Origin of the sequence: Alloscardovia sp. HMSC034E08 (assembly GCF_001813415.1) — a bacterium.
Classification (GTDB): Bacteria; Actinomycetota; Actinomycetes; order Actinomycetales; family Bifidobacteriaceae; genus Alloscardovia; species Alloscardovia omnicolens.
In genome coordinates this window covers 655,283-712,953 of sequence record NZ_KV812468.1, presented here as the reverse complement: position 1 = coordinate 712,953, position 57,671 = coordinate 655,283, and the positions used below count along the sequence as shown (strand labels likewise).

42 protein-coding genes, 2 tRNA genes, 1 other RNA gene and 2 pseudogenes (1 of these 47 cut by a window edge) are annotated in these 57,671 nt (G+C 45.8%); 11 read left to right on the top strand and 36 right to left on the bottom strand.

The genetic code is table 11. From position 1 onward, the window contains the following. The 3 genes from HMPREF2909_RS04630 to HMPREF2909_RS04620 form a co-directional block, all read right to left on the bottom strand. Positions 1-1,376 carry the 5' portion of a DNA gyrase/topoisomerase IV subunit B gene (locus HMPREF2909_RS04630; RefSeq protein ID WP_071415399.1) on the bottom strand. 832 nt of this gene lie to the left of the window's left edge, so only the first 1,376 of its 2,208 coding nucleotides appear in the window; it begins with the start codon at positions 1,374-1,376; its stop codon lies off the left edge, out of view. Between the two features lie 193 nt (positions 1,377-1,569). Then, complete coding sequence (locus tag HMPREF2909_RS04625; RefSeq protein ID WP_084797259.1) at positions 1,570-3,123, bottom strand: RNA polymerase sigma factor; 1,554 nt, start codon at positions 3,121-3,123, stop codon at positions 1,570-1,572. Positions 3,124-3,234: 111 nt separating this feature from the next. Then, entirely contained in the window at positions 3,235-3,906 is a 672-nt protein-coding gene (locus HMPREF2909_RS04620) for a hypothetical protein (RefSeq protein ID WP_148130798.1), read from the bottom strand. Positions 3,907-4,010: 104 nt separating this feature from the next. Here HMPREF2909_RS04620 and HMPREF2909_RS04615 point away from each other — a divergent pair, with 104 nt between their 5' ends. Both HMPREF2909_RS04615 and HMPREF2909_RS04610 read left to right on the top strand, forming a co-directional pair. After that, positions 4,011-5,105 carry a polyprenyl synthetase family protein gene (locus HMPREF2909_RS04615; RefSeq protein ID WP_084797258.1) on the top strand — a complete coding sequence of 365 codons (1,095 nt, stop codon included), beginning with the start codon at positions 4,011-4,013 and terminating at the stop codon, positions 5,103-5,105. Between the two features lie 16 nt (positions 5,106-5,121). Further along, on the top strand, positions 5,122-7,089 hold the full coding sequence (locus HMPREF2909_RS04610) for a Stk1 family PASTA domain-containing Ser/Thr kinase (RefSeq protein ID WP_071415396.1): 1,968 nt from the start codon (positions 5,122-5,124) through the stop codon (positions 7,087-7,089). 49 nt (positions 7,090-7,138) lie between these two features. Here HMPREF2909_RS04610 and HMPREF2909_RS04605 read toward each other — a convergent pair whose 3' ends face one another. Next, positions 7,139-7,831: a lysophospholipid acyltransferase family protein gene (locus HMPREF2909_RS04605; protein ID WP_022856423.1), complete on the bottom strand. Its 693-nt coding sequence runs from the start codon at positions 7,829-7,831 to the stop codon at positions 7,139-7,141. Between the two features lie 30 nt (positions 7,832-7,861). Between HMPREF2909_RS04605 and HMPREF2909_RS04600 the strand changes: the two genes are divergently transcribed. Further along, positions 7,862-8,356, top strand: coding sequence for a hypothetical protein (locus HMPREF2909_RS04600; protein WP_071415395.1), 495 nt, complete (start codon positions 7,862-7,864; stop codon positions 8,354-8,356). Between the two features lie 56 nt (positions 8,357-8,412). Here the strand turns inward: HMPREF2909_RS04600 and HMPREF2909_RS04595 are convergent, their stop codons facing one another. The 4 genes and pseudogenes from HMPREF2909_RS04595 to hpf form a co-directional block, all read right to left on the bottom strand. Beyond that, a complete protein-coding gene (locus HMPREF2909_RS04595) occupies positions 8,413-9,384 on the bottom strand; it encodes an ROK family glucokinase (RefSeq protein ID WP_021618467.1) in 972 nt (323 codons plus the stop codon). Between the two features lie 156 nt (positions 9,385-9,540). Next, positions 9,541-9,714 (bottom strand): annotated as a pseudogene (locus HMPREF2909_RS10035) (SEC-C metal-binding domain-containing protein); the annotation flags it as partial. Between the two features lie 194 nt (positions 9,715-9,908). Next, positions 9,909-12,447, bottom strand: a pseudogene (gene secA / locus HMPREF2909_RS04590) (preprotein translocase subunit SecA); the annotation flags it as partial. Positions 12,448-12,552: 105 nt separating this feature from the next. Then, positions 12,553-13,203, bottom strand: a complete 651-nt coding sequence (gene hpf / locus HMPREF2909_RS04585; protein WP_071415393.1) for a ribosome hibernation-promoting factor, HPF/YfiA family — start codon at positions 13,201-13,203, stop codon at positions 12,553-12,555. Between the two features lie 135 nt (positions 13,204-13,338). Here hpf and rnpB point away from each other — a divergent pair. Beyond that, positions 13,339-13,730, top strand: an RNA gene (gene rnpB / locus HMPREF2909_RS04580) — RNase P RNA component class A. Between the two features lie 5 nt (positions 13,731-13,735). On the opposite strand, the gene HMPREF2909_RS04575 is transcribed toward rnpB, so the two are convergent. From HMPREF2909_RS04575 to miaB, 9 genes are all read right to left on the bottom strand, one after another. Beyond that, a complete protein-coding gene (locus HMPREF2909_RS04575; RefSeq protein ID WP_071415392.1) occupies positions 13,736-14,371 on the bottom strand; it encodes a regulatory protein RecX in 636 nt (211 codons plus the stop codon). Between the two features lie 13 nt (positions 14,372-14,384). Continuing rightward, a complete protein-coding gene (recA, locus tag HMPREF2909_RS04570; RefSeq protein ID WP_071415391.1) occupies positions 14,385-15,473 on the bottom strand; it encodes a recombinase RecA in 1,089 nt (362 codons plus the stop codon). A gap of 142 nt (positions 15,474-15,615) precedes the next feature. Then, positions 15,616-15,849, bottom strand: a complete 234-nt coding sequence (locus HMPREF2909_RS04565; protein WP_021618472.1) for a DUF3046 domain-containing protein — start codon at positions 15,847-15,849, stop codon at positions 15,616-15,618. Between the two features lie 68 nt (positions 15,850-15,917). Beyond that, a complete protein-coding gene (locus HMPREF2909_RS04560; protein WP_021618473.1) occupies positions 15,918-16,451 on the bottom strand; it encodes a helix-turn-helix domain-containing protein in 534 nt (177 codons plus the stop codon). Between the two features lie 117 nt (positions 16,452-16,568). Then, a complete protein-coding gene (locus HMPREF2909_RS04555) occupies positions 16,569-17,075 on the bottom strand; it encodes a CinA family protein (protein ID WP_021618474.1) in 507 nt (168 codons plus the stop codon). A gap of 12 nt (positions 17,076-17,087) precedes the next feature. Next, complete coding sequence (pgsA, locus tag HMPREF2909_RS04550) at positions 17,088-17,726, bottom strand: CDP-diacylglycerol--glycerol-3-phosphate 3-phosphatidyltransferase (RefSeq protein WP_071415389.1); 639 nt, start codon at positions 17,724-17,726, stop codon at positions 17,088-17,090. A 2-nt stretch (positions 17,727-17,728) separates the two neighbouring features. Continuing rightward, positions 17,729-20,620 carry an FtsK/SpoIIIE family DNA translocase gene (locus HMPREF2909_RS04545; RefSeq protein ID WP_084797257.1) on the bottom strand — a complete coding sequence of 964 codons (2,892 nt, stop codon included), beginning with the start codon at positions 20,618-20,620 and terminating at the stop codon, positions 17,729-17,731. Positions 20,621-20,782: 162 nt separating this feature from the next. Continuing rightward, complete coding sequence (gene miaA / locus HMPREF2909_RS04540) at positions 20,783-22,009, bottom strand: tRNA (adenosine(37)-N6)-dimethylallyltransferase MiaA (RefSeq protein WP_084797256.1); 1,227 nt, start codon at positions 22,007-22,009, stop codon at positions 20,783-20,785. Then, the gene (gene miaB / locus HMPREF2909_RS04535) at positions 21,993-23,531 is read right to left on the bottom strand and encodes a tRNA (N6-isopentenyl adenosine(37)-C2)-methylthiotransferase MiaB (RefSeq protein ID WP_084797255.1); all 1,539 of its coding nucleotides are present in this window, start codon (positions 23,529-23,531) and stop codon (positions 21,993-21,995) included. The genes miaA and miaB overlap by 17 nt, the downstream gene beginning before the upstream one ends. Positions 23,532-23,685: 154 nt before the next feature. On the opposite strand from miaB, the gene HMPREF2909_RS04530 reads away from it, so the two are divergent. Both HMPREF2909_RS04530 and HMPREF2909_RS04525 read left to right on the top strand, forming a co-directional pair. Further along, positions 23,686-24,435 (top strand): GTP pyrophosphokinase, encoded by a 750-nt coding sequence (locus tag HMPREF2909_RS04530; RefSeq protein WP_071415388.1) that lies wholly within the window; start codon positions 23,686-23,688, stop codon positions 24,433-24,435. Positions 24,436-24,474: 39 nt separating this feature from the next. After that, a complete protein-coding gene (locus HMPREF2909_RS04525; protein WP_071415387.1) occupies positions 24,475-25,227 on the top strand; it encodes a Bax inhibitor-1/YccA family protein in 753 nt (250 codons plus the stop codon). Between the two features lie 80 nt (positions 25,228-25,307). Here HMPREF2909_RS04525 and HMPREF2909_RS04520 read toward each other — a convergent pair whose 3' ends face one another. The 7 genes from HMPREF2909_RS04520 to guaA form a co-directional block, all read right to left on the bottom strand. Continuing rightward, a complete protein-coding gene (locus tag HMPREF2909_RS04520; RefSeq protein WP_071415386.1) occupies positions 25,308-27,710 on the bottom strand; it encodes an HAD-IC family P-type ATPase in 2,403 nt (800 codons plus the stop codon). A gap of 1 nt (position 27,711) precedes the next feature. Continuing rightward, a complete protein-coding gene (locus tag HMPREF2909_RS04515) occupies positions 27,712-28,341 on the bottom strand; it encodes a hypothetical protein (protein WP_071415385.1) in 630 nt (209 codons plus the stop codon). Between the two features lie 67 nt (positions 28,342-28,408). After that, a complete protein-coding gene (locus tag HMPREF2909_RS04510; RefSeq protein ID WP_256375711.1) occupies positions 28,409-29,464 on the bottom strand; it encodes an NADH:flavin oxidoreductase/NADH oxidase in 1,056 nt (351 codons plus the stop codon). Beyond that, positions 29,454-30,263 (bottom strand): aldo/keto reductase, encoded by an 810-nt coding sequence (locus tag HMPREF2909_RS04505; RefSeq protein WP_071415383.1) that lies wholly within the window; start codon positions 30,261-30,263, stop codon positions 29,454-29,456. The genes HMPREF2909_RS04510 and HMPREF2909_RS04505 overlap by 11 nt, the downstream gene beginning before the upstream one ends. Positions 30,264-30,384: 121 nt before the next feature. Beyond that, positions 30,385-31,011 (bottom strand): sugar O-acetyltransferase, encoded by a 627-nt coding sequence (locus tag HMPREF2909_RS04500; RefSeq protein ID WP_210387868.1) that lies wholly within the window; start codon positions 31,009-31,011, stop codon positions 30,385-30,387. Positions 31,012-31,043: 32 nt separating this feature from the next. Continuing rightward, positions 31,044-32,408, bottom strand: a complete 1,365-nt coding sequence (gene brnQ / locus HMPREF2909_RS04495; RefSeq protein WP_071415381.1) for a branched-chain amino acid transport system II carrier protein — start codon at positions 32,406-32,408, stop codon at positions 31,044-31,046. Between the two features lie 257 nt (positions 32,409-32,665). Beyond that, positions 32,666-34,228 (bottom strand): glutamine-hydrolyzing GMP synthase, encoded by a 1,563-nt coding sequence (guaA, locus tag HMPREF2909_RS04490; protein ID WP_071415380.1) that lies wholly within the window; start codon positions 34,226-34,228, stop codon positions 32,666-32,668. A gap of 581 nt (positions 34,229-34,809) precedes the next feature. Between guaA and HMPREF2909_RS04485 the strand changes: the two genes are divergently transcribed. The 3 genes from HMPREF2909_RS04485 (at position 34,810) to HMPREF2909_RS04475 (ending at position 40,479) form a co-directional block, all read left to right on the top strand. Continuing rightward, the gene (locus HMPREF2909_RS04485) at positions 34,810-37,284 is read left to right on the top strand and encodes a phosphoketolase (protein ID WP_071415379.1); all 2,475 of its coding nucleotides are present in this window, start codon (positions 34,810-34,812) and stop codon (positions 37,282-37,284) included. A gap of 225 nt (positions 37,285-37,509) precedes the next feature. Continuing rightward, positions 37,510-39,192 (top strand): phosphate acetyltransferase, encoded by a 1,683-nt coding sequence (gene pta / locus HMPREF2909_RS04480; protein WP_084797254.1) that lies wholly within the window; start codon positions 37,510-37,512, stop codon positions 39,190-39,192. A 57-nt stretch (positions 39,193-39,249) separates the two neighbouring features. Further along, positions 39,250-40,479 carry an acetate/propionate family kinase gene (locus HMPREF2909_RS04475; protein ID WP_071415980.1) on the top strand — a complete coding sequence of 410 codons (1,230 nt, stop codon included), beginning with the start codon at positions 39,250-39,252 and terminating at the stop codon, positions 40,477-40,479. A gap of 55 nt (positions 40,480-40,534) precedes the next feature. Here the strand turns inward: HMPREF2909_RS04475 and hisN are convergent, their stop codons facing one another. The 3 genes from hisN to HMPREF2909_RS04460 are packed head-to-tail and all read right to left on the bottom strand — an operon-like array spanning position 40,535 to position 43,789. Next, a complete protein-coding gene (gene hisN / locus HMPREF2909_RS04470) occupies positions 40,535-41,314 on the bottom strand; it encodes a histidinol-phosphatase (protein ID WP_071415377.1) in 780 nt (259 codons plus the stop codon). Further along, positions 41,307-42,638: a 3-phosphoshikimate 1-carboxyvinyltransferase gene (gene aroA, locus HMPREF2909_RS04465; protein WP_071415376.1), complete on the bottom strand. Its 1,332-nt coding sequence runs from the start codon at positions 42,636-42,638 to the stop codon at positions 41,307-41,309. Before aroA ends, hisN begins: the two co-directional genes overlap by 8 nt. 26 nt (positions 42,639-42,664) lie before the next feature. After that, positions 42,665-43,789: a hypothetical protein gene (locus HMPREF2909_RS04460; RefSeq protein WP_071415979.1), complete on the bottom strand. Its 1,125-nt coding sequence runs from the start codon at positions 43,787-43,789 to the stop codon at positions 42,665-42,667. Positions 43,790-43,978: 189 nt separating this feature from the next. On the opposite strand from HMPREF2909_RS04460, the gene HMPREF2909_RS04455 reads away from it, so the two are divergent. Next, positions 43,979-44,052: transfer RNA gene (locus HMPREF2909_RS04455), tRNA-Pro, on the top strand. Positions 44,053-44,112: 60 nt separating this feature from the next. Here the strand turns inward: HMPREF2909_RS04455 and HMPREF2909_RS04450 are convergent. From HMPREF2909_RS04450 to coaE, 8 genes are all read right to left on the bottom strand, one after another. Next, a complete protein-coding gene (locus tag HMPREF2909_RS04450; RefSeq protein ID WP_071415375.1) occupies positions 44,113-44,925 on the bottom strand; it encodes a Nif3-like dinuclear metal center hexameric protein in 813 nt (270 codons plus the stop codon). Between the two features lie 24 nt (positions 44,926-44,949). Then, the gene (gene polA / locus HMPREF2909_RS04445) at positions 44,950-47,823 is read right to left on the bottom strand and encodes a DNA polymerase I (RefSeq protein WP_071415374.1); all 2,874 of its coding nucleotides are present in this window, start codon (positions 47,821-47,823) and stop codon (positions 44,950-44,952) included. A gap of 76 nt (positions 47,824-47,899) precedes the next feature. Continuing rightward, the gene (locus tag HMPREF2909_RS04440) at positions 47,900-48,559 is read right to left on the bottom strand and encodes an ANTAR domain-containing response regulator (protein WP_071415373.1); all 660 of its coding nucleotides are present in this window, start codon (positions 48,557-48,559) and stop codon (positions 47,900-47,902) included. A gap of 70 nt (positions 48,560-48,629) precedes the next feature. Then, a tRNA-Leu gene (locus HMPREF2909_RS04435) sits at positions 48,630-48,703 on the bottom strand. A 625-nt stretch (positions 48,704-49,328) separates the two neighbouring features. Further along, positions 49,329-50,771, bottom strand: a complete 1,443-nt coding sequence (gene pyk / locus HMPREF2909_RS04430; protein ID WP_071415372.1) for a pyruvate kinase — start codon at positions 50,769-50,771, stop codon at positions 49,329-49,331. 132 nt (positions 50,772-50,903) lie between these two features. Continuing rightward, entirely contained in the window at positions 50,904-51,890 is a 987-nt protein-coding gene (locus tag HMPREF2909_RS04425) for a TerC family protein (RefSeq protein WP_071415371.1), read from the bottom strand. Positions 51,891-51,928: 38 nt separating this feature from the next. Further along, positions 51,929-54,040: an excinuclease ABC subunit UvrB gene (uvrB, locus tag HMPREF2909_RS04420; RefSeq protein WP_071415370.1), complete on the bottom strand. Its 2,112-nt coding sequence runs from the start codon at positions 54,038-54,040 to the stop codon at positions 51,929-51,931. Positions 54,041-54,258: 218 nt separating this feature from the next. Next, positions 54,259-55,035, bottom strand: a complete 777-nt coding sequence (gene coaE, locus HMPREF2909_RS04415; protein WP_071415369.1) for a dephospho-CoA kinase — start codon at positions 55,033-55,035, stop codon at positions 54,259-54,261. A 293-nt stretch (positions 55,036-55,328) separates the two neighbouring features. Here coaE and HMPREF2909_RS04410 point away from each other — a divergent pair, with 293 nt between their 5' ends. Beyond that, positions 55,329-55,544, top strand: coding sequence for a hypothetical protein (locus HMPREF2909_RS04410; RefSeq protein WP_021617227.1), 216 nt, complete (start codon positions 55,329-55,331; stop codon positions 55,542-55,544). 100 nt (positions 55,545-55,644) lie between these two features. Here HMPREF2909_RS04410 and rpsA read toward each other — a convergent pair whose 3' ends face one another. Continuing rightward, positions 55,645-57,129 (bottom strand): 30S ribosomal protein S1, encoded by a 1,485-nt coding sequence (gene rpsA / locus HMPREF2909_RS04405; RefSeq protein ID WP_021617228.1) that lies wholly within the window; start codon positions 57,127-57,129, stop codon positions 55,645-55,647. Between the last annotated feature and the right edge of the window lie 542 nt (positions 57,130-57,671).

Below are 57,671 nucleotides of genomic sequence, written 5' to 3'. Positions count from 1 at the left end.
TGCTCTTTAAAACCGCGACGCGAACCAGATATCATCTCTCCGAACTGTTTATCGGACATTTTCGTCACAATAGGCTTCACTGGAGCTGTTCCCAGCACATCCTTAGTTTGACCTTGGAATTGTGGTTCAGCAATGCGCACAGTTACTACAGCCACGAGACCTGCAACAACGTCATCGCGTTCCACTTTCATACTGGAATCTTTAGTATTGTATTTGAGTTTGCGCGCATTAGCTTCCACATTTTTGCGCACCTGTTTGGTTATGGAGTTTAAGAAACCATCCACATGCATACCGCCGCCAGGAGTCTCCACTACGTTGACGAAGCTGCGCACAGTGGTTTCGTAATCATTAACCCAACGCAAAGCAATATCAACATCACATGAACGTTCAATCATCTCAGCATGCAAATCACCTTGAGCAGACACAATCTGAGTTTCTTCCTCGTATGTATCTTGTCCTGTAATATGCCAAATATCGCTAACTGCTTCGCCACTGGTTAAGAAGTCAACATAATCAACAATTCCGCCCTCGTGGTGGAAACTTTGCACGCGAGGGTGCGCCTGCTGTGGCTGGTGCAGCTGTTCAGCATCCTTGGCGCTATCGTTTGGTACATCGCTCGACTCGTCAACTACAACGGTCTCGACTGGCTCTTCAATAGATTCATCGACCACGGTAATCTTCAGTCCTGGCACTAAGAAGGACGTCTGGCGTACTCGATCTACCAATTGCTCATAGTTGAATCGAGCTGTGGCGTTAAATATTTCAGGATCAAGCCAATAACGAATACGTGTTCCTGTATGCTTGCCTTCATATGTGCCTACAACGCGCAATTCTGTTGCTTTACGCTTAGCCGTTGCTTTAAACGGTGATTGAGGAGATGGCTGATTAGGATTTGCATCCGTATACACTCCAGGATGACCCTTATGGAATTCCATGCGATATGTTTGACCATCACGGTCAACTTCAACATCTAAACGCTCACTCAAAGCATTAACCACAGATGAGCCCACACCGTGCAAACCACCCACAGCATTATAGGAGGAACTACCAAATTTAGCACCTGCGTGTAGCTTCGTCAGCACGACTTCTACGCCCGATAACCCTGTCTTTGATTCTTTGTCAATTGGAATACCGCGACCATTATCTTCTACAGTAATAGATCCATCTGTATGAAGAGTAACAGTAATCTGTGTGCATACACCCGCTAAGGCTTCATCCACAGAATTATCAATAATTTCCCATAAGCAGTGCATAAGTCCTTGACTATCGGTAGTTCCGATATACATACCCGGACGTTTACGTACTGCATCGAGTCCCTCCAAAACGGACAGACTATCTGCATTATATTCTTCTTGTGCTGTTTTCTTAGCAGCCATGAAAAAATGCCTCTTTCACACACACGGTTACGAATGCATACAACCTTTTGGTCAGGTTAGTATCGCTCATACCCCGCTAAAATATCTGGGCAGGTCTAGAGAAAACAGACCTGCCCACACATAACCAGTTCGCACACTCTCTTACTTCTGATAGCTACTTCTGGCAGCTTCCCGTTATTCCTGATTATTCCGATTATTCCTGATCTAAGAAGTCGCGCAAAGTCTGCGAACGCGATGGATGACGCAGCTTTGCCATAGTCTTCGACTCAATCTGGCGAATACGTTCACGCGTAACACCGTACACGTGACCAATATCGTCCAAAGTCTTAGGCTGACCGTCTTCCAGACCGTAACGCATCTTAATAACGCCAGCTTCTCGAGGGCTCAGAGTTTCCAAAACCTGCTTGAACTGTTCCTGAAGCAGGGAGAATGCTACAGACTCGGATGGTGCGATAGCATCGGAATCTTCGATAAGATCACCAAACTCGGAGTCTCCATCTTCACCCAGCGGAGTGTGCAAGGAAATTGGTTCGCGACCATACTTTTGTACTTCCTGAACCTTCTCCACAGGCATATCGAGCTCGCGAGCCAGCTCGTCAAGGGTTGGTTCGCGACCCAAATCCTGAAGCATCTGGCGCTGTACACGCGACAGCTTGTTAATCACTTCCACCATGTGCACAGGAACACGAATTGTACGCGCCTGATCTGCCATAGCACGCGTAATCGCCTGACGAATCCACCATGTTGCATAGGTAGAGAACTTAAAGCCCTTCTTCCAGTCAAACTTTTCTACTGCTCGAATAAGACCTAAGTTACCTTCCTGAATCAAATCCAAGAAGAGCATGCCGCGACCGGTGTAACGCTTAGCCAAAGACACAACCAAACGCAGGTTCGCTTCCAACAAGTGGTCTTTTGCCTTCTTACCATCGCTAGCAGCCCACTTAAGCTCACGCTTTTGCTTGAAGTCCATCTCATCGATGTTCTCCGTATCCAAAATATGCTGAGCATACAGGCCGGCTTCAATACGCTCCGACAAGTCCACTTCTTGGTCTGCAGTCAGCAGGTTTACACGGCCAATCTGCTTAAGATAATCTTTTACAGGATCGGCCGTTGCACCTGTTGCTACAACGCGACGCTTCGGATTTCCCGATGGAGTAAGGGTATCGTCGTCGTCCTTAGATTCGTTCAGAACGAAAGCGCCTTCACCCTTCGGCTCTTCCTCTGACTGCTCCTCTTCCTCATCGTCGTCGTGTTCTGGTTCTGGATCGTCTGTGCGTTCCTCATCCAAATCATCGTCATCATCATGAGTAATAGGGTCGCCGTTCTCGTCTAATTCAATAGAATCGAGATCATCGGTATCGTCTGCATTATCATCAGACAAATCATCTACCAATTCATCGTCCTGTGTTTCAGACGTTACATCGTCACTAACTTCAGCCTCGGCTTTGGCTGTGCTCTTACGACGTGTTCTCTTTGCTGGTTGTGCAGAAGTGTCCTCTTTATCGTCAGCTTTTTTCTTCGTACTGCGTGAAGAACTACTCTGAGATGCTGCTGATTTCTTGGTTGAGCGAGTTTTCTTTGCTGGCTTATCCTCTGCAGCAGCCTCCATATCGATTACCGCGTCCTGCGCAACTTCTGCTACGTCCACAGCTTTTTTCTTAGCTGTAGTTTTCTTTCGCGATGTCGCCTTCGTAGCTTTCTCCTGCTCAGTATCCTGTGCTGTTGCAGTTTTTTTCGCTGTAGCCAACCTATCCTCCTTGGTACTTTTTACGCAGAAAGGCGCAAAAAGGACGCACTTATGGCAAGTGCAAGTATGTGTATACCACAAGATAACCAAAAAGCCAAGACTTTTATTCCATCATGTTTCAGTATTTTTCGCACATTGAGCGTGAACACACCATGCAGGATAGATTTTCTTATCGAGAGCTTTACCAGTAATCAGAGATAACGTATAGTTTCTATCTTGATTTAAGGCATGCTTATTAGCAGTAAGAGCTTTCGAGAATTCCCCGCTTGCCCACAGCAGATACGCCTGAATACCGTAAAACGGTGCATGATATTTCTCGGGAACAAGAATTTTGATTGCATCAAGAATATCCATGCATCTACTTAAACGCTCAGAATCTGGCTGCGCATTCACATCATTAATCAGGGACGCCAAAATTTCGTGCACCAACATGGTGCTGCGCCTGTGCGTAGGATGCTTAAGAAAATCGAGAGTCGTCGCTTCCGGTAAATTTCTCATAGCAGTTAAAATAATGGCATCTCTAAAAGCTAGATACTTGGTTATGCCCACAATAAAACGATAATATTCATCCTCGCTCCATTGTGGTGCTTCAACCGATGTTTCTACCTTTTCTTGAAGCTCGTCATATGGCGCATTCATCATATGCATCCATTCAAGGCAAACATCGCTGAGCCATCGATGAATAATCTCTGGTTCACTGTTTGGGTTAGTCATTCGTTCAGACATAAAATCTGCTTGACGTTGCGCAATTACCTGCGTTTTAAAATATCTTTGTGTACTCATATTTCTATTGTTCACCAGCAAGCTTCAATTCGAGATATTGAAATGAATATGTGAACCAATGTGGATAACACGCCTTTTTAGACATTCTCCTTTACACTAGAAGTGTGAAAGAACTGACTCAATACGACATTGATGAGCGTCTGGAAAGCTTAATAACACGTGCATGGCACGATAAAATGCAGCACTTCCCTGCTATTGATGCTCCCGATGTTATGCATTTGTTGAATCAGGTAGGCGGTCAGGCAGCTTCTTCAAGTCGTGGAGGCAAACGTTTACGCGCCTTATTGCTGCACAACACAGTAGCTACTTTCACTCCAGATAACTCACCTGCTAAACACTCAGATGAAATTATCGATTTAGGTTGCGCTATTGAAATTTTCCAAACAGCAGCTCTAATTCATGACGATATTATTGATGCAGCAGATACTCGTCGTGGGCAACCATCAGCGCATCGTGCTCTTTCGCAATTTACTCAGAACGCAGATCAAGGTTCCGGTTTAGCGCTTATGCTGGGAGATTTACTCGCAACGCTCAGCATCCGTACAGCGCATACGAGCAGTTCAGTTTTAGCGCATTCGCCGGATATCTTTCACGCTTTTCTTGACATGCACGATCAGGTAGAACTTGGTCAAATCATGGATATTTCTATGGAAAGTCTCGATTTAACGCACACCGATGAATTACATTCATCAATACGAGCTACTTATATTAATAAAACAGCTAGCTACACAACTATTGCGCCTCTTTTTATGGGAATGCTTGCTTCTGGTCATCCCCAAGCTGCTACTCTGGCCCGTAGTTTTGCTCATTCTGTAGGAGAAAAGCTCGGTATAGCTTTCCAAATTCATGATGATTTGCTCGATCTTATGTCTACTCCCCAAAAAACGGGCAAACCTGTGGGAGGAGATATTCGAGAAGCAAAGCGCACCTGGGTTCTTTCTCATGCTTTGCGTCTCACTCAGCCTTCTGACAGAGCTTTTCTGATTGATGCCTATATGCGCGAAACTCGTTCCGAACAGGACGTAGAACAGATTCGTTCTCTTTTCATCTCATGCGGTGCTATTGAGGCGAGTATTACTGATGTAGAAAAATTATGGACTCACGCAGCTCAAGAGATACTCGCAGCATGTATGAGTATGAACGTACCTGCTCAGGATACGCAAAACTTCATATCTTTCTGCTCTCGTTTCGTAGGTTAAGGTTAGACTAGCAATTATGACAACAGCATCTGCACGATATATCAACCAACTTATTGACAACCGTTACTTGATTTCGCGCAAAATTGCTGAAGGCGGCATGGCTAGTGTGTATGAAGCTACCGATCAACGTCTCGATAAGCGTGTGGCAATTAAAATCATGCATACATCTCTCGCTTTATCCGAACAAGGCGACCAATATACCCAACGTTTCCATCGTGAGGCTCTATCTGCAGCAGCTTTAGATAATCCTCATATTGTTCATGTATTTGATGCTGGAAGTATTGATGGCGTGGGCTATATTGTTATGGAATACATTGAAGGAGCCAATTTACGTTCGCTTCTGCGCAGTAAACATACCTTGAGTGTGCGCGAAACTGTCAGTATTCTACGTCAGATTCTTTCGGGTCTATCCGCAGCTCATGAGCAAGATATTATTCATCGCGATATTAAACCAGAAAATATTATGATTAATGCACATGGTAATGTGCAAATTGCTGATTTTGGCTTGGCTAAACGTACATCGAATGCAACTTTAGCTCCTACCGGTATGGTTTTGGGCACAACAACGTATATTGCTCCAGAAACTGCTGAAAAAAATCTTTCTCTTCCTGCCTCTGATTTGTACGCTGTGGGTTTAATGGCATGGGAAATGCTCGTAGGCCGTCCACCTTTTGAATCAGATAATCCTGTTACTGTTGTATATAAACATGTGCACGAGGATGTTCCCAATTTACGTGTTATATCTTCTGCTCTTCCAACGTCTCTATGTTCTTTCGTGGCTTCTCTGGTCAGCCGTAATCTCGAAAATAGACCGAATAATGCCAGTATTGCTGCCGGTCAACTCGATAAAGTTATACAATCGCTCAGCAGCAAAGATTTTAATCTTCGTCTCTCAACTTCTTCAGCCAGCTCAACGCGCGTTATTTCCACGAAAAAACCGTCTCTTCCTGCTATTAACACGCAATTACCGCAAAAACAGACCTCATATCTTGGTCGCCTCATTGTATGGACAAAAAAGTATCGCATGACTTCAGCGGTTATTGGCTTAATAAGCGTTATTTTGCTTATTGCTGGACTTGTTATGTGGTGGGATAACTGGGGTCCTGGTAGTTATTACACTCTTCCTGCAGCCCATGACAGCACATGCACTGCTCAAACATCGTGCACTCTGTCAGGTGCAGATGCTGCCAGCTATCAAAAATTATTAAAAGACCAAGGTATTTCCTATACGGTCAGCAAGAAACATAGCGATACTATTAAATCAGGAAAAATAATTTCCTCCACCCCATCGACTGTTGGCAGCCATATTTCAAAGAAAAACGAAACAGTATCTCTTATCGTTTCTACAGGAATCGAACAAATAACTATTCCATCCGATATTACGAACCCGCAGTCAAGTAATGGTAAAAACCCTCTGAAAGCACTCAAAAAAGCTGGTTTTACCAATATTAAACACGACAGTCATACAGATGAGTATTCTCTATCAGTTCCAAAGGGCGCAGTTATATCCATCTCTCCACGAGCTGGAACTAAGGTAAACCATAATACTGCAATTACTGTTGTGCTATCTAAGGGATTGAAAACAGTAACTATGCCTAATCTTGTGGGAATGAGCCGTGGTGACGCTCTAGCAGCACTCGCCCAGCTCAAAATTACTGCAAACGTCAAAGAAAAGTATTCTGCTACTGCTGATGCCGGAGAAGTCATCAATCAATCCGTTCAAGCTGATTCTAAGTTGAAATGGAACGATACCGTAACGCTAACTGTATCTAAGGGAGTACATACTATAACCATGCCTAATGTTCGAGGTATGACCTTGCCGCGCGCGCAAACAGTTCTTGAAGATTTGGGTCTCAACGTGAAGATTTCCCGAAAGGGCGGAGATACGGTAGCCAAACAATCGATTTCCCCCGGCGAGATTGTTTCTGTAACCGATGACTCGGGTAAAGCGCGTAGTGTTACCCTCACCAGTACGAAGAACTAATACAAAAAGCCGCATACCGAAGTTAAAAGGTATGCGGCTTATGTTGATTTTATTCGTTACTCTCAGCTTTTTCTGCTATAAGCTTTTTAGCTTCTTGAGCATAGATATCTACATATTCTTGCCCGCTTAATTTTTGGATACGCCGCATAAGTTCATCAGTCAGGTTTCGAATATCGTCGTGCGTAATATCTGCTGTATCTTTTTTCTGGACCTGTATAGGCTCACCATATACGCAGGTTACTTGACCTTTTCCTGGTAAGTTTTGCCCTGGTTTTTGTACTTCGCGCGTACCAATTAAAGCTGTAGGAACTATAGGACATCCAGTTTCTAAAGCAAGGCGTGCAAAACCTGTATGACCTTTATATAGCTTTCCATCAGGACTGCGCGTGCCTTCTGGATGAATGCCGAAAAGTTTACCATCTTCTAAAATCTTTCGTGCCGTATCCATAGCACCAGCAGATTTACTTCCTCCTGAACGGTCTACAGGAAAAACACCCACAGAAGTGAACCACCACTTCTTAAACCATCCTTTGAAGCCTTTACCAGTAAAATATTCAGCTTTGCCCATAAAATGAACCATACGCGGGCATGTAATAGGAATAACTCCATCATCAATAACAGACAGATGGTTCGCCGCAATAATAGCGCCACCTGTGCGTGGAATATTATCTACTCCCACCGCATCCACATGGAATCGCATTTGAGCAAGACGTCCTAAAGTCTTGACAAAAAACCAATACATTCTCGGCTCCCCATTTCGTAAAATAGTCCTATGACTAATGATAACCATAAGAGCTCTACAGATGACACGTGGGCAGACTTTGTCAACGCTCATAGTGAAGAGCTAGAATCCATAGAAAAATCTCGTACAGCCAAAAAATTTGAGAAAAAAGCCTCTCGTATTGACGAACAGAAGAGTACGAAACGACCAACTTTGCACATAAAAAGCATTAATGATGATGTTTTCGTGAATAACACGACTACACCGCGCGGTTACTCTACGTCATGGCTGGATGCAGATGATGATCACTTTCATGCACCGAATCCAAGCTGGTCATCTGTAACAACAAGTTCGGTTATTGCGGTCGTTCTTGTCATCATCGGTTTTGTATCTATTTTTGCAGCAGCGGCTTTCCCTGCAGTACGTAGCCTGTGTGCTCTTATTGCAGGTATCAGTTTAATTCTTGCCTTTGGTATTCTGGGGACGATGCACCGTTCACGCACAAATTCTGCCTCGAATAGGCACAATGATGGGGCTCGCATTTAATACATAAAGCCATGGCGATACCGTTGTCACCATGGCTTTATGTATGAGCGGATAAATCACTTCTTATATTCTTCTAAGTAGAAGCGCAATGCTAAGTTCGCGGCACCAATCAAACCAGCGTCCTGACCAGCTGTTGCAGCTAGAATTGGTGGATGTGGGCGATATGCGCTTGCCTGCAAGAAGCGAGAATAGTTGTAGCGCGCAGGATCGAGAAGAATATCGCCAACAGCAACTACGCCACCGCCGATAACATACACATCAGGATCCAATACGGCAGAAATAGCAGCCATAGTACGACCCAACCACTCACCAATCTTGTTGAACGCATATAAGCTGATGGCATCGCCTTCATCGGCAGCACGAGAAACCATCTTGCCACGCAATTCTGCAATATCTCCACCGCACATCTCCAGCAGACGATCTGCATCTTGTGGACGACGACGAATTGCGGAACGCGCAAAACGCTCTAATGCGTTTCCTGAGGTATAGCGTTCTGCACAACCTCGCAAACCGCAACCACAGGTATCGCCATCAGACACCATTGGCAAGTGGCCAAATTCTGCAGCCATACCGTAGGATCCACGGAAAAGCTTACCATCGATAACGATAGCTCCACCTAAACCAGTACCCACAGTGAGGGCAACCATGTTCTTGTGACCCTTACCTGCGCCATGAACGAATTCACCCCAACCAGCACAGTTTGCATCGTTTTCTACAACGACTGGAACTTTGTGATCAATAAGTGCTTCGATGCGATCTGCTAATGGGTAGTTCACCCAGCCGCTAATATTAGCTGCGAAGCTAATAGTGCGACGATCTTCCTTTACATTACCTGCTGCAGAAATTCCAATGGCAACAATGTCTTCGAAAGACTTAGATGCTTCCAGGTAAAGATTTGCAATATGCTCATCGATGAGCTCTGCTTCTTCTGGTGTTGGAGACGTCCACTGGCGTACGATGACATCGTTTTCATCACACAAGCCAACGGCAATCTTAGTACCACCAATATCAACTGCTAACGAGTGCATTATTCCTCCATTTATGTAGCTCCCGCCATACCCTGTCACTCTATCACGAACACTAGGCGAACATGCATGATGTGCGAGTGGGACATCTAAGTTGCATAAAATGCATATAAAAAAAGTCGGAAGAAATCTTCTTCCGACTTTTCTGCCTATGAGCTTTTACTTCTCATTCTTACCGTGGCACATCTTATATTTGCGTCCTGAACCGCATGGGCATGGCGCATTCTTTGGAGTACCTTCAAATACGCCACCATCAGACCATGGGCTGTGCAGCTCTTCACTCTTTGGACGCTTGCTAGCAGGTACTTTTCCTTCAGCATGGCTGATAGGAGCAGCACCAGTTACATGGCCTTCATAAGAATGAGACACACGCTCAGAAGACTCAGTATCTTCGGAATCTTCGTCTTCTTCAATTTCTTCATCGCTTGCAGCGTCTTCAGTTGGAGCAGAGTAACTTAAGGATTCTTCAGGAACTTCCTGATTCTCAACAGCTTCATTCTCTTCGGCTTCGCGAGCAATCAACTCCAAATCAATATTGAAGAGTAACTGTACAACCTCTTCCTTAATAGAATCAACCATAGAGTTGTACATCTGGTAGCCTTCTCGCTGGTATTCCACCAGAGGGTCGCGCTGACCCATACCGCGCAAACCGATACCGTCCTTGAGATAATCCATCTCGTAGAGGTGTTCACGCCACTTACGATCCATAACTGCCAAAACAACGCGACGCTCAATAGTACGCATCGCTTCATCGCCTACAATCTTCTCGTTGGCTGCGTACTTTTCTGTCAGCTTATCGGCAATCAGCTCTGTAAGCTTTGCACGTGCCTTATCACCCTTAAGCTTACCAAGTTCACTCTTGAGCTGTTCTTCATCAAACTCAAGAACAACAATAGATTCAAGAGCCCTCCACAGGTCGCTAAGATCCCACTTAGCAGGAACATCTACGCCCTTTGTTGCACCCTGAACATAGGATGCAACAACATCGTGAATAAACTTCGTAATGTCGGAGGAGATATCAGCACCCTGCAACACAGCCTGGCGTTCCGAATAGACAACAGTACGCTGCTTATTCATAACATCATCGTACTTCAACACATTCTTACGTGTTTCGAAATTACGAGATTCAACAGACTTCTGAGCATTACGCACACCATTCGATACGCTCTTATGCTCAATAGGCTCGCCTTCTGGCATGCCCTTAGCCATAACACGAGCAACAAGCTGAGTGTTGAACAGACGCATCAAATTGTCTTCCAAAGATAGGTAGAAGCGAGATTCACCAGGATCACCCTGACGACCAGAACGACCACGCAACTGATTATCAATACGGCGAGATTCATGACGTTCAGTACCGAGCACATACAAACCGCCCAGTTCCTTCACTTCTTCATGCTCATCCTTTGCCTGCTGCTTCATCTCATCCAAAACTGCAGGCCATAAGCGCTCATACTCTTCTGGAGTGTCTTCTGGAGAATATCCCTGAGCCTTCAACTTTGCGTCAGCAAGGAACTCAACGTTACCGCCGAGCATAATATCTGTACCACGACCAGCCATATTGGTTGCCACAGTTACAGCACCTTTACGACCAGCAACAGCAACAACAGCAGCTTCTGCTTCGTTGTGCTTAGCATTGAGTACCTTGTGAGGAATATTCACCTGATCAAGCAAGGTAGACACCAACTCAGAGGATTCCACAGACGAGGTACCCAGCAAAATAGGCTGACCCTTTTCGTGACGTGCTGCTACATCCTTAACAATGGCAACAAGCTTTTCCTTCTGAGTGCGGAAAATCAAGTCATCCTGATCTATACGAATCATAGGTCGGTTAGTTGGGATTGGGATAACACCGAGCTTATAAGTATTCATAAATTCTGCAGCTTCAGTTTCTGCAGTACCCGTCATACCAGCTAACTTATCGTACATGCGGAAATAGTTCTGCAAAGTAATTGTAGCGAAAGTTTGGTTTTCTGCCTGAACCTCTACACCTTCTTTAGCTTCGATAGCCTGATGCAAACCTTCGTTGTAACGACGGCCATGAAGCATACGTCCGGTGTGTTCGTCAACAATGAGAACTTCGCCCCCCTGAACAACATAATCCTTATCGCGCACGAAGAGTTCCTTCGCACGGATAGCATTATTCAGATAGCCAATAAGCGCAGTATTTGCTGGCTCATACAGATTATCGATTCCTAAGAAATCTTCAATCTTCGCAATACCGGAGTCGAGAATACCAATAACTTTCTTCTTCTCGTCCACGTCATAGTCTTCGTCTCGGTTGAGCTTGAGCACGAGCTTAGCAAACTGGCGATACCAGCGGGTCACATCTCCCTCAGCTGGTCCAGAAATAATCAGAGGAGTTCGAGCCTCATCAATCAAAATGGAATCGACTTCATCGACAATAGCAAAGTGGTGTTCACGCTGAACAAGGTCAGACTTATTCCATGCCATGTTATCTCGCAGATAATCGAAGCCGAATTCATTATTCGTACCATAGGTAATGTCGGCATTGTACTGCTTGCGACGCTCTGCTGGAGACTGATCCGTTAAGATGCAACCAACCTTCATATCCAGAGCACGGAATACACGTCCCATCAATTCAGACTGGTAGTTAGCCAAGTAATCGTTCACGGTTACCACGTGAACACCCTTACCACTTAATGCATTCAAATAGCTTGGCAAGGTTGCAACCAACGTCTTACCTTCACCAGTACGCATTTCTGCAATATTGCCCCAGTGCAATGCTGCACCACCCATAAGCTGCACATCGAAGTGACGCTGACCGAGAACTCGCTTAGCAGCTTCACGTACTGTAGCAAATGCTTCTGGCATCAAATCATCAAGACTCTCGCCCTGGGCTAAACGTGCCTTAAATTTTGAGGTTTGCTCCTTGAGTTCAGCGTCTGTTAATGCGCTAATCTCATCTTCAAGAGCATTGACCTGATCTGCCACAGACTTCAGCTTACGAAGCTGCGCGCCTTCACCCATACGCAAAGCTTTGTCAAGAATTCCCACGTGTATTCTCCTACTTTTTCCACACAAGTGGTTTTTACAAACTGTTCCCATACTACGACAATGCACAGATAACGCAAACACAGTGCACACATGGTTATGGGGCTACCTATCTAGAGATTTCTAGATAGGTAGCCCCATACCTACAGTGTTTTAAAGTTAGATGTTCTTAGCACTTTCGATTTCAAATACACCGTAACTCCATCCATGACGACGGTACACTACCGACGGGCGATGAGTTTCGCTATTTACGAAGAGGAAGAAATCGTGTCCAACCAATTCCATTTCGTACAAAGCTTCATCAATTGACATTGGTTCTGCAATATGGAGCTTACGACGAATGACTATTGGCGAATCACCAACGCGAACTTCTACCGATTCACCTGGTTCCAAATCTCCTGCAACAGCTTGAGATGGGGTAACAGGTTCATACTCTGCTACAGCTGGCTCTTCTTCTGGTTCTACAACACCGAGATCAACTGCTTGCACAGACTCATAACCACGACGGTGATCCTTACGACGGTCACGAGTTCTACGCAGACGTAATGTGAGCTTGTCGAGTGCTAAATCCAATGCACTCAAATCATCGCTGCTGGAAGCTTCAGCACGAACAACTGTACGACCAGCGATCACGGTGAGTTCCACACGCATTGCAGTATCAGCAAGGCGAGGATTTACCTCATGAGAGAGCACAACTTGAACACGTTGTGCATCCGGTGCAATATTAGTCACTCGATTCATCTTGCTTTCAACTACGTCACGGAACTTTTGCTTAATTTGCGTATGACGACCAGTTACCACGATTTCCATGGCGACCTCCTTGAAATGAATCGCGAGACGTTAACATCTTTGCTAACGTGACTTAATCTTAGCTCATTTACAATAAAACTGCATGGCATTTTGCAATAGAATTCAACAAAAAAGCGTGGTAGCATATAAAGATTGTGAGACCTCTGGGTGACCGCGGTTATCCACATGGGGAGAAATCTCCAGAATAACTGAGGAACTTCCGGGCTCCATAGAGCACGATGGCGGATAACGTCCGCCCAGGGCAACCTGAGAGATAGCGCAACAGAGAATAGACCGCCTTATATGGCGTAGCTGTATAAGGTAAGGGTGAAACGGTGGTGTAAGAGACCACCGGACGACTGGTAACAGAAGTCGCATGGCAAGCCTCATCGGGAGCAAGGTCAAGTAGAATATCTAAGCTGCTCGCTTGTTTGGTATTCGGGTAGGCTGCTAGAGCTTAATAGCAATATTAAGTCGAGATGGATGGTCACCCCTTGTATGTCTTTTACATACGAGGACAGAACCCGGGGTATATGAGGTCTCACACTAATTTTTATTCAGCTTCTTCTTCGCTAGTTTCTGCATTGAAAACCTCATACTGCGCTTGGCGAATAAGCTCAGGAGAATGTCCTTTACGTCCTGCTGCAGACCATAATCGTCGTAAACGCACGTTTTTATCTAAACCACGTGTGCGCTTTGCAACGCGGTCCACTAGAACATACGCAGATTCTATAAAAGCGCCCTCTTCCTGAGCTTCTTGAACGGCTTGCATTGCTAAGGATGCGTCAACACCTTTGCGTTTAAGCTCCATGAGGGTTCCGCTTTGCCCTAAACTTCGCGACACGCAATAGCGTACAGCACTGCGCGCGTATGCCTCGTCATCAACCAAACCTAAATTCATCAGTCTGTTTACAACTGTATCCACAGTTTCTACTGAGAATTCTTTGGCAATCAAACGTTCACGTAGAGCACCTGAAGGTCGTTGAGCTGCATCAAGTAAACGTAATGCCGCTTCTTGGCATTTATTTTCCGCATCACTGCGCTGAAAAATTCCCTTCACTTCGACATGCTGCACCGCATGATGCAGCATGTCTATTGAAGTATGTGTGTCGTCAACACCATCGGAAGTATCCGGATTATCAACAACTGAAGCAGGATTATTCTGCAGAAAATCCTCTGCTGAAATCACTGATTGTCACCACTTACTTTGTTTCTGTTGGAGCATCTTGAGAATCTTCACCAGTTCCTTCTGCATTGTCTGCTTCAGGGCGTGGTATTAAACCGTATTCCATCTTCACTCGGTTTTCGATTTCCTCAGTTAATTCTGGATTATCAATCAAGAACTGACGAACTTTCTCACGACCCTGACCTAACTGGTCTCCATCGTAGGTGAACCAAGAACCCGACTTCTTCACAATGCCTACTTGAAGGCCCATATCGATAACCGAACCTTCACGCGACACTCCCTCACCATAGAGAATGTCGAATTCAGCAGACTTAAATGGTGGAGCCATCTTGTTTTTAACGACTTTCACACGGGTGCGGTTGCCCACAGCGTCCTCACCATTCTTCAATGTTTGGATACGGCGAATATCCATGCGCACAGAGGCATAGAACTTCAGAGCTTTACCACCAGTTGTTGTTTCTGGACTACCGAAGAACACACCAATCTTTTCACGCAACTGGTTAATAAAGATAGCTGTGGTATTAGCTTGGTTTAATGCACCAGTCATTTTACGTAATGCTTGGCTCATCAGTCGAGCTTGTAAGCCCACATGACTATCTCCCATTTCACCTTCAATTTCAGCCTTAGGAACAAGAGCTGCCACTGAGTCGACAACAATAATGTCTAAAGCACCAGAACGAATGAGCATATCGGCAATTTCCAATGCTTGTTCACCATTATCTGGCTGAGAAACAATAAGAGAATCTGTATCTACACCTAAATGACGCGCATATTCCGGATCAAGAGCATGCTCAGCATCAATAAATGCTGCTACTCCCCCTCGACGTTGCGCGCTTGCAACAGCTTGGAGAGCAATTGTTGTTTTACCAGAGGATTCTGGTCCATAAATTTCTACAATGCGGCCACGTGGCAATCCTCCAATACCCAAAGCCATATCTAAGGCCAAAGACCCTGTAGGAATAACCTCAATATTCTCTATCGGTTTATCTCCCAAGCGCATAGCAGAGCCTTTACCGAAGCTCTTTTCTACCTGCGCCAGTGCGGCGTCGAGAGCTTCTTGACGACGATCTTTAGTAGTGGCTGCATCCTTCTTTGCAGTTGCCATAACTTCTCCTTTTTGACGTGAAGATACCTTCACTGTAGTTAGCTCTGTCTATGCTTCTCAAGTTATTTTATACATGTGAACCAATGTGAATAACTATAGCAGATTAATCGAACATTTGTTCGAAAATTGAGTGCGTGTCCCGTTAGTCTGCAGGTAAAGGTGGTGCATTGTGATCTCGACCCCACCGCCTGCTATCGGGAATATCCATCTGATTGCACAATATATTCCATACCGTGCGCGGTTCCACACCTGCTTCTAATGCTTGTTCTACTGTCATATTATCGAGAGCATCGAGCGCTTGATCATGTGCTAACGAACGACCATAGGCACGACCGAACACCTCTTCAAGTAATTCCCAAAATTCTCGTTCTCTCATAGACATAAAAATACCTCGCTCATCATAATCCGAAAACTATCATAAGCGAGGTTAGGTATGAAAGAAGTTTAACGCATACCTGCATTTTCATATTCACGCACACGTTCAGCCACCAAAACGAGCATATCCGATAATTTAACGTCTAAAGCATCAGTAATAGATGCTAAGAGTTCCGAGCTTGCTTCTTTCTGTCCACGCTCTACCTCAGACAGATAGCCCAAAGACACTCCAGCCTTCTGACTAACCTCTCGCAAAGTTTTACGATCACGAGTGCGTAAGGAACGCAACACGCTACCCTGCACTTTGCGTAAAGAGAAAGTATCTGCATCTACAACATCATGACGTGTGGTAGTTAATGGAGTTTCTACTGTACGCTCATCTAGTTCAGAGTTTGCCCACATGCGACTACGTGCTGCTTCTCGTTCATTCTTCGCCGCGCGAGCCTTCTGTGCTCGAAGTACCTGCTGCTGAGCCATGGCAACTGCACGAAGCTGAGCAGGAGTCAGATTGCGTACCATAGCTTCTTTACTAGCAGCACGCTTCATTTCTTCAACACTAGGGGTTGCCTGCTCGTATGTCTGTACTGGTGTAGAAATCATCATGCCTCTTTTCATTGGTATTACTTGAGCCAACCTCACTCAACTTCTTTTTATTCCCCAACTGGCGAAAATGTGACATGCTTCACAAGAAAATACACGAAATCTGAAGTATTGCACCCGTTATTGCACCATAAATTGGGCAGATCCAAGACGTAAAGCGGAAGAAACTGCACAGCGTCTCACTTCTTCACGAGCAGCATCAGCGCAATAATGTTTCTCACTCATCACACGCCCATCACTGAGAGCGCAGGCTACATAAAATGTTCCCGCAGATATATCGCCATCTGGTCCAGGACCTGCAACACCTGTTGTTGACAATGCAATACCATCACAACCAAATACGCGCAACGCACCCAGCGCCATCTGCTCCGCTGTATAAGCATTGACCGGACCGTTCGCCTCCAAAAAATTTGCGTCAACTCCCAAGATACGTGTTTTAGTACGCACAGCATAGGTATTGACCGAACCAAGAAAAACATCAGAGGCTCCAGGAACGCGCACAAAAGCATCCGCAAGCAATCCACCTGTTAAAGATTCAGCACAGCAGATGGATAGTTGACCTTCACGGCAACTACTAAGCAGCGTCTTCGCCAGAGTATCTTGCTGATCTAATGATGCTAAGGTCATAACCGCGTAATGCTACTTTTCTTGATCTGTTTTATTTTCTTTGGTGCGAGGTCTACCAAAAGTATTAATAAGGTATTCTGCACCCGAATACAGGCAGAAGAACAAAGCTAAAAGCACAATAGCTATGCTTATCCATTTATAGTATGTCCACCATGTGCTTGTTTCGCCGAGAAAAACCCATAAAGGAAGCAAAACCATACCGAGACCAATGCATTGCGTGAGCGTCTTAAGTTTACCGGCACTGGAAGCAGCAATAACCGATCCGCCTGTGTCGATAACAAAGAAACGCATAACTGTAATGCCTATTTCTCGCACAAGGAAAAGAATGGTCACCCACCACCAGATTTCTCCCTGAATAGACAGAACAATAAACGCTCCACAAATCAGAAGTTTGTCGGCAATCGGATCAATCAACTTACCCAGCTCAGTAACCTGATTGTAGCGGCGTGCTAAATAACCATCGAGCTTATCTGTAGAAGCAGCCACGATGAACAAAATAGCTGCAATCCAACGGCTACGTGTATCGGTATGTCCATACGATCCGCCAACGACAGCGAAGTACAGAAAAGCGAACATCATAACGATGCGCACGTAAGTAATAATATTTGGAATACTATTCCATCCATCAAGGAGCGATTTCTTCTCAGACATTTTTATCCTTCGTTATCGTAAGTATCTGCACCATCATAATCAGATGGATATGACGAGTTTTCATTGTGATGTTCCTCTACCTGTGCTTGAGCTGCAGCATCGATCGAAGGAGCATCGCCGCGAATGAAGCCGAGAACTTCTTGCAATTGGCTTGGCTGAACAAGCACTTCGCGAGCCTTAGAACCTTCGGAAGGACCGACCACTCCACGCGATTCAAGCAAATCCATCAGGCGGCCTGCTTTAGCAAAACCGATACGTAACTTACGCTGAAGCATGGAGGTTGAACCAAACTGTGCTCCCACAACAAGCTCAGCTGCCTGAAGCAGATCGTCCATATCATTACCGATTTCTTCATCGATAGCTTGTTTGGTATCTTGTTGTGCAGCCATTTGTTCAATATCTTGACGATACTGAGGCTTACGCTGGGTTTTTACAAAATCAACCGCAGATCGTATTTCTGATTCAGATACCCATGCACCCTGCACACGAGTTGGTTTTGGCTTACCCATCGGTAGGAACAGAGCATCACCTTGGCCAATAAGTGCTTCAGCACCCACAGAATCTAAGATAACGCGAGAATCAGTTGCCGAAGAAGTTGCAAAAGCTAAACGCGATGGCACGTTTGACTTGATTAAACCGGTGACCACATCAACAGATGGGCGCTGCGTAGCTAAGACCAGATGAATACCTGCTGCACGAGCCAGCTGGGTAATACGCTGGATAGAACTTTCCACATCATTCTTTGCAACCATCATTAAATCTGCCATCTCATCTACTACAACGAGCAGATATGGATATGGCGCTACTTTTCGATTAGATCCGGCAGGTGCATGAACTTTTCCGGCAAGAACCGCTTCATTAAAATCTTTGACATGACGGAAACCGAAATACTGCAAATCGTCATAGCGAGCATCCATCTCTTTCACGACCCATTCGAGCGCTTGGGCTGCACGCTTCGGATCAGTAATGATTGGCGTAAGTAAATGAGGAATTCCAGCATATGCAGTTAATTCCACACGCTTAGGGTCAACCATAATAAGACGTACTTGCTCAGGAGTAGCTCGCATAACAATGGATGTAAGCATGGAATTAATAAAACTTGATTTACCAGAACCCGTAGCACCAGCAACAAGCAAGTGTGGCATAGCAGTCAGGTTTGCTGTTACGAAATTACCCTCCACATCTTTACCCAGACCAACAGTCATTGGGTTATTGTCGTTAAGAGCTTCTGGGGAACGCAAAACATCACCGAGATGAACTATTTCACGGTCAATGTTTGGAATTTCAATACCGATAGCACTTTTACCTGGGATTGGTGAAAGTATACGAACATCTGAACTTGCCACAGCATACGCAATATTGCGCTGCAAATTCGTGACTTTTTCTACCTTCACACCAGGTCCAAGTTCAACTTCGTACTGGGTTACAGATGGGCCGCGCAAGAAGCCAACAACATCGGCATCTACACCAAATTCTTGGAATGTAGCACGTAAAGCATGAATAACACGCTCATTAGCTTCTGTACGTACAGCATGGGGTTTACCAGCTACTAATAAGTCTAGGCTTGGCTTTTGATATGTTTGACCGTTATCGGATGGAGCTGGAAGCTGTTCAAAACCACCACTTTGAGATTCATTATCTTCTTGAGAAGGCGATTGTTCTGGAGCAACGGCAGATGAATGTGTTGGCACAGCACGAGTTGACCCAACCTCGCCTGCAACAGCTCCAACAGCACCTGCTCCTGCTACAGCCATCGTTTCGGCAATATCCTGAGGACTCGATGTAGCTGGCACATGTCCGGCAATACGACCTGCAGCAGCCTGCGCCGCCCCGCTAAACTCAGGTGCATTCGCCCCAGCCTCGCGCCCAATCGCACGAGTCTCATCTTCACCAAAGTCAGGCTCAAATCGCCCCGACTGCGCGCTGCGCACGTTTTGACGATTCGTCTGAGAATCATCCTGCACGCGCATAGGATTCTGGAAGGCCGTATCACCTTCATATTCATCGAGATTCGTATCCGTCTCTTCGTGACGCATGCGATTAAAGAGTTTCTTCCACCATGGCTGGCGCACACTCTGCTCAGCCTCATCCGTTCCATCATGTGCCGGAACGCCCTGAGCAAAGGCAAGCGTCTCATCTCCAACGCGCACATCTTCTGGGAACTGATCATCATCGCTAGCGCTGTTATCTGCAGTCGTCATACCAAGCAACCGCGGTATTTCTGCAATATGCAGACCTGTAATCATAAGAAGTGCAAAAGCTGCAATAAAAACAAAAATAACCACAGCAAACGGTTTAGATAAGCCAAGAGCTAGCGGAGTTCCTAAAACGTGCCCAAATAATCCGCCTGCCGAACGAAGTGCAGACCACGAAAAACGAGGTTCGCCCGCAACCATCAGCACATCAAGAACGGAACTAATCGACCAAACAAGCAAGAACCATCCTGAAAGCACTCGCGTATTTTCTGCCTCAAGATTAGAGTTACGAATCAATCGGAACGCGATAAAGAGGAAAACTATCGGCAAAATAACGCTCATTATGCCGAAAGCACCAGCAGCCAAAATATGTAAATAACGTCCTAATACCCCATCTACTCGGAACCATTCCGACGCAATAAGTAAAACGCTAAAAATAATCAGAAGGAAACATGAAGCATCCAGCCGCGAATCACTGTTTTCGCTGCTTGATCCAAAAATATCGCGAATAAGCTGCGCAAAAACGCGAGGAATAAACAACAGGACTTTCATCCACCATGTTTCAGGTTCACGTTGCTGCTCTCTATTATCTGCAGAACGTGCCGCTCCCTTCTGGGTACGCAATGATGACGTACTCTGTGTAGTACGTGTTGATTTCTTGTCTCTCGGACTCTGTGAAGATGATGTTGGTCGTGCCATAACGCTTTATAGATTAGCGAAAATACGAGACCTCCGCTTGCCGATGAAGAAAGCTAACACTACTGCTCCACATACGCGCACCGCAGCTCTTCTATTCTTCTTCATGCGCATTTTCGCCCCGCGAGTCCTCGCCTCGCCCGTCCTCTCTGCTATATCTTCGCGCTACCCTTCCTCTCCCCGCGTAGCAATATTGCCTAGATGATGCTGCACATACTCATCTGCCTGAGCATCCTGTTCTTCAAAAGCACCAGCGTCTGCATCGCATACAATATCCACGGCACGTTCAAGCACATCATTACTCATAGCATCTAACCAATGCACGCGAGGATCGCGCCCAAACCATCCCATTTGCTTACGAGCTAGACGTTTTGTTTTCTGAGCAATATCAGCAAAAGCCTCATCCTCGTTCATGTTTCCATCGAGCACAGCCATCATCTGGGAATATCCTAAGGCTCGTTCTGCAGTTACAGACATTGAACCACGTAAAGCTTTCGCTTCCTCAACGAAACCTGCCGAACGCATAGCTTGCGTACGTGCGTCAATACGTTCATCAAGAACACAGCGATCGAGGTCTAAGCCAATTTGAACGCTAGGAATAACATAGGAATAACGAGGCAAACTAGCCGAAAATGGTCGTCCAGTTATTTCTATGACTTCCAAAGCACGAATAGTGCGGCGAATATTGCGACCATCCATACGTTCAGCTGCCACAGGATCTTTGAGCCTTAATTGTTCAAACAGAGCCTGCTCCCCTATCTGCTCAGCTCGCTGTTCAATCGCAGCACGAACTGACTCATCAGTACCAGGAAAAGTAATATCGTCTATCGCTGCACGCGCATATAAGCCCGAACCACCCACAAGAATAGGACGAAGACCACGCGATTGAATCTCAGCAATAGCGTTTCGAGCCAGCTCTTGAAAACGTGCTACAGACATGCTTTCGCTTGGCTCGATAATATCGATAAGATGATGGCGAACCTCAGCTTGCTCTTGTGCGCTTGCCTTCGCTGTGCCAATATCCATACCGCGATACATTTGGTAAGCGTCCGCATTTACGATTTCGCATGCTTGACCAGTTTTTTGCTCCAAAGCTTGAGCGAGAGCAATCGCGAGCGCGGTTTTGCCTGAGGCTGTGGGGCCGATGATAGAGACGACTTTGCTCTGAGCTTTGCTGCTACTTTGATGATTCCTCTCGCCGGAAGCTTCCCGATCCGCGGAAGGCTTTCTGCTATCTTGGAACGCCTTCCGCTCGTTTGACGTCTTACGCTCATTTAGCGTCTGACGCTCGTCTCGCGAAAACCGCTCGTTTGGCGAATACTGCTCGTCCTGAGAATTTTGATTATCTCGAGGACTGCGCTGATTAAAAGCCGTTCTATCGTCGCAGTTCATACGTATCTCCGCTTGCTGGGTTTGGGTCAGCAATCAGGTAGTGCGATGCACTTTCCGTAACAGTGCATGTTACGAAATCGCCTACCTGTGGATGCTCATATCCGTCTGGAACGCGAACATGCACGAGGTTTCCGCCGCGATCTCGTCCAGAAACACGTTGCGTGCGAGCATCCTTTGCACCTTTGAGTTCTGTAATCATAATTTCCACGTTCTTACCAACGTGTTCTGCCATAATCTCGCGGGAGATTTCTTCTTGTAAGGCGTGCAAGCGTGTAAAGCGATCGTGCGCCACATCGGCAGGCACTTGTTCCATAGTGGCTGCTGGCGTTCCTGGTCGTGGTGAATATTCGAAAATATAAGCGGAGGTAAAGCGAGCGCGACGCACAGCATCCATTGTTGCTTGGAAGTCTTCTTCAGTTTCTCCGGGGAATCCCACAATAATATCGGTGGTAATCTGTGCGTGCGGAATTGCTGCGCGCACATTGTCGAGAATGGTCATAAATTTTTCAATGCGATAGCTTCGTCGCATAGCGCGTAAGATTTTATCGGAGCCTGATTGCAAAGGCATGTGTAGCTGTGGCATCACGTTCGGCGTGGTGGCCATGGCTTCAATAACATCGGGAGTGAACGCCGCTGGGTGTGGTGACGTGAAGCGTACACGTTCGAGTCCTTCAATATGTCCGCATGCTCGAAGGAGTTTGCTAAATGCGTAGCGGTCTCCTGTGGCATATCCATAGGAGTTGACGTTTTGTCCAAGCAAGGTAACTTCTTTTATGCCTCGTGCCACGCAGTTTTCTACTTCTGCCAGGATTTCTCCTGGTCGGCGGTCACGTTCTTTTCCTCGTACTGCAGGAACAATACAGAAAGTGCAGGTATTGTTGCATCCTACGGAAATAGATACCCATGCGCTGGCTTTGGATGCACGCACTGTAGGAAGTTCGCTCGGGAATTCTTGTAGTTCAGTGGCTACTTCTACTTGTGGCGCGTGTGTGCGGCGAGCTTCATGGAGTAAGGCGGTGAGGGAACCAATATTTTTCGTTCCGAATACTGCATCCACCCATGGAGCTTGCTCAGTAATGCGCTGGCGATCTTTTTGAGCCATACATCCGCCCACAGCGATTTGTAGGTTCGGGTTGGCTCTTTTCAGTTCTGCATATTGTCCTAAAGTACCGTACATTCGTGAGGTAGCGTTTTCACGTACCGCACATGTGTTCAAAACAATTAAATCTACGTCTGATGACTTAATCTGTTCTTCGCTTGCCTTGGCATATCCGTCTGCCTCTAGCACGCCGGAAATACGTTCCGAGTCGTGAGCGTTCATTTGGCATCCCAAGGTGTGTACGTAATATACAGGCTTGTCGCGGCGAGCTAAATTAGTCAGGAAATCCTTTGCAGAACCAGTCACAGAACCAGTCACAGAATTATCCACAAGCTCCGTTGCACTTTCAACGGTCAAACCATCTGCCCCGTTAACTGCCGCAATACCAAGACGCTCAGCGCGTGTCATCATATCTTCATTCATACTTATCGATATTAGCGAAGATTATGCGTCCTTTTGGTCGAGAGTGTTGGTCGAGAGTATTGAGCAAGAGTATTGAGCAAGTGCGTTGGACGAGATCGTTGGGCATGAGGGTGGTTTATACTTGAGTCGCTTAAGAATACAAGAGAGGTGGATTATGATTCTGGATAGACAGAACCCGTTAAGCGTAGCCGATATTATGAAGGCTTTGCAGACGGTGAATGAATCTCTTCCAGATTTAGAAACTCCGTACGATGCCGACGATTTAATTACTTTCGGTCGCAACTTCGAAAACCTGCTCCAGGTATATCGCGGAGCTATGCATGAGATTAGTACGAAATTAGAAATTCTCGATGACGAGTATCAAACGCGCTATAGCCATAATCCAATTCACCATATGGAAAGGCGTATGAAGTCAGTACGTTCTATTGCTGGCAAGCTTCTAGCTCACCGTAAGTCTTTTACAATTGAAAATATTGAGAATACGGTATTTGATATTGCCGGTATTCGTGTGATGTGCAATTACGTCGATGACGTCTATGCCATTGCCAGTATGCTTAGCCGTCAAAGCGATATTCGTATTTTGGAAGTCAAGGATTATATTAAGCATCCAAAAGAGTCAGGATACCGCAGTCTTCACGTTATTTATAGCGTGCCAGTTTTCCTGACCACTGGCGCTCGCGATATTCCTGTGGAAGTACAGTTCCGCACGATTTCTATGGATTATTGGGCAAGTCTGGAACATCGTTTGCGCTATAAGAGCACGAATGACCCCGAACGAGTAGCTCGTCATGCGCAGACTCTTCAAAACGCAGCTCAAGAGCTGTTTACTATTGACTTAGCTTTGCAGAATGTTCATAGAGATTTGGTGTCTGCTCCGCGCGAAACTGACTTTGACGACGAATAACCGTTAGAATATAAACACGTTTTGTTTTAAGGAGATCTGATGACGGATTATATGGGAACACCTCGTTCCGCCGATCAAAATGCTTATGAACAGCCATATGTTGATGTACAGTCTGTTGTTACTGATGAACGCGCTCAGCGCGTGTCTGTAGCTCGCACTTACGCTGAGATGGCTTTTGGTTTGGCTGTAACTGCTGTTGTAGCCTTTGCAAGTGCAGCCAGCGGCATATATGTTAATTTCATTCAAGCAACGGGACGTTTTGGTTTGATTGCTTTGGCTGTGGTTCAAATTGGCGTAGTTATTTTCTTGTCTGCTCGCGCTTTGCGCATGAACCCTGCAACTGCACGTATCGCTTTTTACGCTTATGCAGCTTTGATGGGCTTTACATTAAGCTATATCTTCTTCGTGTATAACATCGGCAATATTGTATTTGCTTTAGGATTAACTGCGGCTTTCTTCTTTACACTGACTATGTTTGCGTTGACAACAAAGATGAATTTGCTGAAGCTCGGATCAATTTTAATGGTTGCTTTAATCGTTTTGATTGTTGCGGAAATTATTATGATGTTCATGAACGTAGGCGTGAACACCATGTTTTTGAGTGCTATTACTCTGTTGATTTTTGCAGGTTTTACCGCTTATGATGCGCAGGTTGCTCGAGCACTATTTGCACAATATGCAGGTGATGAAGTTATGATTAAGCGCGTTTCTATTTTATGCGCTTTAAACTTGTATTTAGATTTCATTAACTTCTTTATTTCCATGCTGAACCTGCTCACTAGCAGAGACTAAAAGTAACTACATCAATTGTGGGTATGCTCGTAATGAGCATACCCACAATTTTTTCTACTGCAACCCAAATGTACTGAATATTACTCCCCTCGAGCACGCCACAAGAGATCAGTCACATAACACGCAACAAACCACAATCCTATTGCACACACAGCCACAAGAGCGGTTACGGGAATAAGCTGTCCAGTAGGCAGATGTAGCTCGAAGAATTGAGCGACGAACGGAATACATGCTCCTACTACTCCTGCTACAGCGAAGAAGGCAACTAACCATCCTCGCCAGGATGTCAATGGCTGAGCAATAGAGGCAAGCATCAAAATACCCAAAACAAATAGTACGCATACGTTAATAGTGCGCAATTGGGTCATATGTTCTGCAACATTGTTCCATCCCATAATTTTCGGCACAAAAAATGTGGATGCAAGAACACTAACACCTGTTACTAGTCCCGCTGGGACTGCTGTATGAATTACACGTTGCAAGAATCCAGGAATATAGCGTCGTGTATTAGGAGCAAGAGCAAGCAAGAAGGCTGGAGTTCCAATAGTAAACCATCCAATATATGTCATATGACGTGGCAAATATGGGAAGTTCAAGGCTAAGAGCACAACTCCCACAGAGATAATCGCAGAATACGTAGTTTTTACCAAGAACAAGCTAGCAACACGTTCCATATTCGCCATAACTTGACGACCACGCGCAACCACACTCGGCAAATGAGAAAACAGTGAATCCACTAAAATCACCTGAGCCACAGCTTTTGTAGCAGGAGCAGCATTGCCCATAGCAATGCCTAAATCAGCCTCTTTCAAAGCTAAAGCATCATTTACCCCATCTCCTGTCATAGCCACTGTATGACCTTGGGAATGCAAAGCCTGAACAATCAACTTCTTTTGTTCTGGCAACACACGACCCACAACATCCACGTCTTCCAAAACTTGAGCAACTTCCTCGGCTGTTTGCGGTAAGTCTCGCGCATCAATAAAACGAGGTTCTGCATCTCCTGTCAGCTTCACTTTCTGAGCAATAGCAGCAACAGTACGCGGATTATCGCCTGAAATAACGCGAGCGCGCACACCCTGCTCCCTAAACCATGCGAGAGTTTCAGCAGCATCTGATCGAACAGATTCTGAGCACACCACAAGAGCTTGAATAACAGCATTCGCATTAATAGTTTCGCCCTCTACTGCCCCATCTGCTGCAGCCAGAACAAGCACTCGCGCCCCTGAATTGGCAAAACTGTTTACATGTTCGCGGATTCCGTCTGCCACGCTGGAGAGAGCAGACATAATAATCTCTGGTGCTCCTACAAACCATTGCTGACCATTATCGAGAACTACGCTACTCCATTTTCGAGCAGAGGAAAACGGTACACGGGCTCTCACTTGCTGATTTTCAGCATGATTGTTCCGTAAACCTTCCAGAATTGCTGTAGCTGTAGCATTAGGATGTTCCTCATTGCTCACATGCCATAAAGCTTCACGAATCTGTTTTTCACTATAGCTTGCGTGCTCAAGAATATGAATTTCATCTAAGGCAATACCACCATCGGTTATTGTTCCAGTTTTATCGAGGTTAAGCGCATCAACACGAGCAAGCGTTTCAACAGCATCAAGCTCTTGAACAAGAGTATTTTGTCGCGCTAAACGCAAAGCAGCAAGCGCGAAATTCAGAGAAGTCAATAAGACAAGACCTTCGGGAATTAATCCCACAATACCCGCTACCGCTTGTACCACAGCTTCACGCCATGAGCCGTTAGCGATAGCCGTATTCCACCCGTCCCTTACGCGCATTTGTGACCATATAAGGAGAGCGCATAAAGGCACAACGATAATAATCATAAAACGTAAAATTTTATTAATACCATCGTTTATATCGGAATGATTGCGCTTATATACTTTCGCTTCTTGAGTCAGTTTAGCAGCATAAGATTTCTCCCCAACTGCTGTAACGCGCATCAGTGCTGAACCTGATACAACTGTTGCTCCGGAATAAACGGTATCTCCCGGCTTTTTCTTCACTGTGCGTGATTCACCGGTAAGCATGGATTCGTCAAGCTCTACCCCATAATCTTCAATAACTTCACCGTCAGCGGGAACTTGATCTCCTGATTGAATCATCACAATGTCATCGAGCACAATTTCGTCATGATTAATCTGCACATCCTGACCATCTCTGCGTACCGTATGCTGTGCAGCAACCAGAATAGAAAGTTTATCGAGAGTAATTTTAGATTTAACTTCAGTAAAAACACCGATAGCAGTATTAATAATAATAACTACGCCAAAAACAGCGTCTTTCCAACTGCCTGTAAGTAAGACGAGTACCATGGCAGAAAGAATAATACCGTTAAAAAGAGTAAAAATATTTGCGCGTATAATATCGGCGATAGAGCGCGATGTCGTTGTTTTCATGCGGTTTACTTCGCCGCGTTCTATCCGTTTGTTCACTTCAGATTGCGTCAGCCCTACACGGTGATCCATACTATTCCTCCTGAGCGCTTATATGAGTGAGCAGAGTACTGTTATGCGGTCTATCTTCTACCACACACATGGCTGCTTCAAAAATACTGGTATTTGCCTCAGACTGCGATACACGAACATCCCAATACGCTGCCCAATACTGAGAAGGAATATTGAGGTCTGTGAGCTGCATGTTTGCGCTCGCATTAATGATTACAGGCACACCTTTAGAGCGGGCATAAGATAGTTCGCTCTCCCATAAGGTATTACTGTGTTGAGTAAAAGCATCTTGAGGTATGACTATAAGACGCGCATATGAGTTGACTGCATTGCGCACTTGCTCTCTTTGCTGCTGTGCTTTTTTAGCTGCTCGATACGTGGCGCGAATACCTGATTTTTCGATACTACGAGCGATACGCTGTGCTTGACTGCCTTTATCACGTGTGGATGCAATAACATCTACACGTATATCTTTAACATCTCCGTCATCGTCTCGCGATACATACTGTGAGGCTGAGGCTAAAGTATAGCTATGCCCTACTGCTGTTTTTCGCGGAACCGAGCATGCAAAAACAGCAGCTGAAAGCAGTGCTATAACAAGCAGGAGAACTGCTATGTGCACAATTCGATAAACGGCATGCTTTTTCATCATGCGCCTATTCTAACAAGCTCACTTTACTCTAATAAGAGAAGCGACGAGTATCCCCGTCGCTTCTCTTCTAATGGTAAGCACGTTCATATGATGCGTTATATACAGCAAAGTCTTTTTCATGCAAAACTCGTGCTGCATCGGCTACCCATTGTGGGTTACGCAATAATCCACGACCTATTTCAACAAGATCTGCTTGCCCTGATGAAACAATATGTTCAGCTAACTGCGCAGAATCTATTAAACCCACAGCTGTCACAGGAATATTCACTGCTTGTTTCATCAAGATAGTAAACGGCACCTGGTAACCAGGGCGCATAGAAATATTAGGACGAGCAGGAGTGACTGCGCCTGTGGATACATCAATGCAATCCACACCATCGGCTTCTAACCATCGACCAATCTGCTGCCAGTCCTCACGACTATTTTGGCGTTCCGTATCATCATAAGCACTCAAAGACAGCCGCACCCACAACGAGCCATCAAAAATTGCGCGTATTGCACATACAATTTCATGAAGTAAACGATAACGATTTTCTAAACTACCTCCATAATTATCGCTACGCTGATTAGTTAATGGTTCTAAGAACTCACTTAACAAATACCCGTGAGCCGCATGTATCTCAATGGCATCGAATTTGGCATCGCGAGCGCGGATTGCTGCATCAACAAAAGCTTGTTTTACACGCTCAATATCCTCACTGCTCATCTCGTGAGGAACAGCAGAATCCTCATTAAAAGCAAGCGGACTTGGAGCATAAGCAATACGCGCATCAACAGCTTTACGTCCCGCATGATTGAGCTGAATAGCAACTTGAGAGCCAAGTTCATGCACACTCGTTGTGGGTTTATGTAAGACTTCTTTTTGCTCTTCGTTCCACAGACCCAAATCTTTGTTCGTAATTCGACCATCAGGTTCTACAGCAGTTGCTTCAACAATAATGAGTCCAACGCCTCCGATAGCACGTGCACCATAGTGAGCGAAATGGAAGTTCGTAGCAATGCCATTTTCCCATTCTACAGCATACATGCACATTGGAGGCATAACCACTCGATTTTTGAGTGTAAGATTACCGAGTGTTACGCCAGAGAGTAGTTGCGAAACGGTTTTCTCCTTAGCATGCAAAACCTACGAAACGTTTTACATCTTGAGCACCACGATGATCTAGGAACAGACTGTGATGAGTATCCAAAGTTTCAAGAGAAGTCATATTCGCATCGGTTAGTTCAAAGTCAAGGACGCGGAAATTCTCTTCCATACGTTCTTTATGAGTGGACTTAGGAATAACCACTACTCCACGTTGAAGCAGATAACGTAATGCCACTTGAGCCACGGTTTTACCGTGTTCTTCAGCAATAGCCTTCAACGTAGGATTATCAAAGAAATTATTCGCGCTTTCAGCAAAAGGTGCCCAAGATTCATGAATAACATTAAGTTCATCCATAAACGGTCGTGCTTCTTGCTGTTGGAAGAAAACGTGCGTTTCTACTTGATTAACCATTGGCACAATGCGTGCAAAATGAGCTAAATCAATTAATCTATCAGGATAGAAATTAGAGACGCCAATTGCACGTAATTTACCACCATCATAGGCTTCTTCTAAAGCACGATACGTGGAATAGTAATCTCCAAAAGGCTGATGTACCAGCATTAAATCAATATAATCCGAACCAATCTTACGCAATGATTCATCAATGGACGCTTTTGCAGCCTGATACCCATCTTTATAGAACCATACCTTTGAGGTAAGGAAAATATCTGAACGATTGAGACCACTTGCTGCTATAGCTGCTCCCACGCCTTCTTCATTGTTATAGGCTTGAGCAGTATCGATATGACGGTATCCCACTTCGAGTGCTTCACGCACACAACGTTCAGTTTCATCTGGCGGAGTTTGATACACGCCAAAACCAAGTTGAGGCATACGTACACCATTGTGAAGAGTAACAAAATCCGTTCTAAGCCTCCTTGATAGAAAAAGGGGTTGTAGACATCGTTAAGTCTACAACCCCTGAGCATGTTGAGCTGAGAATGAACACCGTCGTTTAACGGTAATCTTCTACATCAAAACGTTGATTCTTAAAGAAGTAACCGCGATCTTCTTCAGTAATCTGACGAATGACGCGAGCAGGATTACCGGCCACAACGCTCCACGCTGGAACATCTTTCACTACAACAGCTCCGCCAGCAATAACAGCGTTGTCTCCAATAGTTACGCCAGGTAAAATTGTTGCACTTCCGCCTATCCATACATTATTTCCAATCGTAATAGGAATACCATATTCGTATCCTGAATTACGACTATCCGGATGCAGAGGATGACCAGCTGTGTAAATAGATACATTAGGAGCAATCATCACGTTATCGCCAATAACTACTTCACTAGGATCAAGTATGGTCAGATTGTAATTGGCGAAGAAGTTCTTACCCACACGGATATTTGACCCGTAATCGCAACGGAATGGAGCTTCAATATACGCGGTATCTCCGCCCGCTCCCAAAATATCGGATAACAACTCATTCATACGACCTAAATCATCAGGATGCAAATTATTAAACTCATACAGTTTTTTCTTGCATTCCAAACGCTCGCTATCTAAGCCATCCATATCCGCTATATATGGCAAAGCTTTGAGCATACGTTCTTTCTGATTCATGTCATGCCGATTCATATCATCTCCTCCGCATTGAGTATTCAACAGTACTATTTTGTGTGCGCAACACGAGCAAAATAATAGATATAGCCAATGATTATGCCTATCACGGCTGGCACAATCCAGCTCATACCTATCCCCGATAATGGCAGAGCAGAATCAATAGTAGCAGCTGCATGATGTACAGGAGCTAACCACGGCACTGAACCAACGAGAATCTTAGTCAAAGTACTCACAAATGTAATAGCAGCAGAGATAGTCGTTAAAGTCATCGCACTAACAAACACGCTCTTATGAAAAGCAAAACTCGATCCGAGCACACACAAAATCATGAGCATAACCGTCAGCGGATACAGGAACATAAGCACCGGAACAGATAAGGTAATAATAGCGCTCAAACCAGCATTCGCAATCACAAATGAAATAAGAGTAAAGATAATCGCAAAAAGGTTGTAATTCGCCAAACGAGGGAAAATCTCCGTAAACGTGGTACTGATTGAAGTAATCAAGCCGATTGCCGTCTTCAAGCAAGCTAAGGTAATCACCGTTCCCAAGAGCACACCACCTGCAGTACCGAAATAATGCTGAGCAATTGCAAACAGAGCAGAACCGCCATCCTCACTCACGCCAAGCACAGCACCAGACTGCGCACCAATAATAGTAAGCAGACCATAAATAAGAACCATAAAGAAACCAGCCATCACACCTGACTTAACAGAAGCAACTGCCGCGTCTCTCGATTCCTTCACTCCTAAGCCGCGAATAACATCCACAAGAATAACACCGAAAGCTACAGATGCCAGCGCATCCATCGTGTTATAGCCCTCTAAAAAGCCAGTAAAGAAGGCTTGATGAACGTAATCCTCATGAGCAGCAACAGCTCCAATATTACCCATCGGATGAATCAGAGCTGTAATAACCAGAACAGATAAAACAACAAGAAAGAGCGGGTTGAGAATTTTACCTACCCAGTCCAAAATACGCGAAGGTTTTAAGCTGAAAAAGAGAACAACAACAAAGAATAAAACAGAGAAGATGAAAAGAGCTATACTGCGTAATTCTGGCTTAAGCAATGGAGCTACGCCCACTTGGAACGACACCGTAGCTGTACGAGGAATTGCAAAGAATGGGCCAATGGTCAGATACAAAGCAAGGGTGAAGAAATATGCAAAACCTTTCCCCACCAAACTGGTCATATCGAACAGACTCGTGCGCTGCGACACAGACAGAGCCACGATGCCAAGCAACGGCAAGCCCACGCCAGTAATGCAAAAACCAACAATGGCGGGCCACACATGCATACCTGACTTCTGCCCCATGCTCACCGGGAAAATTAAATTACCTGCACCAAAGAACAGGCCAAACAACATCGAGGCCACAATAATGGATTCTTTGCCAGTTAATTTCTTTTTCATGGGTCTCTCCTCCATTCTCTACTGTTAGAGAGATTAGCGTGATATTGCTCTTATGTATAGACGGATGAGAGGGAATGTCATAAAGTCATTCACAATATAAGACGCGCAGAACTTAAGCACAGACAGCACATGCAGTAGCACTGTGCTCAATTAGGTCTGAATATGAGTAAGCGGCTATGTATTCTCATATTCAGAACACACAACCGCTTACTCAACACTTTTACAATCTGCAGACTCTACAGCGGACTCTACAGACTTTATTCCCACTCAATCGTCGCAGGCGGCTTAGAAGTTACATCCAAAACCACGCGGTTAATTTCTCGGCACTCATTGGTAATGCGCGTAGAAATTTGAGCCAAGACATCGTATGGCAATCGTGACCAATCAGCAGTCATAGCATCCTCAGAGCTTACTGGACGCAGCACAATTGGCGAACCATACGTACGCTCATCACCTTGAACACCCACAGAATGGACATCGGCAAGCAAAACAACTGGGCACTGCCAAATATCGCGATCCAAGCCAGCCTTCGACAATTCTTCACGAGCAATAGCATCAGCTTCACGCAGCACAGCCAGACGCTCACGAGTAATCTCACCTACAATACGAATAGCCAAGCCTGGCCCTGGGAATGGCTGACGCCACACCATTTCATCTGGCAATCCCAGCTCGGTTCCCACAGCACGCACCTCATCCTTAAACAACGTGCGCAAAGGCTCTACAAGCTCAAATTGCAAATCGTCTGGAAGACCACCCACATTGTGATGGCTCTTAATATTCGCCGTTCCTGAACCGCCTCCAGACTCTACAACATCTGGATACAGTGTTCCTTGAACGAGGAACTTAATCTCTCCGCCTTCTTCCGCAACATCAGAGACAATCTGGCGGGTTGCTTTCTCAAAGGTACGAATAAACTTCTCACCAATAATCTTACGCTTGCGTTCAGGCTCAGATACGCCTTCCAAAGCTGTTAAGAACTCATCAGAAGCATCAACGGTTACAAGCTTAATACCTGTAGCCTCTACGAAGTCTTTCTTTACCTGCTCAACTTCGCCTTTACGCAACAATCCATGGTCAACGAAAACGCAGGTAAGCTGGTCGCCAATAGCTCTATGCACTAAAGCAGCAGCAACAGAAGAATCAACACCACCAGACAAACCGCAAATCACACGAGCATCGCCAACCTGAGCGCGAATCTTAGCCACTTGGTCTTCAATAATCGAAGAAGAATCCCAGCTGCGATCCAAACCAGCTTCGTTATGCAAGAAGTTCTCAATAATATCTTGGCCAAGAGGTGTGTGCTTTACCTCTGGATGCCATTGCACACCAAACAAACCACGGTCTTTATTTGCCATTGCGGCAACTGGAGCACCCTCAGTATGCGCCAAAACATCAAAACCTTCGGGAGCCTGCTTCACAGCCACACCGTGACTCATCCACGTTGATTGTTTCTGCGGAGACCTGACCAAAATACTGCGAGCTTCATCAATCACAGCCTCAGTCTTACCATATTCACCCAAAGCTGCCTTATCTACTACACCACCAAGCTGATGAGCCATCACTTGAAAGCCGTAGCAAATACCCAACATAGGAATATCTAAATCAAAAATAGCTGGATCGAGTAAAGGAGCACCCTCTACATAAACAGAAGCAGGACCACCAGAAAGAATAATTGCTTGAGGGTCCTTTGCTTTTAATTCTTCGGCACTAATGGTGTGAGGAACAATCTCAGAATACACATGTGCCTCACGTACTCGGCGAGCAATCAGCTGTGCATACTGAGCACCAAAATCAACGACTAATACAGGACCCTTCGCCATTTCTTCCTCCAAAAAGACTCCGCAAAATCGCGCTCAGGGGCAATAGCCCAGAAGCGAGACTTGCGGGGACATCCTTATATATTGATTACTTGATTATGCTTTATGTTTAAGACATTGGCTATGTGAATGGCTGCTACATAACGCGATGAAACTAACGTTCTAGAGAGTGCTCTGAAAGGTACGATAAAGACCACTATGCAGTCCTATAAAATCGCACTCTTGAAATCGCACTCTGAAGTCGTAAAAATTTTGTACACAAAACGGCGCGACACGCTCAAAAATTCCACTTTATGAAAACGAAGAACATTTTTCGCACACACCGCTCAAAAACCTAACATAACTACTTTCCCTATTTTTGCAATCTTTATAAAACTTTTTTCTCGATTTTTACGTAAAATATTGAAACAAAAATAAACATCCGACCTGTCAATATCTTACATTATCGCTCATTATTGTGCACGTCCACACAAACTTCTTGGATTTAGTCATAGCCATCCCATAAAATTGTAGGCGTATGAGTAAAGGCAATCCGCCACACTCAGTTTAGTAAATATGCACCTAATTATAGGAGGCAAGGACATATGACTAGTCCTGTAATCGGTACTCCATGGAAGAAGTTGGACGCTCCAGTTTCTGAGGAGGCTTTGGAAGGCGTAGACAAGTACTGGCGTGCTTCTAACTATCTTTCCATTGGTCAGATCTACCTTCGTAGCAACCCATTGATGAAGGAACCATTCACCCGCGAAGACGTGAAGCATCGTCTCGTAGGTCACTGGGGAACCACTCCTGGTTTGAACTTCCTCATTGGTCACATCAACCGTCTCATCGCCGATCACGGCCAGAACACTGTAATCATCATGGGTCCTGGTCACGGTGGACCAGCTGGTACTGCTCAGTCTTACCTCGACGGCACTTACACTGAGTACTTCCCAGAAATCACCAAGGATGAAGCTGGCTTGCAGAAGTTCTTCCGCCAGTTCTCTTACCCAGGTGGTATCCCATCTCACTATGCTCCAGAGACTCCAGGTTCCATCCACGAAGGTGGCGAACTTGGTTACGCTCTCTCCCACGCTTATGGCGCTGTTATGAACAACCCAAGCCTCTTCGTTCCAGCAATCGTTGGTGACGGTGAAGCTGAAACTGGTCCTTTGGCTACAGGTTGGCAGTCCAATAAGCTAGTAAACCCACGCACCGATGGTATCGTTTTGCCAATCTTGCACCTCAACGGCTACAAGATTGCTAACCCAGCCATCTTGGCTCGTATTTCCGACGAAGAGCTCCACGAGTTCTTCCACGGTATGGGTTACGAACCATACGAGTTCGTTGCTGGCTTCGACGATGAAGATGCAATGAGCATCCACCGTCGTTTCGCTGATCTCTTCGAAACCGTATTCGATGAGATCTGCGACATCAAGGCAACTGCTCAGACCAACGATGTTGATCGTCCATTCTACCCAATGATCATCTTCCGCACCCCTAAGGGTTGGACTTGCCCTAAGTTCATCGACGGTAAGAAGACTGAAGGTTCTTGGCGTTCCCACCAGGTGCCATTGGCATCTGCTCGTGATACCGAAGAGCACTTCCAAGTTCTCAAGAACTGGCTCGAATCTTACAAGCCAGAAGAGCTCTTCACTGAGGATGGCGCAATCCGTCCAGAAGTTACCGCTTTCATGCCAGAAGGCGACATGCGTATTGGTGAGAATCCAAACGCTAACGGTGGTCGTATTCGTGAAGAACTCGACTTGCCAGCAATCGAAGATTACGAAGTAGCTGAGGTTAAGGAATTCGGTCACGGTTGGGGCCAGCTCGAGGCAACTCGTAAGCTCGGTGAGTACACTCGCGACATCATCAAGCGTAACCCAGATAGCTTCCGCATCTTCGGACCAGATGAGACTGCTTCTAACCGTTTGCAGGCTGCATACGAAGTAACTAAGAAGCAGTGGGACAACGGCTACCTCTCCGAACTCGTAGACGAGAACATGGCTGTAACTGGTCAGGTTACTGAGCAGCTCTCCGAGCACCAGATGGAAGGCTTCTTGGAAGCTTACCTGCTCACTGGTCGTCACGGTATCTGGAGCTCCTACGAGTCCTTCGTACACGTGATTGATTCCATGCTCAACCAGCACGCTAAGTGGCTCGAAGCAACTGTTCGTGAGATCCCATGGCGTAAGCCAATCTCCTCCATGAACTTGCTCGTGTCCTCCCATGTATGGCGTCAGGATCACAACGGCTTCAGCCACCAGGATCCAGGCGTTATCGACATCTTGCTCAACAAGAACTTCAACAACGATCATGTTGTTGGCATCTACTTCCCAGTTGATTCCAACATGTTGCTTGCTGTTTCTGAGAAGGCATACAAGTCCACCAACAAGATCAACGCAATTATCGCTGGTAAGCAGCCAGCTGCTACTTGGTTGACTCTCGACGAAGCTAAGGCAGAACTCGAAAAGGGTGCTGCTGAGTGGAAGTGGGCTTCCAACGCTGAAGGCAATGACGTACAGATTGTTCTCGCTTCTATCGGTGATGTTCCAACTCAGGAACTCATGGCTGCAGCAGACAAGCTCAAGGAATACGGCGTAAAGTACAAGTTCGTTAACGTTGTAGACTTGCTCGCAATCCAGAACGCTTCTGAGAACGACGAAGCTTTGTCCGACGAAGAGTTCACCGAGCTCTTCACTGCAGACAAGCCAGTTCTCATGGCTTACCATGCATATGCTCGTGAGGTACGCTCCCTCATCTGGGATCGTCCAAACCACGACAACTTCAATATTCATGGTTACGAAGAGCAGGGTTCCACCACCACTCCATTCGATATGGTGCGCGTGAACAACATCGATCGTTACGAGCTCACTGCTGAGGCACTCCGTGCTGTAGATGCAGACAAGTTCGCTGCAGAGATCGAAAAGCTCGAAGCATTCCGCACCGAAGCATTCCAGTTCGCTGTGGACAACGGTTACGATCACCCAGACTACACTGGCTGGGTATGGTCCGGCGTTCAGACTGAAAAGCCAGGCGCTGTATCTGCAACAGCTGCAACCGCAGGTGACAACGAGTAGTTTCTACTCCTTAGTTATCTAAAGTTTTACGAAGGGTCTTCCTCCTGAGATTCTCAACGAGTCTCTAGGGCGGAGGCCCTTCTTCATACGTATTCCCCTGTGGACTACTCCGTGTTGCAACTTCTAGCCACCTGCCTACAATAAAGAATGTTTGCATGAACGGCACGCTGTGCGCTACGACGCGTAGAGACGCTGCCACACACTCGTCACAAAGGAGTATTCAGAGTGAAAACAGTATTTATTGCGAGCCCCGAAGGCCAAAACGGTAGAAATGTAGTATCCGCAGGCGTTACAGCAGCCTTAGCAACACGCTATTCCACAGCTACTTTCCGCCCGATTGTGTGCCATAAAGACACTTTCACTCCACAGCTCATTGCCTTAGGCTCGGTTACACAAAGCTTCGAAGAATCGCGAGTATTGTGTCCAAACCGTGCCAGCAAGAATCATGAGGCAGCTCGTGGCGATATTTCTCGTGCATGGGAAAAGCTCACTGCAACAGTACAGCCAGAAGCAGTCGTTGTTACAGGACAAGACCATCGTGATGCTTTCGATCCAGAAAGCTTTATTCTCGATCTCGAAATCGCAGCAGACCTGCAATCCCCTGTTTTCCTGGTGATTTGCTGCATTCCTCGCACTCCTCAGCAAGTGCGTTTAACTATCGATTCGTGCATTAAGAACACCGAAAAGCGTGGCTGCTCGGTAGCTGGCGTATTCGTCACCGGTTTGGACACCGAAAACACCGAGAAAGTTCAAGGCTTGCAGGATGTATTGAAGGATTTGGAGTATCCTCACTGGATCATTCCAGCGCACGGTTGCAAAGCGCCAGAAGAGATTCCAGGAGCTCTGGAGGTTTTCGCTCACGCTGCTCCAGCAGACGAAGTGCTTGCAGCTCTCGGTAATACTTTCGCCACCCCAACTACTCCGTTCGCTTTCCAAGCACGTCTTCTCACCACTGCTGCGAACGATAAGAAGACTATTGTTCTGCCGGAAGGTGAAGAAGATCGCATTATCCAAGCTGCCGATTATCTGCTCGAACGTGATATTGCCAATCTTATTATTGTGGGCAACAGCGAAGCAATCTTGGAACGTGGCGTTCAGTTAGGCTTAACTCATCTGTCTAAGGCACGCTTTCAAGCTATGGACGACGAAACTGTTCTCGAACCGATGGTGGCTAAGCTCGTAGAATTGCGCGGTCATAAGGGTATGACTGAGGACAAGGCTCGCGCTACCCTTACCGATCCATCCTATTTCGGTACCATGCTCGTTGTCTTAGGTCATGCCGATGGTTTGGTTTCTGGCTCGGTAAACTCTACCGCGAATACTGTGCGTCCTGCTTTGCAGGTTATTAAGACCAAGCCTGGTCAGTCGCTTGTTTCCGGCGCGTTCCTTATGTGTTTCGAAGACCATGTAGCTGTGTTTGCAGATTGCGCTATTAACCTTAATCCTAACGCCGATCAGCTTGCTCAGATTGCCCTGCAGTCTGCTCAGACCGCTCGTGCTTTCGGTATTGAACCTCGCGTGGGTATGCTCTCCTACTCGACTCTTGGTTCAGGTTCTGGCCCAGACGTCGATTTGGTCACCGAAGCCACGGCCAAGCTCACTGAACTCGACCCAAATCTTGCTGTGGTTGGTCCAATCCAGTTCGATGCAGCATGGTCGCCAGACGTTGCAGCAACCAAGGCGAAAGGCAGCGATGTTGCCGGTCATGTGAATGTTTTCGTCTTCCCAAGCTTGTCGGCAGGAAATATCGGATACAAGGCTGTGCAGCGCTCCTCTGGAGCTTTGGCTATTGGCCCTGTTTTGCAAGGCCTCAACAAGCCTGTAAACGATTTGTCGCGTGGTGCTACCGTGGACGACATTATTAACACGATTGCTCTTACAACCGTCTACGCGCAACAGGAAAAGTAGGCGGCACAGAGTAATCTCACTAATGGGTAACTAATATATTTGATGGGAGGACGAGCAGTGGCAAAGACTGTACTCGTTATTAATTCTGGTTCCAGCTCTATTAAGTATCAGCTGGTTGATTTGGAAAGCGGCGAAGGTCTCGCTTCCGGTCTGGTCGAGAAAATCGGCGAACCTGTTAAGGGTATCTACACTCATAAATTCAATGGCGATAAGCACGTTTTCGAGGACGAAATTATCGAAAACCATGAACAGGGTCTTAAGCGAGTTTTGGCTTTCTTCGATGAGTATGGTCCAAACTTGAAGGAATACGATCTGGTAGCAGTTGGCCACCGCGTGGTTCAGGGTGGTTCTGTATTCCCAACTCCTGCTTTGGTTACTGAAGAAAATATTGCGAAGGTTAAGGAATTAGCTGTTTTGGCTCCTTTGCATAACGGACCTGAAGCTGTTGGTGCTGAGGTTATGACTCGTCTTCTTCCAGATGTTCCACAGGGCTTCGTTTTCGATAGCTCCTTCTTCTTCCAGCTTCCAGATGCTTCTGCAACATACGCTTTGAATAAGGAAGTTGCAGACAAGTATCAGATTCGTCGCTATGGCGCTCATGGAACCTCTCATGAGTTCATTGGACAGGTTGCGCCTGAGGTTGCTGGTGAGCCTTCTGAAGGTTTGAAGCAGATTGTTTTACACATCGGTAATGGTGCTTCTGTATCCGCTCAGATTTCCGGTAAGCCAGTAGAAACCTCCATGGGATTGACTCCTTTGGAAGGTTTGATGATGGGTTCGCGTACCGGAGACATTGATCCAGCAGCTGTATTCCATTTGATTCGTAACGCTGGTATGAACGTTGACGAGCTTGATACTTTGTTCAACAAGAAGTCCGGTTTGATGGGTATGACTGGTCATGGCGATATGCGCGAAGTTTTGGCTTTGCGCGATGGCGGCGATGAGACTGCTGCTTTGGCTATTGACATGTACGTCCACCGTATTGTTGGATACATTGGCAACTACACTGCTCAGATGGGTGGTTTGGACGTTATTACTTTCACTGCTGGCGTGGGTGAGAACTCTGACCCTATCCGTGCTATGGTGTGTGAGAAGCTCGCTCCGTTCGGCGTAAAGATTGATGCTGAAAAGAACGAAACCCGTTCTTCTGAGCCACGCGTGATTTCTACTCCAGATAGCTCGGTAACCGTCTGCGTTATCCCAACTAACGAAGAGTTGGCTATTGCTCAGAAGGTAGCACAGTTAGCTGTTGAAGGCGATGCTTACGGCAATAAGTTCAACGCTTAATAAGCATTATTCGTACTAAAATAGTCCTGGACTTCATATCGAGTCCAGGACTATTTTATTGCAATTTTTCTAAGACCTGAGCATGCAATAAACCATTTGTAGCTAATCCACATCCACCCCATGGTCCTGGATTACCATTCAAATCAGTAAAAGAACCGCCGGCTTCAGTAATAATGGGCACAAGTGCAGCCATATCATATAAATCGAGTTCTGGTTCTGCAGCAATATCCACTGCTCCTTGAGCTACCAGCATGTACTGCCAAAAGTCGCCATAGCCGCGTAAACGCCAGACTCGATCTGTTAAATCAATAACTTTGTCACGATTGCCTCGTTCTTTCCATCCCGATAAGCTCGACAGAGATAAGGAGGCATCTTCAAGACGAGATACTTTCGACACATGAATTTGCCGAGCATTATTCATATCTGTGCCCATAAATGCACCTGCTCCCTGAGCTGCGAACCAGCGCATGCCCAATGCTGGTGCAGAGACAACAGAAGCAACCAGATCCTCTCCCACTTGTAACCCAATTAAAGTTGCCCATACAGGAACTCCACGCACGAAGTTCTTCGTGCCGTCAATCGGATCAATAATCCAACGACGTCCTGTGCTCTCCTGCTTTCCTAATTCTTCACCATAAATCGAATCACTAGGATTGTGAGATGCAATCTTGTTACGAATAGCACGTTCCACTGCACGGTCAGCATCAGTAACGGGCGTATTATCAGGCTTCGTATCTATATGCAAATCCAAAGCACCAAAACGATTCATACTTATCTCATCTGCAACATCTGCATATTCAAGAGCATGAATCAAATCATCATAAAACTCAGTCATTTGAACCTTCTTCTAGCATCGCCGTCCATAAACCCACGAAATCAGGAATCGTTTTGCGCGTTGTAGCCACATTGACCACATCAATTCCTGGAACAATTAATCCGATAAGAGCTGCAAAGGTAGCCATACGATGGTCTGCATAGGTTTCCATCACAGCTCTGTGCAGTGCAAAACGCTTAACAGCATGGATAGCTAAACCATCTTGAGTTTCTTGAGCTGAACCTCCACAACGCTGAATTTCCGTCGTTAAAGCAGCTAAACGATCTGTTTCGTGCCCGCGCAAATGAGCGATGCCCGTAAAAGTGGAATCAGATTGAGCAACAGCCGCTAAAGCAGCCAGAGTGGGTGCAATCTCGCCTGCTGGAGATAAATCAAGCTCTCCTGCACCATCAATAGTTCCTGAACCGTGAACCGTCAGAATCTGAGTGGAAGAATCATACTGAACTTGCGCTCCAAACGAGCGTAAATAGTCAGGTAATAATGCGCCTGGCTGTGTAGACTGTGCCGGCCAGCGTGGTACGCGCACAGTGCCACCTGCAATCAATGCCGCGCACAAGAACGGAGCAGCATTCGATAAATCAGGCTCCACCACAACTGTGTGAGCAAGCTGCACCTCATGTGATGGCACAGTCCATACAGCTTCGTGGTACAGAACTTGACCTCCTGCTCGAGAAATATCATCCATAGTCATGCGAATATGAGGCATACTAGGAAGAGTATCGCCCGTATGCTCAATCTCTAATGTATCCGACCATTTCGCTGCAGCTAAGAGCAGACCAGAAATAAATTGAGATGATTGCGAGGAATCAATACGAATATGGTGTTGTCCTTCACGAGCACGTGGAGGCGTAATAGTAAAAGGTAAAAAGCCTTCAGCACCTTCATACTCAATCTGAGCACCTAATTGTTCTAATCCATCGAGCACAGGCTTCATCGGCCGCTTATACGCCTGCGTATCTCCGTCAAAACGCACAGGAGCATCAGCATAAAGCGCTAAAGCTGGAACAAAACGCATTACTGTTCCTGCTAAACCGCAGTAAACAGTACAGTTACCAGTAAAAATACCGTCTTGAGGAGGATAAACAGTTACTGTTGTTTCTACCGTTGAATCTATCTCACAGCGCACACCTAGCTGGTCTAAAGCAGCCATCATCAGCTCAGTATCGCGCGAACGCAACAGACCTTCTAAACGCACAGGTTGAGAGCCTAAAGCAGCTAAAATAATATATCTATTCGATAATGATTTACTGCCAGGAACATCTACTGTAGCGTTGAGCGGATGTTGTGCTTGTGGAGCTGGCCATGGATCAGGAAGGGTAGTCATACTCCCTATCGTAACCTATGGGCAGCTTAAGCTTCATGATCCAAACGGGAATGTCCCATTTCCTGAACGATGTCTGCAGGCAAATTCGTTAAGGCTTCGAGACGATCGGATTCCAAAGCAGCAATTTGGCGGGAAAACAGGATAAACCATCCCATAAATAAAATAGCTGCCAAAGCCTCGACATTAGTTAAGGATGTATATCCTTGATACCAATAGATGTATGCCGCCACAATAACTGCCAAAATAAAATCGGACACGAAGTAGAAAGCAACAGATATCTGACGAACAAGCCACGGCATGCCTATCATCAGTAATGTCATGGGCAACGCAATACCGCGCGCAAAAACATTATGCAAAATAGGATGCGGTGAATACCGGAACAAACCAATACCCATAAACATAACCCCCGCCACCGTCAGCAAAAGAGCAAGAACTGCGCGACGAGCTAAGAACTCGTTATTTTCAGGAAGCTCTTTGAAATGCCGTTCAAATAAGCGATGTTGCGTAGTAATTTCTGAAACAGCGAAATAGCTGATAATCAGCATTGTTGCGCCCGCAAGAATAACCGTGAAGTTAAAAATATTTGCTGCAAAAGTGGTGTGATCTCCCAGCTGAGAGAAATTATTCTTCCACCACACTGGATCATCGCTGGTCATACCAGCTAAGGTCGCACCAGAAATCACGAAAACAGGTAGTAAGGTGGCAATAGTTCGAGAGGTCATTAAAGCCGCCTGTACGAAAACCGTATACCCTACAATACTTGCCATAAAAGCTACAACAGGCAGCTGGTAGCTTGCAAAAGACTTACCGAGGATTTGAGCTACGAACATTTGCAAAGCTGCAGAAATAAGACCAATAGACACCGTATATACAACGGTTAAAGCGATTAGCTCACCGCTGCGGCGTGCTAAACGCAGAAAAGTTTTCTTCTCGTGACTGAAACCGTTGCGCGCATATCCGCAGATAAAAACCACTGCTGTGCAGCATGCCAGAAAGACAGAAGTCATAATAATGCGACGACTGGTAAGCAACCAAATTGCTTTCGCTGATTGAGTATAAGCATATGTTGCGTACGATACGCTGGCACACGTAGCAATGGACGTAAAAATTCCTACAGTTTCGGCGCGCTGATGACGGCCTAATACATTCATGGACAACATTCTCCCTGTTCGTTGTTCCATTATTTCGTAGGCTTGAGACAGCGAAACACTCGTGGGATTTCGATGGTCACTATATGAGCCCTGCTATTTTTGGCGTATTTCCAAGGCAACACGCCCATGTGCAAAAGTTCCCAGATTGTTGTATAGTTTTCTCTTGTTGAGCTTAGCTCAGCACAGACTCGGGCTGTAGCGCAGCTTGGTAGCGCGCTTGTTTTGGGTACAAGATGTCGTGGGTTCAAATCCCGCCAGCCCGACTCAATGATTAAGGCAGATAGCTTAGCTATCTGCCTTTTTGCTACTCACACTGTTCTCTGCTAGAAACGTACATTCCAAGGATCTGTGTTAATGCTCGTTATGAACATCTCAATCTCCTCGTTATAACGGGCGCGTACAGCCGCTGGTACGTCCTGCACCATGAGATTGAATACGAGTTTCTCGATGGCTGCGTGCGGCGTATTAATAAACGCTAATCCTGTTTCCTGACGTGCATCCAAAACTGGATGATGACGCAAATCACTCGTCACATACACATCAGCACCACTACGAGCAGCAGCCATGATTTCAGAATCTCCCGATCCAGGCAGCACAGCTACACGTGAAATCTCTTGAAAAGGATCGCCACTGACCTGCACACCAGACTCAGTATGTGGCAAATTATGAGCAATATCTAACGCAAAATCACCCAACAGTATCGGCGTATCAAACTTCCCTATACGCCCCAATCCACGAGCAGGATTATCACGGTGAGGAACGAGAGGACCTTGATCTTTCAATCTCATTACATCGATAAAAGCAAAACCTTGACCGCGCTCAGCAGAATCCACATTCGTATGCCCAACCCACAATGCACAATGGTTTTCAATAAGCTTTGTAACCAAGGCACCGCGGAAAGTGGAGCCTGCAACGGTATGCGTAGCTTTAAAGTACAGCGGATGATGCGTAATCATAAGCTGCGCACCATGAGCAATAGCATCGTTCACAGTTTCTTCTGTAGGATCGACCGCACAATATATCGTGTGTACACCCCATTGAGGATTGCCCACAATAAGACCTGGCTCATCCCAATCCTCAGCCAAATCCAGAGGATAGAGTTCTTCGAGAACATCTACAATCTGCCCAACATTCATCGCGTACTCCTCTTAATCTTAATCTTAGTGAGCTGCCTGCTGCCAGTCCGGACCTAAACCGGTAGACACATCTAATGGCACCGCAAGATCAATAGCACGCTCCATCGCATCACGGACTAAATCAGGTACAATTTGCTCTTCCCCTGGTGCAACCTCCACCACAAGTTCATCGTGAATCTGCATTGTTACGCGAGAGCGTACACCAGCCTCATTCAAAGCCTTATCGGCCTTAATCATAGCGAGCTTCATAATATCGGCTGCAGAACCCTGTATAGGTGCATTCAGCGCGCCACGTTCAGCAGCGTCACGCACCTGACGGTTCGTAGAGCGCAAACCTGGGAAGTAACGGCGACGTCCGAACATTGTTTCAGTATATCCTTTACGCTTCGCCTGTGCTACCAAAGACTCTAAATAGTCGTGTACTCCCCCGAATGTATCAAAATACTTCTTCTTGAGAATATCGCTTTCTGCAGGAGAAATCTTGAGCTGCTGAGCCAAACCATATGTGCTTAACCCATAAGCTAAACCATAGCTCATCGCTTTAATATGTGAGCGCTGGTCACCACTAATCTGGTTAACAGGAATGCCATATACCAAGGAAGCAACGTAACGATGGAAATCTGCACCAGATTTAAAAGCGTCGATAAGCCCCTTGTCTCCAGATAAATGAGCCATCAAACGTAGCTCTACCTGTGAATAATCAGCAGAGAGCAGATATGTGAAGCCTTCCGATGGTACGAAAGCAGCACGAATTTCTCGTCCAGCAGCATTCCGGTTAGGAATGTTTTGCAAATTAGGCTCTGCAGAGCTTAAACGTCCAGTTGCTGCCACCGTCTGTTCGAAAGTCGTGTGAATATGACCATCACGTGGGTCAATGGATTCTGTAAGCGTCTGTACGATTTGCTTGAGTTTATTCATTTCGCGATGTCTCAATAAGGCCCCTAAGAACGTGTGCGCACGCTCATTGTTGAGAGAGCGTACATAAAGATCTTGGAGAGCAGCTGCATTAGTCGTATATCCTCCGGTTTTTGTTTTCTTTGTTGGAGGCAAACCCATGTCGTCAAAAAGTACGCTTTGGAGTTGTTTAGGGCTTTGCAGATTGATTTGCGAACCTGCCTGCTCCCATGCAATATTTTGTGCCTGAGTAGCATCTGCAGTAAAAGTTTCAAGCATGGAGCGTAAACGAGCACGGTCAATAGCTGCACCTGTTTTTTCCATAGCAAAAAGAACTCGAGATACAGGTAACTCAATATCTTTGAGTAGGCTGTGCTGATTGCGTTCTTCAAGAGTTGGCATATATACGTCATATAGCGCAAGTAAAGCAAGAGCGCAACGTGCTGACTGAGCAGCTATATCTTTTTCACTCACATCATTAAGTGGTTCGTCGCTATCGAAATCAAAAGCTCCCTGTACTTCAGTAGCGGGTTGACCGGTAATATCGTCCTCCTCAAGTTGGGCATCATGTCTGAGAAGAACTGGCAAAGAATAATCATCGTCATCAGGCTTGAGCAAATATGCTGCTAGTTCAGTATCTAAGACTGGCTGTGGCAGTTTAATACCGAGTTTATCCATCACATGTAAGCATGCTTTGAAACCATGGAGCACGCACTTGTGACCATGTTCAGTAATGAGCGTGTGTAGAGCTTCACGCACTGTATGACTATTCAATACATGCGCCGGTAGAGATAGTGCTGCACCCGAGCGTGCTGCTAGGCTAATACGGCGTACGTTGAGCTTTTCTGGGTGTGCATCGCCTTCAACATACATACCCCATTCATGATTATGTTCTTTGCTCAGCTGAGTAGACCATGATTGAATGGCTTGTACAACATCTTGCTCTGCTGTGTGTGCATCAATAACCACGTTAAGATGCAATGAGTTAAGGAGGTCGTTAATATGCGATGGAGCTGACTGACTCATATCGTCTGCGTTACTGGCTGCACTACTTGAAGAGGCGGTACGACGTGCAGGAGTAAATTTTGCAGGAGCAGTAACAGATTCATCATGCGTAAAACATGCGTGAAGAGCATTATAAATGCGACGCTTAATAGTAACACCAAATTCGAATACACTCAGAGCAGTATCAATTTTTGACGCATCTGGCTGTTGAATTTCAAAATCTTCTAAGCTCACATCCAGTTCTACATCGCGAACCAAAGCGTTAACGCGACGATTGAGCTGAACTTGCTCAATATTCTCGCGTAAGGCCTCTCCTTTTTTGCCTTTAATCTCTTGAGCGTGCTCAATAATGCCGTCTAAGCTGCCATATTCATTAATCCATTTTGCAGCAAAACCATCACCCACTCCTGGAACTCCAGGAATATTATCGGCTGTTTCACCACGGAGCGCAGCCAAATCAGGATATTGCTGTGGATATACCTTATACTTCTCGAGAACAGCTTCGGGAGTCATATGCTTCAAGTCTTTAAAATGATGCCCCGGATACAGCACAGTAATTTTATCGTCAATTAACTGGAAAGCATCCCTATCGCCCGAAAGCACGCAGGTGTGATTGAAGCCATTATCTCGTGCCACAGTAGCTAAAGTGGCTATAATATCGTCACCTTCATATCCCTGACGTTCTACATAAGAAATATCTAAGGAATCCAATAAATCATGCAGAAGAGGTAATTGAGTCAGTAAATCTTCTGGTGCAGCATCGCGCGTGCCTTTATACTGCTCCAATAAATCGTTTCTAAATGTTCCGCCTTTTACATCGAAAGCAACAGCAATATGCGTTGGCTGTATTTCTTTCAGTACCTGAGACAGCATGGTAGTAAAACCGTAGACAGCGTTTGTTGTTTGCCCGGAAGCGGTAGAAAAACCGTCAGCAGGTAAAGCAAAATATGCGCGGAAAGCTAATGAATGACCATCGATAACTAAAAGACGTGAAACCATAACTTCTATAGTACTTGATGGCTAACAATTATGGCTAGGAATTACAATTCCTAGCCATAAAAGTATGGAGAAGAGTTTAGCCTTCAATCTGAGCAATCACAGCATCAGCCACTTCCAACATGGTTAAGCGGCGATCCATAGATGTTTTCTGAATCCAGCGGAATGCTTCCTGCTCAGACAAGCCCATATTTTCCATGAGCAAGCCCTTAGCACGATCAACATGCTTGCGAGATTCCAAACGATTCTTCAAATCCTCTACTTGTTCGCGCAATGCTGCTACTTTATCATCAGCAGGAGCTTCGTGTTCAACAAAAGCTCCAGTGCTAATACGGCTACGTAAAACACGCATCTGCTCAAAACGGCTGAAGGCAACGTCTAAAGCTGGGAAAAGCTTATCTGGCACGAATGGCTTAATCACATAAGCCATAACACCAGCATCAATAGCTTCGGCTACAAGATCTTTTTGGGAGAAAGCTGTGAGCATAACAACAGGGGCAAGGAACTCCTCATTAATTTCACGAGCAGCGGTAATACCGTCTTTTACTGGCATCTTAATATCCATAACAACGATATCTGGATGCTTAGCTCGCACAATATCTACAGCCTCTTGTCCATTAGCTGCTTCACCGATAACTTCGTACCCACCATCATTGAGAGATTCAATAATATCTAGGCGGTTCAAAGCTTCGTCTTCGGCAACAACAACTGTGCGCTTCGCGTGTGAATCATCTGCCATAATCGTTCACCCTTCCTAGTTTGAACACTGGGAAGTTACTGAGAGCTCCCCATTGAGACCTCACATTTTGTGCCCCGGGTGGGACTCGAACCCACACTGCACAGATTTTGAGGCTGTTTCCTCTACCAATTGGGATACCGGGGCGGTACTTGTAAGAATATACACGCTATTGCGGACGATGGCAAATATTTTTGTTTTTGGGCGTGTTCCCTGAAATTTCAAGAGCTCTCGATATATATTGGCTCTTGGGGTTTTCGTGGATTTTTTGTCTTATTTGGTTATTATTGCGGTGTGTAGGAGTTCTGAGGTGGTTCGTGAAGCGCGACTTGGTAGAGCGTTCCATGATTCACGAGTGTTCTAATCATGTTCACAGGAGTAAAACGCAGCATGAAACATGCTTCGCTCTAGCACTCCATAGTTCACGCATATGGTTAAACGCTACACCTATCTCAGATGAGTTCGTCAATCATGCTGTGCTCTAGCAGTCCACGATTCAAGAACCCGTTTCTATCTGGTTAAGCGTATAACCCAAGACGCGAAACATGACTTGCTCTAGCAGTCCACGATTCACGCACAGCACGAAAACTGAAAACACTCTCAACGATGACCGCGAAAGTTGTTAGCGTTGTGCGCTCACAGCTTTCAGACACCTGCAACCTTCACAAACCCCTAAAAAACCGAAGAACCTATATATTTCACACACAGAAAACGAAAAAGTGGATTGTAGCAACAGCTACAACCCACTTTTCAGTAGATTAATTCTTAAGAATTAATCGCGAGCACCTACGGTGTGTACGTAAACGGAGTCGGTAGAACCAGCCTCGTTTGCGGAAGGAGCAGAAGCGATGAGTACAATGGTGTCACCATCAGCAACAGCACCCTGTGCCTTCAAAGTGTTGTCTGCGAGAGTCATCAGCTCGTTGCGAGACAGACCATGGTATTCAGTATCGAGCTTAATGCCCTCAACACCCCAAGACAGACCAAGCCAGCACTTGGTGTGCTCATCAGTGGTCAAACCGAAGATAGGAGTCTGTGGACGCTCAGCAGATACGCGGTGTACGGTTTCACCTGTCTTGGTGAAAGCAACAATAGCCTTAGCTTCAGTCTTCTCCGCCAAGCTTACTGCGGAGTGTGCCACAGCTGCAGTGGTGGAGAATTCTTCATCCTTGATGCCTGGAATACGATCGTAGCCGTGCTCAGTTGCATAGCGAGACAAGCGAGCCATGGTGTTGACTACTACTACTGGGTAATCACCAACAGCAGTTTCGTTAGAAGTCATGGTTGCGTCTGCACCATCGAGAACTGCGTTAGCGCAGTCAGATGCTTCTGCACGAGATGGTACTGGGACCTTAACCATAGAACCGAGAACTTCAGTTGCTACGATAACTGGCTTACCGTATGCACGAGCGAGCTCGATGCAGCGCTTGGTGATGAGTGGAACCTGCTCGAATGGCATTTCCACAGCCATATCACCGCGAGCAACCATAATGCCATCGAATGCCTTAACGATGTCAACGAGGTTCTCAACAGCCTGTGGCTTTTCAATCTTTGCTACAACTGGAATACGGCGACCTTCTTCGTCCATAATTTCGTGTGCACGTTCAATATCGGTGCCGAAACGAACGAAGGACATAGCAATAATGTCTGCACCAGTGCGGATACCCCAGCGAAGATCTTCTTCATCCTTCTCAGACAATGCTGGAACGGATACTGCAACGCCTGGAAGGTTCAAACCCTTGTGGGACGATACAGGACCTGCAACAACAACCTTAGTGTGTACGTCGTTGCCTTCCACCTTAACGACCTCGAGCTGTACCTTACCATCATCGATAAGAATTGGATCTCCTGGGTGGCAGTCGCCTGGAAGACCCTTGAAAGTGGTGGAAACGCGTTCCTTGTTACCAGTTACTTCGTCTGTAGTAATAACGAAGTCCTGACCCTGCTCGAGCCATACCTTATCGTCGCCGTTAGCGTCTTCTTCAACCCAACCACAACGAATCTTTGGACCCTGCAAATCAACGAGAACTGCAACATTCTTGCCGGTTTCCTTAGCAGCCTGGCGTACGTTGTTATAAACGTTCATATGCTCTTCGAATGTACCGTGGGAACGGTTGATTCGAGCTACGTTCATACCAGCGTTAACCATTTCCTTGAGAATCTCAAGAGCTGAGGAAGCTGGACCAATTGTATCGACAATCTTTGCCTTGCGCATGAATGCCTACCTGTTTCTTTCTAGACGGAATGGGCAACGCCCATATTTCACATTTTTAGTTTACTTGGGCTAGCGTACTTTTGCCACACACCCGTTTCACAACCGCGTTTCGCATTATTAAAAAAATATTGATTATTTCTGTTCGATAGCTTCAAGCTGTTTCATTTTAATAATGCTTGCACCAGCAGTAATACCGAGAGAAGCGATAATGACGACTAGCGACATCCACGTTGGCACAAGAGGAACCGCGTGAATACCTTCTCCCCCGTTAATAAAAGGCAAAGTATTATCGTGCAACGCTTCCATCACCAGTTTGATGCCAATGAAACCAAGTACAACAGATAATCCTATAGACAAATAAACAAGTTTATCGAGCAAAGCACCTAAGAGAAAGTACAGTTGCTGTAATCCGAGCAAAGCGAAAACATTAGAGGTAAAAACGATAAAAGGATCTTTAGTCAAACCAAAAATAGCAGGGATGGAATCAAAGGCGAACATAACATCGGTTGTTCCGATAGCGACAAACAGAACAATTATAGGCGTAAAATGACGGACGCCATTAACCATAGTAGTCATTTTCTTACCGTCATACTGATCGCTCATCTTCACTATTTTCCGCATAAAACTAATCAGAGCGTTCTCTTTATACTCCTCGTCGTCATCTTCCCCCATCGCCAACTTTATTGCGGTATAAATCAAAAATGCTCCAAAGAGGAAAAATACCCACGTAAAGCGTTCCAAAATTGCTGCACCCGCCAAAATAAAAATACCGCGCAACACTAAAGCAAGCGCAATACCCACAGAGAGCACATACTTCTGAATATTTTTAGGCACTGAAAAGTTCGCCATAATAATCACAAAAACGAAAAGATTATCGACGCTTAACGAGTACTCGGTGAGCCAGCCTGAATAGAATTCTATGGCAGGTTGCGATCCAGCAAAGCCCCAGATAAGCCCCCCAAAAATAAGTGCCATAGCAACGAAAAAAGCAATATGTTGTACGCACTCTTTGGTCGATGGAATATGCGGCTTACGTCCAATAATTATTAAATCAACCACGAAAAACAGCGCTAAAACCATAAAAGTGGCAGCCATAAACCATACGGGAGTTTCACTCATTTAGTTAATTGCCTTCTCTAATCTCTTAACAACTTCTTCTATTGTGCCTGAGTCATCTGACGAAGCTCTTTTTTCAGGTCGCGAATCTCGTCGCGCAAACGAGCTGCTAACTCGAATTGAAGCTGCTCAGCTGCGGTATGCATTTGATCAGACAGCTGACGAATGAGGTTTGCCAAGTCTTGAGCAGGAAGACCTGCCTCCAAAATTTTCTCGTGACATTCTTGGGCTTTCTTAGCATCCATATCTGGCACGCCAAGGTGCGAATTTCCTGCTTTACCTGAATTACGGTATCCGCTTGAGAGCAATTCCTCTGTATCCACGTCTTCTTTTGCCAGCATATCGTTCACATCACTAATCTTCTTAATCAACGGTTGCGGGTCTATGCCATGCTCTTCGTTGTAACGCATTTGAATATCGCGACGACGATTAGTTTCATCGATAGCAAGTTGCATGGCGCCGGTAAGTCGATCCGCATACATAATGACTGTTCCCGAGACATTTCGTGCAGCACGACCAATTGTCTGGATCAATGAGCGGTACGAACGCAAGAAACCTTCCTTATCTGCATCAAGGATTGCCACCAAGGATACTTCAGGCAAATCCAAGCCCTCACGCAACAGGTTAATACCCACGATTACATCAATAACGCCCTCACGCAGCTGACGCAACAGTTCTACTCGATGCAGGGTATCAACATCAGAATGTAAATACTCTACTTTAATATCGCGCTCAAGCAGATAATCAGTGAGGTCTTCGGCCATCTTCTTGGTTAAGGTCGTCACTAATGCGCGTTCATTCTTCGCAACACGTGCTTTAATCTCTGCAAGAAGATCATCGATTTGTCCATCGACTGGGCGCACATCAATCTTCGGATCGAGCAGACCAGTCGGGCGAATAATTTGTTCCACGACTCCATCCGACAGCTCCTTCTCATAGTCACCTGGAGTTGCGGATAAATATACTGTCTGCCCAATGTGTGTGAGGAACTCAGGGAATTTCAACGGCCTATTATCCATAGCAGATGGCAAGCGGAAACCGTGCTCTACCAGGGTGCGTTTACGACTGGCGTCTCCCTCGCACATAGCACCGATTTGAGGAATAGTAACATGAGACTCGTCAACAACCAGAAGGAAATCGTCTGGGAAGAAGTCGAGCAGCGTATGCGGAGGTGTTCCTGCTGCACGATTATCGAAATGACGAGAATAATTCTCCACACCTGAACACGTGCCAATCTGCTGGAGCATCTCCAAATCGTATGTTGTGCGCATTTCCAAACGCTGAGCTTCCAACAGCTTATTTTCTTTCTTCAGCTGAGATAAACGCTGGTCAAGCTCTTCTTGAATCGTATCTACCGCATGTGCCAACCGATCCGGTCCCGCTGCATAATGCGTGGCAGGGAAAATATGAATCGAATCTACTCCCTCAATTTCATCCCCCGTAATAGGATGCAGAGTCGATATGCGGTCTATTTCGTCTCCGAAGAATTCAATACGAATAGCTAATTCCTCATACACAGGAATTATTTCCACCGTATCTCCGCGCACACGGAAGGTTCCACGGGCAAAAGCAATATCATTGCGCTTGTACTGCATATTCACAAAAGTGCGCAGCAGTTCATCTCTTTCGATCATTTCGCCACGGTTGAGGAAGAGCATCTGGTTTGCGTATTCCTCGGGAGTTCCCAAACCATAAATGCACGAGACAGTTGCAACAACTACACAGTCACGGCGTGTGAGCAGATTTGCTGTGGTGGCGTGACGCAAGCGCTCCACATCATCGTTAATGCTCGAATCTTTTTCAATAAAGGTGTCAGTTTGAGGAATATACGCTTCAGGCTGATAGTAGTCGTAGTAAGAAACGAAATAATTTACAGCATTATCTGGCATGAGTTCACGAAACTCTGCAGCAAGCTGGGCAGCCAAGGTTTTATTTGGCTCTAAAATAAGCGTAGGTCTCTGCAATCGCTCAATAAGCCACGCAGTTGTTGCTGTTTTACCCGTACCTGTGGCACCCATTAACACCACATCAGTTTCGCCATTCTCAATGCGTGTAGCCAATTCATCAATAGCTTTCGGCTGATCGCCCGACGGCTTATATGGCGATTTAACAACAAACGGCTTATCTATACGCTCAATACCATGAAAACCCATAGCTCTAGTGTAATGATGTGCGTGTATGAGCTGAACATCAGATGCACTGAAGGCATACTGCAGGATTTCTTATTATTTCTTATTATTTCTTATAACGCATCCGCTCGGTACTCGTTGAGTTCAAGTGAGTTCGGTCATGTGCAGTTGAGTTGAGCCGGGTGCAGTCTGTATTCTTTGATTTGAGGACAGTTGAGTAAAGTTGAGGAGTTGAGTCAGGTTCAACCGCTCAACCAAGCACTCACAATGCCATCTATCTGAGCATACATATCTTCCAAAGGCTGTTCAGAATCAATCACAACATCAGCTACAGACTCGCGCTCTTGTCGTTCTAGCTGAGAGGCGATACGCGCTCGAGCCTGCTCAACAGTCATATGCCTTGTGTTCATCATGCGCGCAATACGCACATCATCTGCAGCTTCAACGGTAATAATATAATCCCATGTGAGACCTTGAGATGAAGCAATCTCACGGGTTTCTACAAGAAGCGGAATATCATGAAAAATAATGGAGAGCTTGTTGTTCAGCTTTTTAAGATTGTTTTGAAGCGACACTTGTTCGTGTTTTTCACGCTTTTCACCCTGCTCATCGCGTTTGTTCTGTTCGCGCTGTACCAAAACTTTGCTCTGTTCGCCCTGCTCATTCGGTTCGCGCGTTTCACACTGAGCAGTCCATTCGCTCTGTTCGCGATTTTCATGCTGAGCAGCAAGCGCATAGACTGCAGGATGCATAATCGCGTTAAGTTGTTCCCGTTTGTGGGCATCTGTAAACACGTTCTGCGCCATCCATAAACGATTCAGACTTCCGTCCGCTGCTATGCTGTTATCTCCAAAAACGGTACGTACCTGGTCTAGCACAGGACTACCGGGTTGTGACAGTGAATGAGCAAGCTCATCGTAATCAATTACAGTAAAACCTTGTTCCCTTAGATGACGGCTTAGTGTTGACTTCCCTGCAGCTATACCGCCTGTTATTCCTACACGCATCATAGTATTCATCAGTTCATATTATGCCATAACCCTTTTCGCCGTATATTATTCGCCGTGTATTACTGTTGATTATGTAGCACCCTTAGGTATTAACAATCAACCACGTACATCTCATACACACATCGATGTGGTATGCCACGAGAATTTGTTCTCAAAGGTGCTACGCATCTCCCTGACGATTCCCCGGAATACCTCCCCGATATCTCCCAGATAACAAAACGATAGCAACCCACTAACATGAAAACTCGCGATAGAAAACGATAGAATAAGAAAAAGAATAAGAAAAAGGATTGGTGACTACTATGAATCAGCATATTAATGCGCGTAATAAGAAAGAAGATTTGATTTCAGTTATTGTTATTGTTGCCGTTACAATTTTCGGTGTTATAGGAATACTATCTGTGCCATTGGCCTTCCATTATTCATGGAACTGGCTTATTGTCACTTTCGCATCGGTGGCTCTCATGATTATCTTGAAAGTAGTTATGATATTGCGCGAAAAATATAAGAAAAATTAAGTAAAAATATAAGTAAAAGTAAGTAAAACGTAAAGAATAAGGGCTTGAGACAGGAACCAAAGTCCCTCATCTCAAGCCCTTTTAACGCAATAAGCCGTGCTTAGTTGTTCTCGCTGAGCAACTGTTCACGAAGAGCTGCGAGCTGATCATCAGCTGCAAGAGTACCTTCGTTTGCTGGAGCAGAGCTGTAGTTGGTCGCTTCAGCTTCTTCAGCTGGAGCTTCTTCCTCAGCTACACCATCAGCTTCAGCAGATGCTGCTGCAAGTTCAGCCTGCTTAGCTGCGAATACCTTGTGAGCTTCCCACAAGTCGTGAGCTGCTGCATACTGAGCTTCCCACTCTTCGCGCTGCTTTTCGAAACCTTCAATCCATTCGTTAGTTTCTGGATCGAAGCCTTCTGGGTACTTGTAGTTTCCGTTCTCGTCATACTCTGCTGGCATGCCATACAGAGCTGGATCGAAGTCTTCAGAAGCTGGGTCAACAGAGTCTGTTGCCTGCTTGAGAGACAAGGAAATACGACGACGATCGAGATCAACGTCAATAACCTTAACGAATACTTCGTCACCAGGCTTTACAACGGTCTCTGGGTTCTCTACGTGGCGGTTTGCCAACTCAGAGATGTGTACGAGACCTTCGATGCCATCATCAACAGAGATGAATGCACCGAACTGTACAATCTTGGTCACCTTACCCTTAACAACCTGTCCTGGAACATGGGTGCGTGCGAAACGCTGCCATGGATCTTCCTGAGTAGACTTGAGGGACAAGGAGATGCGCTCGCGATCGAGATCAACATCGAGTACTTCAACGGTAACCTTATCGCCAACCTTCACTACTTCGGATGGATGGTCGATATGCTTCCATGACAGCTCAGAAACATGAATCAAACCATCAACACCGCCGAGATCGACGAATGCACCGAAGTTAACGATGGAGCTAATAACGCCTTCGCGAATCTGACCCTTCTTAAGCTGGGACAAGAATGTCTCGCGAACTTCAGACTGGGTCTCTTCGAGGTACTGACGACGAGAAAGAACAACGTTATTACGGTTCTTATCAAGCTCCAGAATCTTAGCCTGAATAGTCTGACCAATATATGGAGCCAAGTCGCGCACACGACGCATTTCGACGAGGGATGCAGGCAAGAAGCCACGCAAACCGATGTCAACAATCAAGCCACCCTTAACAGCTTCAATAACGGTACCTTCAACAATACCGTCAGCATCCTTGATCTTCTCAACGTCGCCCCAAGCACGCTCGTACTGTGCGCGCTTCTTGGAAAGAATAAGACGGCCTTCCTTGTCTTCCTTAGTGATGACAAGTGCCTCAACGGTGTCGCCAACTTCAACAACATCGTCTGGATCCACGTCTTTCTTAATGGAAAGCTCGCGGGAAGGAATAACACCTTCAGTCTTGTAGCCGATGTCAAGAAGTACCTCGTCGTGATCGATCTTTACAACGGTACCCTCAACGAGATCACCATCATCGAAATTCTTGATGGTGGAATCGACTGCCTTGATGAAATCCTCTTCAGTGCCGATATCGTTGATAGCGACCTTCTGGATTTCGTTCTTGTTATCTGTCATTAAAATAGTTTTCTTTGACTTAGCGGATAATATCGTTCTTCAGTTGTCCGTTTCTTATGTACGTTCTACATGGGTAAAGCGTACATAAGAAACGTATACGAACATTCACATACGTGTCTGCACATACAAGTTCAAGGATACGCTACAACCTCGTCAAAATCATAGATTTATCCGGGCGTGTCGCATGTTTTATGCTTCTCGTTGACTGTTTATACTTTTAGTTCACTGTTCGGCCTGTTGCACTGTTATACATGTTTTTATATCTTGCGTTGCGCATAACTGTTTGGAAGTATGATACTCTCCCGCAAACTCACTCATAGAGTATGATTAAGCAATTCTCGAGATTTTAGATGGGGTTTTGTTTGATTTGGCTCGTTTTACTTGGGTACTATTTCGGCGCGTAGGAACTTTAGTAATTCGTGAAACCTGACTTGGCGTTACGTTCCATGGTTCACGCACGGATGAGGATTCCAATCACTCTCAATGTGGACGTGGGCGTTGTCAGCGCCCGACGCTAGCAACTTTCACGAACCTACAATCTA

Excerpts from the sequence above, each read along its gene's own strand:
- brnQ (WP_071415381.1), bottom strand. The coding sequence starts at position 32,408 with ATGAAAAAGAAATTAACTGGCAAAGAATCCATTATTGTGGCCTCGATG.
- HMPREF2909_RS04600 (WP_071415395.1), top strand. The coding sequence starts at position 7,862 with ATGACTAATGATAACCATAAGAGCTCTACAGATGACACGTGGGCAGAC.
- HMPREF2909_RS04605 (WP_022856423.1), bottom strand. The coding sequence starts at position 7,831 with ATGTATTGGTTTTTTGTCAAGACTTTAGGACGTCTTGCTCAAATGCGA.
- HMPREF2909_RS04520 (WP_071415386.1), bottom strand. The coding sequence starts at position 27,710 with ATGGATCACCGTGTAGGGCTGACGCAATCTGAAGTGAACAAACGGATA.
- aroA (WP_071415376.1), bottom strand. The coding sequence starts at position 42,638 with ATGACTACCCTTCCTGATCCATGGCCAGCTCCACAAGCACAACATCCG.
- HMPREF2909_RS04560 (WP_021618473.1), bottom strand. The coding sequence starts at position 16,451 with ATGATGATTTCTACACCAGTACAGACATACGAGCAGGCAACCCCTAGT.
- hpf (WP_071415393.1), bottom strand. The coding sequence starts at position 13,203 with ATGGAAATCGTGGTAACTGGTCGTCATACGCAAATTAAGCAAAAGTTC.
- HMPREF2909_RS04545 (WP_084797257.1), bottom strand. The coding sequence starts at position 20,620 with ATGGCACGACCAACATCATCTTCACAGAGTCCGAGAGACAAGAAATCA.
- HMPREF2909_RS04525 (WP_071415387.1), top strand. The coding sequence starts at position 24,475 with ATGACGGATTATATGGGAACACCTCGTTCCGCCGATCAAAATGCTTAT.
- HMPREF2909_RS04555 (WP_021618474.1), bottom strand. The coding sequence starts at position 17,075 with ATGACCTTAGCATCATTAGATCAGCAAGATACTCTGGCGAAGACGCTG.
- HMPREF2909_RS04565 (WP_021618472.1), bottom strand. The coding sequence starts at position 15,849 with ATGAGAGAACGAGAATTTTGGGAATTACTTGAAGAGGTGTTCGGTCGT.
- miaB (WP_084797255.1), bottom strand. The coding sequence starts at position 23,531 with ATGAATGAAGATATGATGACACGCGCTGAGCGTCTTGGTATTGCGGCA.
- HMPREF2909_RS04530 (WP_071415388.1), top strand. The coding sequence starts at position 23,686 with ATGATTCTGGATAGACAGAACCCGTTAAGCGTAGCCGATATTATGAAG.
- uvrB (WP_071415370.1), bottom strand. The coding sequence starts at position 54,040 with ATGGGTTTTCATGGTATTGAGCGTATAGATAAGCCGTTTGTTGTTAAA.
- recA (WP_071415391.1), bottom strand. The coding sequence starts at position 15,473 with ATGGCAACTGCAAAGAAGGATGCAGCCACTACTAAAGATCGTCGTCAA.
- HMPREF2909_RS04410 (WP_021617227.1), top strand. The coding sequence starts at position 55,329 with ATGAATCAGCATATTAATGCGCGTAATAAGAAAGAAGATTTGATTTCA.
- HMPREF2909_RS04610 (WP_071415396.1), top strand. The coding sequence starts at position 5,122 with ATGACAACAGCATCTGCACGATATATCAACCAACTTATTGACAACCGT.
- HMPREF2909_RS04595 (WP_021618467.1), bottom strand. The coding sequence starts at position 9,384 with ATGCACTCGTTAGCAGTTGATATTGGTGGTACTAAGATTGCCGTTGGC.
- HMPREF2909_RS04440 (WP_071415373.1), bottom strand. The coding sequence starts at position 48,559 with ATGGCAGATGATTCACACGCGAAGCGCACAGTTGTTGTTGCCGAAGAC.
- HMPREF2909_RS04620 (WP_148130798.1), bottom strand. The coding sequence starts at position 3,906 with ATGAGTACACAAAGATATTTTAAAACGCAGGTAATTGCGCAACGTCAA.
- HMPREF2909_RS04425 (WP_071415371.1), bottom strand. The coding sequence starts at position 51,890 with ATGAGTGAAACTCCCGTATGGTTTATGGCTGCCACTTTTATGGTTTTA.
- HMPREF2909_RS04500 (WP_210387868.1), bottom strand. The coding sequence starts at position 31,011 with ATGAATCGGCATGACATGAATCAGAAAGAACGTATGCTCAAAGCTTTG.
- polA (WP_071415374.1), bottom strand. The coding sequence starts at position 47,823 with ATGGTTTCACGTCTTTTAGTTATCGATGGTCATTCATTAGCTTTCCGC.
- HMPREF2909_RS04515 (WP_071415385.1), bottom strand. The coding sequence starts at position 28,341 with ATGATGAAAAAGCATGCCGTTTATCGAATTGTGCACATAGCAGTTCTC.
- HMPREF2909_RS04460 (WP_071415979.1), bottom strand. The coding sequence starts at position 43,789 with ATGAATGTATTAGGCCGTCATCAGCGCGCCGAAACTGTAGGAATTTTT.
- HMPREF2909_RS04505 (WP_071415383.1), bottom strand. The coding sequence starts at position 30,263 with ATGCCTCAACTTGGTTTTGGCGTGTATCAAACTCCGCCAGATGAAACT.
- HMPREF2909_RS04485 (WP_071415379.1), top strand. The coding sequence starts at position 34,810 with ATGACTAGTCCTGTAATCGGTACTCCATGGAAGAAGTTGGACGCTCCA.
- guaA (WP_071415380.1), bottom strand. The coding sequence starts at position 34,228 with ATGGCGAAGGGTCCTGTATTAGTCGTTGATTTTGGTGCTCAGTATGCA.
- hisN (WP_071415377.1), bottom strand. The coding sequence starts at position 41,314 with ATGACTGAGTTTTATGATGATTTGATTCATGCTCTTGAATATGCAGAT.
- miaA (WP_084797256.1), bottom strand. The coding sequence starts at position 22,009 with ATGAACTGCGACGATAGAACGGCTTTTAATCAGCGCAGTCCTCGAGAT.
- HMPREF2909_RS04450 (WP_071415375.1), bottom strand. The coding sequence starts at position 44,925 with ATGAATGTTGGGCAGATTGTAGATGTTCTCGAAGAACTCTATCCTCTG.
- rpsA (WP_021617228.1), bottom strand. The coding sequence starts at position 57,129 with ATGACAGATAACAAGAACGAAATCCAGAAGGTCGCTATCAACGATATC.
- coaE (WP_071415369.1), bottom strand. The coding sequence starts at position 55,035 with ATGAATACTATGATGCGTGTAGGAATAACAGGCGGTATAGCTGCAGGG.
- pgsA (WP_071415389.1), bottom strand. The coding sequence starts at position 17,726 with ATGTCTGAGAAGAAATCGCTCCTTGATGGATGGAATAGTATTCCAAAT.
- pyk (WP_071415372.1), bottom strand. The coding sequence starts at position 50,771 with ATGCGCAAGGCAAAGATTGTCGATACAATTGGTCCAGCTTCCTCAGCT.